This window comes from uncultured Sphingomonas sp., assembly GCF_937871615.1.
GTDB lineage: Bacteria > Pseudomonadota > Alphaproteobacteria > Sphingomonadales > Sphingomonadaceae > Sphingomonas.
This window is the reverse complement of record NZ_CALMPA010000023.1, coordinates 171,744-225,698: the sequence shown is the minus strand read 5'-3', so window position 1 is coordinate 225,698 and position 53,955 is coordinate 171,744. Positions and strand designations below refer to the sequence as shown.

At 63.4% G+C, this 53,955-nt stretch carries 58 protein-coding genes (1 of these 58 cut by a window edge); 40 read left to right on the top strand and 18 right to left on the bottom strand.

The window, feature by feature from the left end; all coding sequences use genetic code 11:
* From Q0316_RS07310 to Q0316_RS07205, 22 genes are all read left to right on the top strand, one after another.
* Window positions 1-1,828, top strand: a 1,828-nt coding sequence (locus tag Q0316_RS07310; RefSeq protein ID WP_298670892.1) for a strawberry notch C-terminal domain-containing protein, incomplete at its 5' end; no start/stop codon positions are given.
* Complete coding sequence (locus Q0316_RS07305; protein WP_298670890.1) at window positions 1,828-2,865, top strand: toprim domain-containing protein; 1,038 nt, start codon at window positions 1,828-1,830, stop codon at window positions 2,863-2,865. The genes Q0316_RS07310 and Q0316_RS07305, both read left to right, overlap by 1 nt.
* A 309-nt stretch (window positions 2,866-3,174) precedes the next feature.
* Window positions 3,175-4,098 carry a DUF2493 domain-containing protein gene (locus Q0316_RS07300; RefSeq protein WP_298670914.1) on the top strand — a complete coding sequence of 308 codons (924 nt, stop codon included), beginning with the start codon at window positions 3,175-3,177 and terminating at the stop codon, window positions 4,096-4,098.
* Between the two features lie 134 nt (window positions 4,099-4,232).
* Window positions 4,233-5,657 carry a HEPN/Toprim-associated domain-containing protein gene (locus tag Q0316_RS07295; RefSeq protein ID WP_298670888.1) on the top strand — a complete coding sequence of 475 codons (1,425 nt, stop codon included), beginning with the start codon at window positions 4,233-4,235 and terminating at the stop codon, window positions 5,655-5,657.
* 271 nt (window positions 5,658-5,928) lie between these two features.
* A complete protein-coding gene (locus Q0316_RS07290; protein ID WP_298670887.1) occupies window positions 5,929-6,096 on the top strand; it encodes a hypothetical protein in 168 nt (55 codons plus the stop codon).
* A gap of 141 nt (window positions 6,097-6,237) precedes the next feature.
* On the top strand, window positions 6,238-6,678 hold the full coding sequence (locus tag Q0316_RS07285; RefSeq protein WP_298670886.1) for a hypothetical protein: 441 nt from the start codon (window positions 6,238-6,240) through the stop codon (window positions 6,676-6,678).
* A gap of 584 nt (window positions 6,679-7,262) precedes the next feature.
* Window positions 7,263-7,586, top strand: a complete 324-nt coding sequence (locus Q0316_RS07280) for a DUF736 domain-containing protein (protein WP_130224716.1) — start codon at window positions 7,263-7,265, stop codon at window positions 7,584-7,586.
* Between the two features lie 186 nt (window positions 7,587-7,772).
* Window positions 7,773-8,027 carry a hypothetical protein gene (locus tag Q0316_RS07275; protein ID WP_298670883.1) on the top strand — a complete coding sequence of 85 codons (255 nt, stop codon included), beginning with the start codon at window positions 7,773-7,775 and terminating at the stop codon, window positions 8,025-8,027.
* Window positions 8,028-8,128: 101 nt separating this feature from the next.
* Complete coding sequence (locus Q0316_RS07270; protein ID WP_298670881.1) at window positions 8,129-8,395, top strand: DUF2285 domain-containing protein; 267 nt, start codon at window positions 8,129-8,131, stop codon at window positions 8,393-8,395.
* Between the two features lie 111 nt (window positions 8,396-8,506).
* Window positions 8,507-8,815 carry a DUF6499 domain-containing protein gene (locus Q0316_RS07265; protein ID WP_298670879.1) on the top strand — a complete coding sequence of 103 codons (309 nt, stop codon included), beginning with the start codon at window positions 8,507-8,509 and terminating at the stop codon, window positions 8,813-8,815.
* Window positions 8,715-9,281 carry a DUF2285 domain-containing protein gene (locus tag Q0316_RS07260; protein WP_298670878.1) on the top strand — a complete coding sequence of 189 codons (567 nt, stop codon included), beginning with the start codon at window positions 8,715-8,717 and terminating at the stop codon, window positions 9,279-9,281. The genes Q0316_RS07265 and Q0316_RS07260 overlap by 101 nt, the downstream gene beginning before the upstream one ends.
* 138 nt (window positions 9,282-9,419) lie before the next feature.
* Window positions 9,420-9,701, top strand: coding sequence for a helix-turn-helix domain-containing protein (locus Q0316_RS07255; protein ID WP_298670876.1), 282 nt, complete (start codon window positions 9,420-9,422; stop codon window positions 9,699-9,701).
* 18 nt (window positions 9,702-9,719) lie between these two features.
* Window positions 9,720-10,880, top strand: coding sequence for a replication initiator protein A (locus tag Q0316_RS07250; protein ID WP_298670875.1), 1,161 nt, complete (start codon window positions 9,720-9,722; stop codon window positions 10,878-10,880).
* Window positions 10,877-11,515, top strand: coding sequence for a ParA family partition ATPase (gene parA, locus Q0316_RS07245; protein ID WP_298670873.1), 639 nt, complete (start codon window positions 10,877-10,879; stop codon window positions 11,513-11,515). The genes Q0316_RS07250 and parA overlap by 4 nt, the downstream gene beginning before the upstream one ends.
* Complete coding sequence (locus tag Q0316_RS07240; protein ID WP_298670872.1) at window positions 11,512-11,766, top strand: hypothetical protein; 255 nt, start codon at window positions 11,512-11,514, stop codon at window positions 11,764-11,766. Before parA ends, Q0316_RS07240 begins: the two co-directional genes overlap by 4 nt.
* Window positions 11,763-12,284, top strand: coding sequence for a DUF2840 domain-containing protein (locus tag Q0316_RS07235; protein ID WP_298670871.1), 522 nt, complete (start codon window positions 11,763-11,765; stop codon window positions 12,282-12,284). Before Q0316_RS07240 ends, Q0316_RS07235 begins: the two co-directional genes overlap by 4 nt.
* Window positions 12,285-12,352: 68 nt before the next feature.
* Window positions 12,353-12,826 carry a S26 family signal peptidase gene (locus tag Q0316_RS07230; protein ID WP_298670869.1) on the top strand — a complete coding sequence of 158 codons (474 nt, stop codon included), beginning with the start codon at window positions 12,353-12,355 and terminating at the stop codon, window positions 12,824-12,826.
* Between the two features lie 69 nt (window positions 12,827-12,895).
* A complete protein-coding gene (locus tag Q0316_RS07225) occupies window positions 12,896-13,243 on the top strand; it encodes a DUF736 domain-containing protein (protein ID WP_298670867.1) in 348 nt (115 codons plus the stop codon).
* A 3-nt stretch (window positions 13,244-13,246) separates the two neighbouring features.
* The gene (locus Q0316_RS07220) at window positions 13,247-14,020 is read left to right on the top strand and encodes a lytic transglycosylase domain-containing protein (protein ID WP_298670865.1); all 774 of its coding nucleotides are present in this window, start codon (window positions 13,247-13,249) and stop codon (window positions 14,018-14,020) included.
* Between the two features lie 244 nt (window positions 14,021-14,264).
* A complete protein-coding gene (locus Q0316_RS07215; RefSeq protein WP_298670864.1) occupies window positions 14,265-16,004 on the top strand; it encodes a VirD2 family relaxase/mobilization nuclease in 1,740 nt (579 codons plus the stop codon).
* Window positions 16,005-16,028: 24 nt separating this feature from the next.
* The gene (locus Q0316_RS07210) at window positions 16,029-18,014 is read left to right on the top strand and encodes a conjugal transfer protein TraG (protein WP_298670863.1); all 1,986 of its coding nucleotides are present in this window, start codon (window positions 16,029-16,031) and stop codon (window positions 18,012-18,014) included.
* Window positions 18,015-18,021: 7 nt separating this feature from the next.
* A complete protein-coding gene (locus tag Q0316_RS07205) occupies window positions 18,022-18,453 on the top strand; it encodes a ribbon-helix-helix protein, CopG family (RefSeq protein WP_298670861.1) in 432 nt (143 codons plus the stop codon).
* 35 nt (window positions 18,454-18,488) lie between these two features.
* On the opposite strand, the gene Q0316_RS07200 is transcribed toward Q0316_RS07205, so the two are convergent.
* Window positions 18,489-18,968 (bottom strand): SRPBCC family protein, encoded by a 480-nt coding sequence (locus Q0316_RS07200; protein WP_298670859.1) that lies wholly within the window; start codon window positions 18,966-18,968, stop codon window positions 18,489-18,491.
* Between the two features lie 167 nt (window positions 18,969-19,135).
* On the opposite strand from Q0316_RS07200, the gene trbB reads away from it, so the two are divergent.
* From trbB to Q0316_RS07145, 11 genes are all read left to right on the top strand, one after another.
* Window positions 19,136-20,152: a P-type conjugative transfer ATPase TrbB gene (gene trbB / locus Q0316_RS07195; RefSeq protein WP_298670857.1), complete on the top strand. Its 1,017-nt coding sequence runs from the start codon at window positions 19,136-19,138 to the stop codon at window positions 20,150-20,152.
* A 17-nt stretch (window positions 20,153-20,169) separates the two neighbouring features.
* Window positions 20,170-20,496: a TrbC/VirB2 family protein gene (locus tag Q0316_RS07190; protein ID WP_298670913.1), complete on the top strand. Its 327-nt coding sequence runs from the start codon at window positions 20,170-20,172 to the stop codon at window positions 20,494-20,496.
* Window positions 20,496-20,777 (top strand): VirB3 family type IV secretion system protein, encoded by a 282-nt coding sequence (locus Q0316_RS07185; RefSeq protein ID WP_253638467.1) that lies wholly within the window; start codon window positions 20,496-20,498, stop codon window positions 20,775-20,777. Before Q0316_RS07190 ends, Q0316_RS07185 begins: the two co-directional genes overlap by 1 nt.
* Window positions 20,778-20,791: 14 nt before the next feature.
* A complete protein-coding gene (gene trbE / locus Q0316_RS07180; RefSeq protein ID WP_298670854.1) occupies window positions 20,792-23,230 on the top strand; it encodes a conjugal transfer protein TrbE in 2,439 nt (812 codons plus the stop codon).
* Window positions 23,227-23,988, top strand: coding sequence for a P-type conjugative transfer protein TrbJ (gene trbJ, locus Q0316_RS07175; protein ID WP_298670852.1), 762 nt, complete (start codon window positions 23,227-23,229; stop codon window positions 23,986-23,988). The genes trbE and trbJ overlap by 4 nt, the downstream gene beginning before the upstream one ends.
* Window positions 23,989-23,995: 7 nt before the next feature.
* Window positions 23,996-24,355, top strand: a complete 360-nt coding sequence (gene trbK-alt / locus Q0316_RS07170; protein ID WP_367179653.1) for a putative entry exclusion protein TrbK-alt — start codon at window positions 23,996-23,998, stop codon at window positions 24,353-24,355.
* A 1-nt stretch (window position 24,356) separates the two neighbouring features.
* Window positions 24,357-25,712 carry a P-type conjugative transfer protein TrbL gene (trbL, locus tag Q0316_RS07165; protein ID WP_298670850.1) on the top strand — a complete coding sequence of 452 codons (1,356 nt, stop codon included), beginning with the start codon at window positions 24,357-24,359 and terminating at the stop codon, window positions 25,710-25,712.
* 2 nt (window positions 25,713-25,714) lie between these two features.
* Window positions 25,715-26,398 (top strand): conjugal transfer protein TrbF, encoded by a 684-nt coding sequence (trbF, locus tag Q0316_RS07160; RefSeq protein ID WP_298670849.1) that lies wholly within the window; start codon window positions 25,715-25,717, stop codon window positions 26,396-26,398.
* The gene (trbG, locus tag Q0316_RS07155) at window positions 26,395-27,447 is read left to right on the top strand and encodes a P-type conjugative transfer protein TrbG (protein ID WP_298670848.1); all 1,053 of its coding nucleotides are present in this window, start codon (window positions 26,395-26,397) and stop codon (window positions 27,445-27,447) included. The genes trbF and trbG overlap by 4 nt, the downstream gene beginning before the upstream one ends.
* A 110-nt stretch (window positions 27,448-27,557) precedes the next feature.
* The gene (locus Q0316_RS07150; RefSeq protein ID WP_298670911.1) at window positions 27,558-28,700 is read left to right on the top strand and encodes a TrbI/VirB10 family protein; all 1,143 of its coding nucleotides are present in this window, start codon (window positions 27,558-27,560) and stop codon (window positions 28,698-28,700) included.
* A gap of 1 nt (window position 28,701) precedes the next feature.
* Window positions 28,702-28,941, top strand: coding sequence for a DUF2274 domain-containing protein (locus tag Q0316_RS07145; RefSeq protein ID WP_298670847.1), 240 nt, complete (start codon window positions 28,702-28,704; stop codon window positions 28,939-28,941).
* On the opposite strand, the gene Q0316_RS07140 is transcribed toward Q0316_RS07145, so the two are convergent.
* The 7 genes from Q0316_RS07140 to Q0316_RS07110 all read right to left on the bottom strand — a co-directional run bounded on the left by Q0316_RS07140 (window position 28,874) and on the right by Q0316_RS07110 (window position 38,753).
* Window positions 28,874-29,833: a LysR family transcriptional regulator gene (locus tag Q0316_RS07140; RefSeq protein WP_298670846.1), complete on the bottom strand. Its 960-nt coding sequence runs from the start codon at window positions 29,831-29,833 to the stop codon at window positions 28,874-28,876. The genes Q0316_RS07145 and Q0316_RS07140 overlap by 68 nt on opposite strands.
* Before the next feature lie 309 nt (window positions 29,834-30,142).
* The gene (locus Q0316_RS07135; protein WP_298670844.1) at window positions 30,143-30,775 is read right to left on the bottom strand and encodes a response regulator transcription factor; all 633 of its coding nucleotides are present in this window, start codon (window positions 30,773-30,775) and stop codon (window positions 30,143-30,145) included.
* Window positions 30,775-31,839 carry an ATP-binding protein gene (locus Q0316_RS07130; RefSeq protein WP_298670843.1) on the bottom strand — a complete coding sequence of 355 codons (1,065 nt, stop codon included), beginning with the start codon at window positions 31,837-31,839 and terminating at the stop codon, window positions 30,775-30,777. The genes Q0316_RS07135 and Q0316_RS07130 overlap by 1 nt, the downstream gene beginning before the upstream one ends.
* Window positions 31,840-31,929: 90 nt before the next feature.
* On the bottom strand, window positions 31,930-32,628 hold the full coding sequence (locus tag Q0316_RS07125; protein WP_298670841.1) for an MgtC/SapB family protein: 699 nt from the start codon (window positions 32,626-32,628) through the stop codon (window positions 31,930-31,932).
* Window positions 32,629-32,715: 87 nt separating this feature from the next.
* Window positions 32,716-34,782 carry a carbohydrate porin gene (locus tag Q0316_RS07120; RefSeq protein ID WP_298670840.1) on the bottom strand — a complete coding sequence of 689 codons (2,067 nt, stop codon included), beginning with the start codon at window positions 34,780-34,782 and terminating at the stop codon, window positions 32,716-32,718.
* A 656-nt stretch (window positions 34,783-35,438) separates the two neighbouring features.
* Window positions 35,439-38,153 (bottom strand): magnesium-translocating P-type ATPase, encoded by a 2,715-nt coding sequence (gene mgtA, locus Q0316_RS07115; protein ID WP_298670839.1) that lies wholly within the window; start codon window positions 38,151-38,153, stop codon window positions 35,439-35,441.
* Between the two features lie 303 nt (window positions 38,154-38,456).
* The gene (locus Q0316_RS07110; protein WP_298670838.1) at window positions 38,457-38,753 is read right to left on the bottom strand and encodes a hypothetical protein; all 297 of its coding nucleotides are present in this window, start codon (window positions 38,751-38,753) and stop codon (window positions 38,457-38,459) included.
* A 369-nt stretch (window positions 38,754-39,122) separates the two neighbouring features.
* Between Q0316_RS07110 and Q0316_RS07105 the strand changes: the two genes are divergently transcribed.
* Window positions 39,123-39,599: a hypothetical protein gene (locus tag Q0316_RS07105; RefSeq protein WP_298670837.1), complete on the top strand. Its 477-nt coding sequence runs from the start codon at window positions 39,123-39,125 to the stop codon at window positions 39,597-39,599.
* A gap of 145 nt (window positions 39,600-39,744) precedes the next feature.
* A complete protein-coding gene (locus Q0316_RS19715) occupies window positions 39,745-39,990 on the top strand; it encodes a PilZ domain-containing protein (protein ID WP_367179651.1) in 246 nt (81 codons plus the stop codon).
* 531 nt (window positions 39,991-40,521) lie between these two features.
* Here Q0316_RS19715 and Q0316_RS07100 read toward each other — a convergent pair.
* From Q0316_RS07100 to Q0316_RS07075, 6 genes are all read right to left on the bottom strand, one after another.
* Window positions 40,522-41,223, bottom strand: a complete 702-nt coding sequence (locus tag Q0316_RS07100) for a VIT family protein (RefSeq protein WP_287459765.1) — start codon at window positions 41,221-41,223, stop codon at window positions 40,522-40,524.
* Between the two features lie 30 nt (window positions 41,224-41,253).
* Window positions 41,254-41,961, bottom strand: a complete 708-nt coding sequence (locus Q0316_RS07095; RefSeq protein ID WP_287459763.1) for a cytochrome b/b6 domain-containing protein — start codon at window positions 41,959-41,961, stop codon at window positions 41,254-41,256.
* A gap of 86 nt (window positions 41,962-42,047) precedes the next feature.
* A complete protein-coding gene (locus Q0316_RS07090; protein ID WP_298670836.1) occupies window positions 42,048-43,382 on the bottom strand; it encodes a HAMP domain-containing sensor histidine kinase in 1,335 nt (444 codons plus the stop codon).
* A complete protein-coding gene (locus Q0316_RS07085) occupies window positions 43,375-44,061 on the bottom strand; it encodes a response regulator transcription factor (RefSeq protein ID WP_287459759.1) in 687 nt (228 codons plus the stop codon). Before Q0316_RS07085 ends, Q0316_RS07090 begins: the two co-directional genes overlap by 8 nt.
* The gene (locus Q0316_RS07080) at window positions 44,042-44,644 is read right to left on the bottom strand and encodes a cytochrome b/b6 domain-containing protein (protein WP_287459757.1); all 603 of its coding nucleotides are present in this window, start codon (window positions 44,642-44,644) and stop codon (window positions 44,042-44,044) included. The genes Q0316_RS07085 and Q0316_RS07080 overlap by 20 nt, the downstream gene beginning before the upstream one ends.
* A 2-nt stretch (window positions 44,645-44,646) precedes the next feature.
* Window positions 44,647-44,928 carry a PepSY domain-containing protein gene (locus Q0316_RS07075; protein ID WP_066707254.1) on the bottom strand — a complete coding sequence of 94 codons (282 nt, stop codon included), beginning with the start codon at window positions 44,926-44,928 and terminating at the stop codon, window positions 44,647-44,649.
* 204 nt (window positions 44,929-45,132) lie between these two features.
* Between Q0316_RS07075 and Q0316_RS07070 the strand changes: the two genes are divergently transcribed.
* From Q0316_RS07070 to Q0316_RS07060, 3 genes are all read left to right on the top strand, one after another.
* Complete coding sequence (locus tag Q0316_RS07070) at window positions 45,133-45,600, top strand: acyl-ACP desaturase (RefSeq protein ID WP_287459754.1); 468 nt, start codon at window positions 45,133-45,135, stop codon at window positions 45,598-45,600.
* A gap of 623 nt (window positions 45,601-46,223) precedes the next feature.
* Entirely contained in the window at window positions 46,224-47,582 is a 1,359-nt protein-coding gene (locus tag Q0316_RS07065; protein WP_298670828.1) for a site-specific integrase, read from the top strand.
* Window positions 47,579-47,887 (top strand): hypothetical protein, encoded by a 309-nt coding sequence (locus Q0316_RS07060; protein ID WP_298670827.1) that lies wholly within the window; start codon window positions 47,579-47,581, stop codon window positions 47,885-47,887. The genes Q0316_RS07065 and Q0316_RS07060 overlap by 4 nt, the downstream gene beginning before the upstream one ends.
* A gap of 6 nt (window positions 47,888-47,893) precedes the next feature.
* Here Q0316_RS07060 and Q0316_RS07055 read toward each other — a convergent pair whose 3' ends face one another.
* Both Q0316_RS07055 and Q0316_RS07050 read right to left on the bottom strand, forming a co-directional pair.
* Window positions 47,894-49,174 (bottom strand): type II toxin-antitoxin system HipA family toxin, encoded by a 1,281-nt coding sequence (locus tag Q0316_RS07055; RefSeq protein WP_298670826.1) that lies wholly within the window; start codon window positions 49,172-49,174, stop codon window positions 47,894-47,896.
* A complete protein-coding gene (locus tag Q0316_RS07050; protein WP_298670825.1) occupies window positions 49,164-49,499 on the bottom strand; it encodes a helix-turn-helix transcriptional regulator in 336 nt (111 codons plus the stop codon). The genes Q0316_RS07055 and Q0316_RS07050 overlap by 11 nt, the downstream gene beginning before the upstream one ends.
* A 404-nt stretch (window positions 49,500-49,903) precedes the next feature.
* Between Q0316_RS07050 and Q0316_RS07045 the strand changes: the two genes are divergently transcribed.
* Entirely contained in the window at window positions 49,904-51,040 is a 1,137-nt protein-coding gene (locus tag Q0316_RS07045) for an AAA family ATPase (protein ID WP_047558523.1), read from the top strand.
* Window positions 51,033-53,255, top strand: coding sequence for a S8 family peptidase (locus tag Q0316_RS07040; protein ID WP_298670822.1), 2,223 nt, complete (start codon window positions 51,033-51,035; stop codon window positions 53,253-53,255). Before Q0316_RS07045 ends, Q0316_RS07040 begins: the two co-directional genes overlap by 8 nt.
* Here Q0316_RS07040 and Q0316_RS07035 read toward each other — a convergent pair.
* Together Q0316_RS07035 and Q0316_RS07030 are read right to left on the bottom strand one after the other, a co-directional pair.
* On the bottom strand, window positions 53,252-53,809 hold the full coding sequence (locus Q0316_RS07035; RefSeq protein WP_047558529.1) for an ImmA/IrrE family metallo-endopeptidase: 558 nt from the start codon (window positions 53,807-53,809) through the stop codon (window positions 53,252-53,254). The genes Q0316_RS07040 and Q0316_RS07035 overlap by 4 nt on opposite strands.
* 1 nt (window position 53,810) lies before the next feature.
* Window positions 53,811-53,955, bottom strand: partial view of a hypothetical protein gene (locus tag Q0316_RS07030; RefSeq protein WP_298670820.1) — the final stretch only. It continues 200 nt past the right edge of the window; the window shows 145 of its 345 coding nt (coding positions 201-345); its start codon lies off the right edge, out of view; it ends in the stop codon at window positions 53,811-53,813.

The following is a 53,955-nucleotide window of genomic DNA, read 5'->3' as shown; positions in this document are numbered from 1 at the left end:
ATCTGCGCCTCCCGCTGCCACGCTCGACATAAACTGCGACTGCAAAGAATACGTCCTGGACTATCTCGCCCATTCCTTCCCGGTGCAGCTCTACGAGCCCTTCACCGACGGCGAGGGCAATATGTCCTCGCGTCCGGTCTATCGCGACGGCCAGCCTGTCGAAAGTCGCGAGGCGGTTGCCCGCCGCACCGAGCTGATCGAGAAGCTCGCGAGCCTTCCGCCGGTCCCTGGCGCGCTCGACCAGATCGTCCAACATTTCGGCACGGACATGGTGGCCGAGGTCACCGGCCGCTCGCGTCGCATCGTGCGCAAGGGACAGCGCCTTGCGGTCGAGACCCGCGCCGCGTCGGCCAATCTCGCCGAGACCCAGGCCTTCATGGACGATTTGAAGCGCATGCTGATCTTCTCCGACGCCGGCGGCACGGGACGCAGCTACCATGCCGAGCTGTCGGCGCGGAACACGCGGCTTCGCGTCCACTATCTGCTTGAGCCGGGCTGGAAAGCCGACGCCGCGATCCAGGGCCTTGGCCGCACCCACCGCACCAACCAGGCGCAGCCGCCGCTCTTCCGTCCGATCGCGACCAATGTGAAAGCGGAGAAGCGCTTCCTCTCGACTATCGCGCGACGGCTCGACACGCTGGGCGCGATCACGCGCGGCCAGCGCCAGACCGGCGGCCAGGGTCTGTTCCGGCCCGAGGATAATCTGGAGAGCCACTATGCGCGCGATGCCTTGCGCCAGCTCTATATCCTGATCGTCCGCGGCAAGGTCGAAGGGTGCTCGCTCCAGCGGTTCGAGGACACGACCGGCCTGAAGCTGATGGACGACAACGGCATCAAGGACGAGCTGCCGCCGATCACGACCTTTCTCAACCGCCTGCTCGCGCTGACCATCGACCTCCAGGACATCCTGTTCGCCGCCTTCGAGCAGCTTTTGACTGCCAAGGTCGAGGGCGCGATCGCGGCGGGCATCTACGACATCGGGCTGGAGACGCTACGCGCGGAGAGCTTCGTCGTCACAGATCGCCAGACGATCTACACCCATCCGGGCACCGGCGCGGAAACCAGCCTGCTCACCATCCAGCAGCGCGAGCGCAACCGGCCGATGACCGCCGAGGAAGCGATGGCGTGGCTCGACGATCCGGCCGCCATGTTGCTGGTCAACGAGCGCTCGCACCGCGCCGCCGTTCAGCTTCCAGCGCCTTCGCTCATGCTCGACGATGGGGAGATCGAACGTCGCGTCCGGCTGATCCGGCCTATGGAGCAGCATCATGCCTCGATGCGCATGATGGACGAGAGCCACTGGATCGCTGCCAGCCGGACGGAGTTCACCGCCGCGTGGAACGCGGAAGTCACCGAGGTGCCGGCCTATTCCGACTCCACGATCCACATCGCAGCCGGCCTGCTGCTGCCGATCTGGAAGCGCCTGCCCAACGAGTCGAGCCGCGTCTATCGGCTTCAGACCGACGATGGCGAACGGATCATCGGCCGCCGCGTGTCGCCCGCCTGGGTCGCCAACGCCACGACGGTCGGGACGACCAGCCTTTCAGCCGATCACGCCTATGCCGCGCTGGTCGAGGGCAAGACGATCCTCGACCTGGCCGAAAGCCTCCAACTCCGCCGCGTGCGCGTCATGGGCGCCGATCGCATCGAATTGTCGGGCTTCACCGACGCGATGCGTGAGCGCCTGCGCGCCTATGGCCTCTTCAGCGAGATCATCACGTGGAAGCTCCGCTTCTTCGTGCCCGTCGGCGCGGACGGCGCGGCCATCATCGGCAAGCTGATCGACACCTATCCGATCCAGCGCGTCGGCGAGCGGGAGGCTGCGTGATGGCTCGTCTCGACGCATCCGATCTTGCGCAACATCTCGGCCGACAGGCCGAGGCGGTGTGCCGCCACTATCTCAGCAACGGCCGTCGCCAGGGCAACTACTGGCAGGTGGGCGATGCCCGTAACACCAAGGGCCGCTCGATGTACGTCCGGCTCAAGGACTTGCCCAAAGGCCCTGCCGGGAAATGGACCGACGCCGCCACCGGCGAGCATGGAGACCTCCTCGACGTGATCCGCGAGAGCTGCGGCCTCATCCACTTCAAGGACGTCGCTGACGAGGCCAGGGTCTTCCTCAGCCTGCCGTCGCCAGAACCCGAGCAGTCCGCGTTCCGGCCCCTGGCGCCTGCACCGCATGGATCGCCCGAAGCCGCGCGGCGTCTCATCCGCATGTCGCAGCCGATCCCGGGCACAATCGTCGCGGCGTATCTCCGGCAACGCGGCATTATGGATATCCGTGGAACCGGAAATCTGTATTTCCATCCGCGCTGCTACTACCGACCCGACGAGCATGCGCCGACCGAGACGTGGCCAGCCATGATCGCGGCCGTCACCGACCTTGCCGGCAGGATCACCGGGGCGCATCGCACCTGGCTCGACCCGCGACGCCTGGACAAGGCGCCACTCGACACCCCGCGCCGGGCGATGGGCGATCTCCTCGGCAATGCGGTCCGCTTTGGCGTCGGTGGCGAAGTCATGGCGGCTGGCGAAGGCATCGAGACGGTCCTTTCGGTCCGACAGGTCGTGCCCGACATGCCGATGGTGGCGGCGCTCTCCGCGGCACATCTCGCCGCCATCCTGCTCCCTGACACGCTGCGGCGGCTCTACATCCTGCGCGACGACGATCCGGCGGGCGATGGTGCGCGTGACAGCCTGGTCGAACGGGCGAACGCGGCCAGGATCGAGGCGATCGTGATCTCGCCCCAGCTCGGCGACTTCAACGAGGATCTCCGCACACTCGGGGTCGCGACACTTCGCAGCCAGACGCGGGTGCAACTCGGGCCGCAGGACGTCGCACGCTTCATGGCGCAGGCGGCGTAACCGGCAAGGAAGCAGTGGCGCCGGCGCCGTTGTGCTCGCTCAGATGCGGGGGATCGGAGAGGGCCGCGCCTCGGCCTTCGAGAGGGCGATCGGCCCACAGGTGGGTCGGCCCGGCAATGGCTGCGGCCGGCTATTTTCCGGCGCGGCCCCAAGGGACCGCTTTCCATCGCGAAACAAAATAGCCGGCCTCCGCCATCCTCCGCTGACGCTCCGGCCCCTCGCTCGCGCTCCGGGTGCAGCGCCGTCCCTCCGGTGGGCTTCGTCGCCATGAAGGCCGCGACGGTCGCGGTCCATCCGACGGAGCATCCGATGCGCGATCTCGACGACTACGAACCGCACCACGAATCCTCACCGACCGACCACGTCCTCAACGAATTGCAGCTCCACGGCTACCGGCCTTTCGCCGACGAACCCGATCAGCGGCTTCTGCCGGACGGCAACGAGGTCGCGGGCGCGATCGCCGACATCTTCGACGCCCTGATCGTGACCCTGGAGGACACGCGCCTCGAACCCGACCTCGACGATCTCCTCTGGTCGACCGTCAATGTCTTCCATCGCGCCGCCGAGCGGATCAACCGCGAACTGGACGACAACGAGCAGGCCCAGAAGCGCTCCCAGCGCGAACAGGATGGCAGCGAGGTGAAGTCAGTCGACCTCGAGCGCCTGATCGCCGAGGGCAAGACGCTGGTCGAACGCCAGACCGCCTTCGAACTGATGCGCGACCAGGCCGCCGAGCACTACGAACGCCAGGTCGGCAAAGCATGGCTCCCGCGGTCCGGATCGAAGGTCAACCATCGCAACCTCACCTCGGCGATGATCGACAGCCGCGACTTTATCATGGCCAAGAAGCGCGCCGAGCAGGAGGTGCTCCTGCCGCCCGGACCTAAGATCGCCGTCACCGGCGGGCTCGATTTCGACAACCATCACCTCATCTGGGCCAAGCTCGACCAGGTTCACGAGAAGCACCCCGACATGGTGCTGATCCACGGCAAGTCGCCGAAGGGTGCCGAGAAGATCGCTTCTCTCTGGGCCAGGAATCGCAATGTCCCACAGATCGGCTTTGCACCCGACTGGACGAAGCACGGCCGGGCAGCACCCTTCAAACGCAATGACGAGATGCTGCAAATCCTGCCGAAGGGCGTGCTGCACTTCCCCGGCACCGGCATCAATGACAACCTCGCCGACAAAGCCAAGAAGCTCGGCATCCCGGTGTGGAAATTCGGTGGCGCGTAAGCGCCACCCATCCATCGCAAGCCGATCAACCTCATCCTCATAGGCCGATATAGATGCCACATGCTATTCAGCATGCGGTAAACTCAGGCGACTGAGAGTAATGGCTTCTGCGCAACCAAGGTATGAACTAACGCATGGGCACATCGATCGAGCTAAAAGTGAGCGGCGTCTCTTTAGACTGCGCAAAAAACAACATGGGCAATGATTACGGCTATCTCTTTCAAGAATCCGATCTCGCCCGCCGGCCGTGTGACGGCATCGACTATGACTACTATCGTAACCACCCTGAAGATGATGATGATCTGGCGGAAATCGAGCTAGCGTTCGTGCGGCCATTAGGCCGCGTCACGCCGAGGCTCTTCGTTCTTGGTCACACGCTGGAGAGCGCCCGAGCGGAATACGAGGCCGTCGTCGCCGAAGCAGCCTCGATCTCCGAGGCGGACGCACCTGATGCCAGATTTTTAGACTTCGGCGAGTTCTGTGCGCTCGCAAACCTATTCCCGTTGGCCGGCCTCGCCGACGAGTACATCGACTACGACACTGACGAGCGGGCCACTCTCGCCCAAGGTCGCTTCGCTGCGCATGCCGCATCGTTTGCTCGCGTCCCTTGGACCGAAAACTCCGACTCATACTGGTCCGAGGCCAGCTTTCTTGCGGCAAAGCTCGGCATCCTGAGCGCGCCATCGATGTTACTAATATTTTCCCTCAACCCGGCGAACTCAGATGCCGAAGTGGTGTGGCAGTTCGGCAATATCGTGAATGCAGGGTGGGTTGAGCGCAGTTCCTTTGCAGCCGGCGCGCAGCGAACCCACGCTATTCTCGTCGCAACCGAAGGTGCATCGGATGCACGCATCTTGCGTCGCGCGCTCGATCTTTTGCGTCCAGACGTTACCGACTTCTTTCGTTTTATCGATGGCGAGGAGCGGCACCACTTCTGGGGCACCGGCAACCTCGTTCGGTTCGCCGAGGGCCTGGTGCGTATCGACATCCAGAACCAGGTATTATTCCTGCTCGACAATGATGCGGAAGGCATCGACGCCTATCGTAAGCTTCAAGAATTGAAGATGCCGAATAATCTGCGCTCTATGGTACTGCCAGAAATTGAGGAACTACGACTCTTCCCGGCGCTTGGCCCTGAGGGCCTCAGCGAGTGCGACATCAACGGTCGAGCTGCAGCAATTGAATGTTATCTCGATCTCAATCTGCCCGACTGTCCACCTGCTCGGGTAATCTGGAGCAATTACAAGCGAGAAATCGACGCTTGGCACGGCGCACTTGAACACAAGGAATCCTACGACCGTCACTTCATGAACCAGGACGCCGAAACACTCGCCGCGGGAAAAATACGACACATCCAAGCTCGCCCAGGTACTCGACGCTTTGATTGTCGAGGTCTCGCGACTTGGAAGACGCACCGAGTGATTGTCCGCGGTGCGACCAGACACGGCGGAGGGACCGCCAGAATCGCGACCGGCCTCTCGCGCAGACCGCGAGCGCGTTCTTCCTGCCGAGAGCCCCGTTCAATGTCGGTCCTTGGCGTGAGGCGGCATGCCGAATGAAACTCAGGCCAGCAGGCCCGAAGTCTAAACACTGTTTGGTCGAGTGCTCGAAGAGACAATCACCGGTGCCGGACACAGTGTACCACCTCCGCTTATCTGCGCTGATCCTTGGTCCGGCCGATGGCCTGACGCCATCAACCCGCAAGGGGTCGGACTACGCAAAGCGTGCCGCCGCGCCGGCTTTGCCGGAGCGGTGATTGCGGCCGTCGACCGAACACATCGGGCGCCTGTCAGCGGGGGGATGGTCCTCCGCCCAGCAGGAGCCGGATCAATGTCCTTCCCCGACGCACGCGCCTTCGCCTTCAGCCTGGCCGCGACCCTGATGGTCGCAATCGTGATCTTCCGCGCCGGCGACGGCACCCTCTCGGTGACACCCGCGAGCGAATACGACGGCGACGTCTCGGAGATCGTCCACGAGATCGATCCCTTCGCGCCATGACCGCGCGCGCCCTCCAGGCGAAGCGGAAAACCCCTGTGGTTTCCGCTCCCGCCGGAGCACAGCTTTTGCTATGCTCCCCAATGCGCTGTGGTGGTGGTGGAAGGCGCGACCGTCAGATTTTGCTCTTTCGGAGACACCACCATGATTATCCTCGGCATCGTCCTGTCCTTCGCAGCCATCGGCGTCTTGTGCGGGTTGCTGTTCACGCTCGCCGTCTTCGCGCTGCCATTCTTCGCCGGTGTGACCATCGGCACTTGGGCTTATCAATCTGGCGCTGGCTGGCTGGGCGCGATCCTCGTCGGCATGGTCGGCGCGGGCGTCACGCTCGGCGTGGGGCAGATCCTGCTCGGAATTGTCCGCCCGCTATGGGCGCGCCTGTTGATCGCGCTCGCATTCGTCGCGCCCGCGGCCATCGCCGGCTACCACGCCACGCATGGCATCGTGAAGCACACCGTGCCGTCAGAAACCTGGCAGCTCGTGTTCTCCGTCATCGGTGCAGCGGCGGTCGGCGTCACGGCGTTCGCGCGCGTCGCAGGCATGGCGGCCACCGGCCCGTCCAGCCAGGGCATTGCACGAGCCTGACAGCGTTACGGAGCCGTCAGGAGCAGGATCAGACCGCGGAAGTCGGCCACCTCATCATTGCGCGCCCGGAAATGGAGCCACGTCACCCGGATCAGTGTGAGGCGTGCTGGGCGACCATCCTCTTTGGTTCGCATGGACCGGGTTCGGCTCCTCTGTGCTCCGGAGCGGGTTCACACCGCAATCGCTGGTGTTCTCTCCGCTGACCGGCCTGGAAACGAAGGCTCGAACCTGCCTATCCGAGGGAAGGGCCGTTCCGGTGCATCAATCTGGACCTCTTGCGGTTGCGAGCAGGTCGCCATGACCGTCCGTTTCTGATCGTCCCCAGACCGCCCCAAACGGCCTCTTCAATGGCTTGATCTGCCCGAAGGACGGCTGCGCCTCGACCGCCTATGCCGCAACGACGCGTCCCGACTTTCTTCCCCTGCCGGCCAAGGCCGTCATTCCTCGCGAAACAACAAAGTCGTTCCTGCGCCGTCCTCCGCTGTGCTCCGGTCGCAGGCGATGCGGCGTCGGTCGCCTCCGGCCTGTCGATCGCCATCGAGGCCGCAATGGAGCGGTCCCGAAAACGAAAACGGAGACTTACAATGGCGACCATCGGCACCTTCAAGAAGACCGGCTCGAACGAGTTCACCGGGGAAATCGTCACCCTCAGCGTCCAGGCCAAGGGCGTGCGCATCGTCCCCGACCAGCGCGCCACCGGTGAGAACGCCCCAAGCCACCGGGTTCTGGTCGGCCGCGCGGAAATCGGCGCCGCCTGGTCCAAGCGTTCCAACGAGGGCCGCGACTATCTGGGCCTCAAGCTCGACGATCCGAGCTTCAACGCCCCCATCTACGCCAACCTCTTCGACGACGAGGACGGCGACACCCACTCGCTGATCTGGTCCCGCCCGACCCGCCGCGGCGACTGAGCCCGAGCAAGGCCCCGGCCGAACAGGCCGGGGCCTTTCCCCTGTTTCAGGCGCGAATCACCTCAGATGGCCAACTAGGGCTGGGCAGACCCTTCAAAGTCGAATTTCCTCGCAGCGGGGGCCAGGAGCGACTATTATAGTCGTAGTTCTGGCAAGCGTGTGGCCGTCGGTGGGAGGTGATCATGCATGATCACCGCCCGACAATCGCGGGCCGCACGCGCGTTGCTGGGGTGGACACAGGAGACGCTCGCTGACAAGGCCCGGACATCGCTAACCGCGCTCAAGCGCCTTGAGTCCGAAAGTGGACTAGAGGTGTACGAGTCGACGCGCGATCAGGTCCGAAGGGCGCTTGAAACAGCCGGTATCGTCCTGCTTTCCACCGACAAGGGCGAAGGAGTGCTGCTGCTCTATGAGCGGGACAACCGGCCGACGAGGCGTTAGCAGCGCCGTGATCGCGTGGCGCACACCATCCATCGCACGTTGTCACAGTAATGCCAGGCACGAGTATTAACGAATGCTTTCCGCGCGATTATAGTCGCCTGATGGAATCCGCGATGCCGCCGTTTCTCGACGCGCCCCCGATCAGCCAGACCCTCACGGCCTATGACCGCGAGCATATGGTTCTCTATCTGCGCCTGCTCGATTCCTCGCGCGACAGAGCTGATTGGCGCGAAGCCGTCCAGATCCTCTTTGGCCTCGATCCGGCACGTGAACCGCACCGGTGCCGCCAGATCCATGACACGCATCTCGCCCGCGCCCAGTGGATGACCGAGCACGGCTATCGAGACCTGGTACACTCGGCACAGTGATCGCCGCGATGCCTTTTCGGCACCACCCTTTGCCGGTCCTCTGACTTCCACTGAACAACCCAGCCGGGAATCCTGACTCTCCCACAAGTTCAACGACTAGGGAGGATCGTGATGACACCAGATGCTTCCGGCTGGCGCTCTTCGGAACGCTATGCCCATGTCGCCGACATGACCGCGTCCGACGTCGCGTGGGAATGGCTGCGTCGCAATGAATCCTACGATAGAGATTTTCAAGCGCTCAGCGACAACGAAAGCGAGTTGGGCGCGCTGACCGACAGGATCGGGCAGCGGTGGGGGTTGCGATTTCCCCGTAGACCCGATGCAGGCACCTCCCGAAGCGCGGGTGATCTGGCTTCCCCAGGAAGACACCAGCGCCATCGTTCTTGCCGCACCTCCCGATATTCCATCCGCAAGCGCTGACCCCCAGCCGACGATCGACGCCGCCATCGGCGTCGACGCCGGCGGCGAAACCCATCTGGTTTTCGATCTCGGCAACGGCCAGCGCGTAGCGCTTGTTCGTCCCTCCGCGACACGGCCCGCCAAACCTCTCGGCGCCTTCATCCCGCTCGGCCTGGAAGGCTTCGACCGGCTCGAATCGGTCGCCCGCTTGCTCGCCGCCCTTCATGGTCGCGCCATACCGCCCGACACCCGAGTGACACGGCAGCAACGTGCGCGGCTGTGCCGGATGCTGCAAGCTTTCGACGGTCATCGCGCGGGCGCGACCCAGCAAGAGATCGCGCAGGTCGTTTTTCGGATCGGCTCTCTTGGTCGCGACGACTGGCAGGCATCTTCCGCCCGCCACGCCACCAAGGCCCTGCTTCGAGATGCCCGAGCGATGATCGTGGGTGGGTATCGCGCGCTGCTTCGTCATCGCCGGCAATTCTAGCCGGCCTCCATTCGACGTTGGTGGGCGAATTTAGGCCCCCCTGAATTCGCCCTGCATCTCGCCGGTCCTGCTTCGCCAACGTGGCCTTCGTTACCCGCCGCTTCCCGGCGGTCCCAACGAACCCACGGAGGCCCTCTCATGCGACCTGATCTCGCCGTTCTCCCGCCGCGCTACCTGCGCACCAAGGAAGCCGCCGAATTCCTCAGCCTTTCGGCCCGCACCCTCGAAAAGCATCGGACTTACGGAACGGGTCCGGCCTATCGCAAGCTCGGCGGCCGCGTCGTCTATGCGGTCGACGATCTCGACGCCTGGGCCGAGCGCGGCGCCGTCACCTCCACCTCCGATCCGCGCGGCACCGTGCTTCCGGCCAAGCGCCATACGCCTGCGCCGCCGGCACATGCCGGACGATACGCGCGCTGACCACCCCCGGATTCCCGAATGGCGGCGCGACACCAATCCCTCTCGGAGCGCGGGCAGCTCGATCTGTTCCGTGCGCTCCCCGGCGAGTTCGCAGCCCGAGACGCGCAGGATCTCATGGCCTATCCGTTTTTCTCACTCTCCAAATCGCACCGCGTCGCGCCGATCGACTTCGCCGCCGGCGATGTGTCGATCCGCGTAGAGGCCGTACCCGATCACGGCATGGCGACCATTTGGGACGCCGACATCCTCATCTGGGCGGCGAGCCAAATCGTCGAGGCGCGTGACGCCGGCCTGCGCACGTCGCGCCTGATGGTCGCCACGCCCTATGAGATTCTCAAATTTATCGGCCGCGGCACGTCCTTACGCGACTATCAGCGCCTGAAGGCCGCGCTCGATCGCCTGCAATCGACGACAGTCAGCACCTCGATCCGGCAGCCCACCGAAGGCCGGCGTCACCGCTTCTCGTGGATCAACGAGTGGAAGGAGCGCACCGATCGCAACGGCAAGCCGGACGGGATCGAGATGATCGTCCCGGACTGGTTCTATCAGGCCGTTCTCGACGACGCGCTCGTGCTGACGATCGACCGGGCCTATTTCGATCTCACGGGCGGACTCGATCGCTGGCTCTATCGCCTGGTGCGCAAGCACGGCGGGCGCCAGCGCAATGGCTGGCGATTCGACTTTCGCCACCTCCACCAGAAGTCCGGCGCGTTGTCGCCGTTCAAACGCTTCGCCTTCGAGCTGCGCGACATCATCCGTCGCCAGCCGCTTCCCGGCTACACGCTGTTCCTGGAGATCGAGGCCGGCGGCCGGACGTTGCTCGCTTTCGAGCGGACGCCGCCCTGTGGAAAAGCTGTGAAAGGCTTCGTGCCATCGGGAACCCGAAAGCGCGTGCCATCAGGAACCGGCCCCTCGTGCCAACGGGAACCGAAACACGACCTAACCCACGACAGCAGAACCGAAAATCGCGCCGCTAACTTAGAATCTAACAGAGAATCTAACTTTGAAGAGCGCGCGCGCGAGGTGGAAAACCTCGTGCGGCAGACGGCGAACGCCCTCAGCGCCACCGGCAAACGGCGCTCCAGCAGCACCGCTCTCACCATCAGCGACGCAGCGGGAAATCATGCCTCCGTCGTTCCGCAGCTCCCCTTTGGTCCGCGTTCCGGAGGCTGCCGATGATCGTGGCTCTCCTCAACCAGAAGGGCGGCGTCGGCAAGACGACACTGGCGCTGCATCTCGCCGGCGAATGGGCCGGTAAGGGAAAGCGAGTCACGCTGGTCGATGCCGATCCGCAGGGGTCTGCGCTCGACTGGTCGCAGCAACGCGCCCGCGAGCACGCGCCGCGCCTGTTCGGAGTCGTCGGTCTGGCGCGCGACACGCTCCATCGCGAGGTTCCGGAGCTGGCTCGCGACGTCGATCATGTCGTCATCGACGGGCCGCCGCGTGTCGCCGGGCTGATGCGCTCCGCGCTCCTCGCCGCCGACCTGGTGTTGATCCCGGTGCAGCCGTCACCGCTCGACGGTTGGGCCTCGGCCGAGATGCTGGCGCTTCTGTCGGAAGCGCGCATCTTTCGGCCGGAGCTTCGCGCTCGCTTCGTCCTCAATCGCTGCGGCGCGCGCACCGTGATCGCCCGCGAGACGGCCGAGACGCTCGCCGACCACGATCCGCCAGTGCTGCGCACAGCGATCGGACAGCGCGTCATCTACGCCGACGCCGCGCAATCGGGCCGGCTCGCTTTCGAGATCGACGACGACGGACCCGCCGCGCGCGAGATCGCGGCGCTCGTCACCGAGCTCGAAAGGATCGCGCCATGAGCGAGCGATCCGAACGGCGCGGCTTTGCGGCACGTCCGACCAAACAAGAAGCCTGGATCAAGGCCGCCGATGCTCCCGCGGCGCGCGCGGCGGACGGTGAAGCCTTCACCGCCCGCATGACGATCGACGTCACGCCCGCCCTGCGCGGACGGATCAAGATCGCCGCCTTCCGGCGCGGCGTCACCGTTGCCGACATGCTGCGCGAGATGCTCGCGCGCGAATTCCCACCTATCGAAGGAGACCCCTCATGACCGGCGCCGCGGCCCCCCGTGTGCGCGGCGGCCCGACGCCGACCGCGCGCCAGCAAGACAATCTCACCCATGTCGAACCGACCTGGGTCGAGAAGAAGATCGAGAACTGGATCCGCTTTGGCGCGCACGCCCACGAACAGATTCTCGATCGCCGTCGGCGTGTCCTGTCTTTTCGTCCCGGCGCGGTCTTCGCCTTCGTGCGCTGGGCATCGAATGACTTCGGCACGACCATCTCGCGCATTGACATCGTGCGCTCGGTTGCGCGCGGCGAGGCGTACCAGACGCTGCCGTTCGTCCGTCCTGGCGGCGACATCCTGCTGAAGGTCGAGAGCTGGCCCAGGGTCGAGCGCGTGCTGCAGGCGATCGACGCCATCGAGCACATCGGCATCGATCCCGAAGCGGTCTCGCCCGATCATTGGCGTCACGTCCACAACCGGCTGACCGCCGGACATGAGCCGCGCACCTACACGCTCGACCATCATCGCGCGTTCTTGGCTCGCCGGAGGGCCGAGCCGTGAGCCGCGCTGCGCTTCTCCTCGCGACAACGCTCGCAGCGCTTGGCGTTGGCTATCCCGGCCTTACGCCGATGCCGATCAAGCTGATCTGGAACGCATCGGCGAGCGCGCCCATCGGCTTCTATTCAACCGACTTCGACGGGCCGTTCGACGTTACCGATCTCGTTGCGGTCGATGCGCCGGAGCCGCTCGCGACCTTCCTCGCCGAGCGCGGCTACCTGCCCAAGGGCGTGCCGCTGATGAAGCGCATCCTCGCCGTCTCCGGGCAGACCGTTTGCCGTTCGAACCTCACTATCACCGTCGATGGTGTGGAGGTCGGTGCGGCACTGGAGCGCGATCGCGCAGGCCGCGATCTTCCCGTCTGGCAAGGCTGCCGCCGGGTCCAGACTGGCGAAGTCTTCCTCATGAACTGGCAGGTCCGCGACAGCCTCGACGGCCGCTACTTCGGCTTGATCTCAACCGACCAGATCATCGGCCGTGCCGTCCCGCTGTGGACTGATGAAGACGGCACCGGCCGCTTCGAATGGCGTGCGCCGACACGCTGACCGCCTTCCCATTCGGCGGGAGCGGTGCTCGCCGATGGCTATCCCAATCCCACCGCGAAGGAAACTGACATGCCCCAGATTGGCGAATTCACGCGCGACGAGACCGGCTTCGTCGGGCATCTGACGACGCTGGTTTTGAACCAGGACGTCATAATCATCGCAGCCGAACCGACCGAGGTTGAGAACGCACCGCAGTATCGCGTGCATGTCTTCGACGGCATGAACAATGAGCCGGGCGCGGAGATCGGCGCCGGATGGAAACGCTCCGGCGAGAAGGCCGGCGAATACGTAGCGCTGCTGATCGACGATCCGACATTCCCGCACCCGATCCGCGCCAACCTCTTCCTCGACGACGATGCCGGCTCGGCCTGGTCGCTGCATTGGTCGCGTCCGCGCGATCGCGGCGAGAAGGACTGACCGATGCTTGGCTCTCGTCAACCGACGAGCCGTTCGATTGCGTCCGGGCCGCGCTGCGCTGCCCGGCGCATGGCTCTCCTTCTCCTTTCCGGCCTCACCCTCGCGAGCATCATGCCGGCGATCACGATGGCGAAGGACTTGGGCGCCGCTCAACCGTCGCCACGCGATCCCTATGGCGATTATATCGCCGAGGCTTCGCAGCGCTTCCGCGTTCCGATCGGATGGATCAGGGCGGTGATGCGTGCCGAAAGTGCAGGCGATCCACGCGTCCTTTCGCCGAAGGGCGCAATGGGCCTGATGCAGATCATGCCGCCGACCTGGGCAGGCTTGCGCCTTCGCCACCGTCTCGGCGCTGATCCTTACGATCCGCATGACAACATCATCGCCGGCGCCGGTTACATCCGCGAGCTGTTCGATCGCTACGGATCGCCCGGCTGGATCGCGGCCTACAATGCCGGTCCTGGTCGTTACGAGGACTCGCTGAAGGGCCGCGCGCTGCCCGCGGAAACGCGCGCCTATGTCGCCATCGTCGCACCGTCGGTGACCAGCGGCGATGCGACTTGGCCGATCGTGGTAGCCGCGGCCGATCCACTCGCCTGGACACGCGCGCCACTGTTCATCGCGCAAGCTGAGCGCATATCGATGGCTGGTCCCGTGCCGGCCGAGCGCGCTTCCGGTGCCGCGATGACGACATCGTCCGTGCGCGATGTTTCCGCCATCGAACCGCAATCGGGCGGGCTGTTTGTGCCGCGCTCCGGCGGGAGGAATGCGCCATGAGCGGCCCGGTTCCCGATCGCACGATAGCGGGCTCCGGCGTGTCATGGGGTGCGCAGAGGGTGGAGGCAGGCAACACGACCGGACGATGGCGAGATAAAAAGCCGCGAGGTGCGGCTTCGGTCGGTTGTGCTGTTTCAATAGGTTATGGCCCGCTTTCGCGAGGTGCGGGATTTCCGCGCACCTCGCGGCGACGCCTGTTCCTCCGCGATTTCATGCGCTTGACGCGATGTGCGGGCTCTGAGCCATGAGCGGCGAGGACGATTTCCGCATCCGGCCTGGTCGCATCCGCTCATCCAGCGCGCAACGCGCCCGACCCTTCATCGCGCAGGCGCTCGCCGCCGCGCAGAAGGCCGGCGCCCGTATCTCTCGCACTGGCCGGATCAGTTCCGGCAACCGCTCGACCTTCGGGCGCGGCCGCACGGCGAGCGTGCGCGCCAATCGTCTGCTGACGGGCCGCTCGCGCATCGTCGTCATCAAGACCCGGCTCGTTCGCCATCACGCCCGCGCCGCGCCGCTTGCCGCCCATCTGAGCTATCTGCGCCGCGAGGGCGTCACCCGTGACGGGGAGAAGGCCCGGCTGTTCGGGCCGGAGACCGATGACGCCGATGGCCGCGGCTTCGCCGAGCGATGCCAGGACGACCGGCATCATTTCCGCTTCATCGTCTCGCCGGAAGACGCCGTCGACATGGCGGACCTCAAATCCTTCGCCCGCGACCTGATGGGCCAGATGGAAAAGGATCTCGGCACCAAGCTCGATTGGGCCGCGGTCGATCACTGGAACACCGACAATCCGCACGTCCACATCATCCTGCGCGGCCGCGCTGATGACGGGCAGGACCTCGTCATCTCGCGCGACTACATCAAGGAAGGGATGCGCGCCCGCGCGGCCGATCTGGTCACGCAGGAATTGGGGCCGCGCACGGATCTCGACATCCGTCGCAATCTGGAGCGTCAGGTCGAGGCGGAGCGCTGGACCCAGCTCGATCGGCAGCTTGTTCGCGACGGCCGCGACGGAGGCGTCATCGACATGGCGCCTGATCCGAGCATCCGGCCTGACGAGTATCATGCTCTGAAGGTTGGGCGGCTTCGCAAGCTGGAAACACTTGGCCTCGCCGAGCAGGTCGGCCCCGGCCAGTGGATGATCGACGGCAGGGCCGAGGCGACGCTGCGCGAGCTCGGCGAGCGCGGCGACATAATCAAGCGGATGCACCGGGCGCTGACCGAGCGCGGCATCGAGCGCGGTTCGGCCAGCTATGTACTGGCGGCAGAGAGTCTGGATACGCCAGTCACCGGCCGGCTGGTCGATCGCGGCCTCGACGACGAGTTGAAGGGCACGGCCTATGCCGTGGTCGATGGTGTCGATGGCCGGACGCATCACATCAAGCTCCCCGACCTCGATGCGGCCGGCGACAGCGCGCCGGGCTCGATCGTCGAGCTGCGCAGGTTTGACGACGCGCAGGGGCAGCGGCGCGTCGCGATCGCCGCGCGCTCCGATCTCGATATCGACCGCCAGATCACGGCGTCGGGCGCGACCTGGCTCGACCGGCAGAATATCGCCCGCGAGCCGGCTGCCCTGTCCGAGGGCGGGTTCGGCGCCGAGGTTCGGCAAGCCTTGGAGCGCCGGGCCGATCATCTGGTCGGACAGGGCTTCGGCGAGCGTCATGGCCAGCGCGTCACCTTCACACGCAACCTGATCGACACGCTGCGTCGCCGCGAGTTGGAGGCGCTTGGCGAGAAGCTCGCCGCCGAGACCGGCCAGCCGTTCAATCGCGCGGCCAGCGGCGAATATGTCGCCGGGTCCTACCGCCAGCGCTTCACGCTCGCGTCGGGGCGGTTCGCCATGTTGGACGACGGCCTCGGCTTCCAGCTCGTGCCGTGGACGCCCTCCCTCGAAAAGCAGCTCGGCAAGCACGTCTCCGGCGTCGCCCGCGATGACGGCGGCATTGACTGGAGCTTCGGCCGCAAGCGCGGCCTTGGCCTCTGATCCCTCGCAGAAAGACCCATCGCTATGTCCGCTACGAAAATTCTCTGGGGCCAGATCCTCACCGTCTTCGCCATCGTGCTCATCACGACCTGGGGCGCGACCGAGTGGGTCGCCTGGCGGCTCGCCTTCCAGCCCGAGCTGGGGCAACCATGGTTCCGGCTGCTCGGGTTTCCCTTCTATCTGCCACCCTCCTTTTTCTGGTGGTGGTACGGCTTCGATGCCTATGCGCCGGCGATCTTTGTCGAGGGCGCCTACATCGCGGCGTCGGGCGGCTTCATCTCGATCGCGGTCGCAATCGGCATGTCGGTCTGGCGGGCGCGCGAAGCCAAGAAGGTGGAGACCTATGGCTCGGCGCGATGGGCCGAACGGCAGGAGGTGCAGGCCGCCGGCTTGCTCGGCGCCGATGGCGTCGTGCTCGGCCGATATGATCGCGACTACCTCCGCCACGACGGGCCGGAGCATGTGCTGTGCTTCGCGCCAACCCGCAGCGGCAAGGGCGTCGGACTGGTGGTGCCGTCGCTGTTGACTTGGCCCGGCTCGGCCATCGTCCACGACATCAAGGGCGAGAACTGGACCCTCACCGCCGGCTTCCGCGCCAGGCATGGCCGCGTCCTGCTGTTCGATCCGACCAACGCCAAATCGTCGGCCTACAATCCGCTGCTCGAGGTGCGCCGCGGCGAATGGGAAGTCCGCGACGTTCAGAACATCGCCGACATCCTGGTCGATCCCGAAGGCTCATTGGAGAAGCGCAACCACTGGGAAAAGACCAGCCACGCGCTACTGGTCGGCGCCATCCTCCATGTCCTCTACGCCGAAGCGGACAAGACGCTCGCTGGTGTCGCGGCATTTCTGTCGGACCCGAAGCGCCCGATCGAGTCCACCCTCGCGGCGATGATGAAGACGGCACATCTCGGTGAAGCCGGCCCGCATCCCGTCATCGCCAGCGCGGCGCGCGAGCTGCTCAACAAGAGCGACAATGAGCGATCGGGCGTGCTGAGCACCGCCATGTCGTTCCTCGGCCTCTACCGTGATCCCGTCGTCGCCGAGGTGACGCGGCGCTGCGATTGGCGCATCACGGATATCGTTGGCGGCAAGCATCCGACCACGCTCTACCTGGTCGTGCCGCCCTCCGACATCAATCGCACCAAACCGCTGATCCGATTGATCCTCAATCAGGTCGGCCGCCGCCTGACGGAGGATCTGCAGGCGAAAGCCGGCCGCCATCGGCTGCTGCTGATGCTGGACGAGTTTCCGGCGTTGGGACGGCTCGACTTCTTCGAGTCCGCGCTGGCCTTCATGGCGGGCTATGGCCTCAAGAGCTTCCTGATCGCCCAGAGCCTCAACCAGATCGAAAAAGCCTACGGCGCGAACAATTCGATCCTCGACAACTGCCATGTGCGCGTCAGCTTCGCCACCAACGACGAACGCACTGCCAAGCGCGTGTCGGATGCGCTCGGCACCGCGACCGAGATGAAGGCGATGCGGAACTATGCCGGACATCGGCTCTCGCCCTGGCTCGGGCACCTCATGGTCTCGCGCTCGGAGACGGCCCGCCAGTTGCTCACACCCGGCGAGATCATGCAGCTCCCGCCGACCGACGAGATCGTCATGGCCGCGGGCACGCCACCGATCCGCGCGAAGAAGGCGCGCTACTATGAGGACGCCCGCTTCAAAGAGCGCATCCTGCCGCCGCCTGCGCTCGCGCAGCCGAAACAGGGTCGTGCTGACGATTGGACCGCGCTCCCGCTCCCGGCTCGGCCTGTGATCGCCGAGGCGAAGCGGGAGACGGAGACGGGCGAGGAAGATCCAACCGAATCCGAGCGTCGCCAGCAGCCCGAATTGAGCCGCGTGAAGCCTGTCGAGAAGAAGGCGCCGATCGAGAACGAGTTCGAGATCGGCCTTGCCGACGAGGCCGAGGATGACGCCGCCCACAACAGCCGGATGAACCGACTGATGCAGGGTGTCGCGCGTCAGGTGTCGCTCGATCCCGGTGACGGCATGGAGCTTTGAGATCACCATGTCGAAACCTTCGAAAAAGCAGCGCCTGTCTGTCTATCTCGATCCCGCCGTGATGCGCCGGCTCGCCGAACATGCTGCGCGTCGCGATCATTCGCGATCGTTGATCGCGGAAGCCGCCATCGAATCCTTCCTCTCCCCGGATGCGGCTGAACGACAGGAGGCGGCGATTACCAAGCGCCTCGACCAGCTCGATCGCCGCATGACGCGGATGGAACGCGATCTCGGCATCTCCGTCGAGATGCTGGCGGTGTTCGTGCGGTTTTGGGTCGCGACGACGCCGGCCTTGCCGGAGCCTGCCGCGCAGGCTGCACGTGCAAAGGCCGGCGAGCGCTACGATCAATTCGTCACCGCGCTCGGCCGTCGCCTCGCAAAGGGGCCGAAGCTACGGCAGGAGATTTCCGAGGACGTCGCCGCCGACGGTGAGCCGTAGTACGTGGCCGTCAATCCAACCGGATCGGCGCAGGATCATCCTTCGACAAATCGCGCCAGGTTTTCGAGAGTCGAACGAAGCCCGACATCGTGGTCCGCTTTGCTTATTCCGATCGGCACATTCTCGGCGATGATCGAGACATCAGTGCCGCCCGCCACAGGCGACAGGCTCCACGTCATTTGCATCTCGCCGGCGAAAGCCGGATCATCGGACTGAAACGTCACGATCTGAACGACGCGATGATTTGGGATCAGCTCTGCGAAGCGACCTTCGACGACATCAGTGTCGTCGGAGGTCTTGCCTGCGCTAGGATGATCCCCGCGATAGGTCAGCGCCATCCTGTAGGTGCCACCTGGCCGGGCGTCGAACTCGTAGATCTGGCCGGTCATGCCATCCGGCGGAAGCCACTGCGGCCATGCCTTGGGGTCAACAAACGCACGATAGATCACGTCCGCGCTGGCGGCGATGAATCGCCTCGCTGAGTCGGTTCTCCCATGGCCGATATTCGCCGTCATTGATCGCTTACCTCGCGTTACCCGAAATCCCGCACCGCCATTCTCCTGTATTTGCGCGCTACACTACTACGCCGATGAATCTTTGTTGAATCGGCCCAAAATCAGGCCCTTTTAATCATCCCCGTCCGGGGAAGGACTGTCTCGACCCCGATGGAATCGGGGGTCATGTGACGGCTTTACATCAACATGCGGAAGGTCTCGCACGCGGCGCACGGATGCTGCGTACCGCGCTCGGGCCTGCGATCGTCCGCTATCTCGACGACGCCAGCATCGTTGAAGTGATGCTCAACCCCGATGGGCGGCTCTGGATCGACCGTCTGTCCGAAGGTCTTTCCGACACAGGTGAGCGTCTGTCGGCGGCGGACGGCGAACGCATCGTTCGCCTGGTCGCGCACCATGTCGGCGCCGAAGTTCATGCCGGCGCTCCGCGCGTCTCGGCCGAGCTGCCGGAAACGGGAGAGCGGTTCGAGGGCCTGCTGCCGCCAGTCGTCGCAGCGCCGGCCTTCGCGATCCGCAAGCCCGCCGTCGCGGTCTTCACGCTCGACGACTACGTGCGCGCCGGGATCATGTCGGCCGGACAGGCCGAGACGCTGCGCCAGGGCGTGGCCTCTCGCGCCAACGTCCTCGTCGCCGGCGGGACATCTACCGGCAAGACCACGCTCACCAACGCGCTGCTCGCCGAGGTCGCGAAGACCTCCGACCGTGTCGTCATCATCGAGGATACGCGCGAGCTGCAATGCGCCGCGCCGAACCTCGTGGCGATGCGCACGAAAGACGGCGTCGCCTCGCTCTCCGATCTCGTTCGCTCGTCGCTGCGCCTGCGCCCCGATCGCATTCCGGTCGGCGAGGTGCGCGGAGCCGAGGCGCTGGAGCTGCTCAAGGCGTGGGGCACAGGCCACCCAGGCGGCGTCGGCACGATCCACGCCGGCACCGCGATCGGCGCGCTGCGCCGGATGGAGCAGCTCATCCAGGAGGCTGTGGTCACTGTCCCGCGCGCGCTGATCGCCGAGACGATCGACATCGTTGCCGTCCTCTCCGGCCGCGGCTCCGCGCGCCGACTCTCCGAACTCGCACGCGTCGAGGGCCTCGGTCCCGATGGCGACTACCGCATCGAGCCAGCCGTCATCGAGGGCGACGGCGGCCCGACCTCGCTCACCCGAAGCCCTGAAGGAGAAAGCCTGTGATCCAACGCTTGCGCCCAATGCGCCTGCATCAAGTGCGGCAACGTCTCGCCATGACCGTGTCCGCCGCCACGCTGTTGGTCGTGATGGCCGCGCCTGCCCACGCCTCCGGCTCATCGATGCCGTGGGAGCAACCGCTGCAACAGATCCTGCAGTCGATTGAAGGTCCGGTGGCCAAAATCATCGCGGTGATCATCATCATCGTCACCGGCCTGACGCTCGCCTTCGGCGACACGTCCGGGGGCTTCCGGCGGCTGATCCAGATCGTGTTCGGTCTTTCGATCGCCTTCGCCGCATCGAGCTTCTTCCTGTCGTTCTTCTCGTTCGGCGGCGGGGCGCTGGTCTGATGACGGGCGTTGTCGAACAGGGCGGCGAAGTCCCGGGTTACACGGTCCCCGTACACCGAGCGCTGACCGAGCCGATCTTGCTCGGCGGCGCCCCGCGCGCCATCGCCATCATGAACGGGACGCTCGCTGGCGCCGTCGGACTGGGGCTGCGCCTCTGGCTTGTCGGCATCGCCATCTGGGCGATCGGCCATGTCGCGGCGGTTTGGGCTGCAAAGCGCGACCCGCTCTTCGTCGACGTGGTGCGCCGCCATCTGCGCGTCCCCGCGCACCTCTCGGTCTGACGGGGAACGCGCCGATGATGAACCTCGCCGAATATCGCAACCGCAACAGCCGGCTCGCCGACTTCCTGCCCTGGGTGGCATTGGTCGGCGCGGGCATTGTCCTCAACAAGGACGGCAGTTTCCAGCGCACCGCCCGGTTTCGCGGCCCCGATCTCGACAGCGCCGTCCCGGCCGAGCTGGTCGCGGTCGCCGGCCGCCTCAACAATGCCTTCCGTCGCCTCGGCTCCGGCTGGGCGATCTTCGTCGAGGCGCAGCGCCATGCCTCGAATCTCTATCCTGACAGCCGCTTTCCCGATCCCGCCTCGGCGCTGGTCGATGCCGAGCGCAAGGCGGACTTCGAAGAGGCCGGCGCGCATTTCGAGTCGAGCTATTTCCTGACCTTCACCTATCTGCCGCCGGCCGAAGACGCCGCGCGCGCCGAATCCTGGCTCTACGAGGGACGGGAGAAGAAGGGCCTCGACCCCAATGAGGTGATGACCGGCTTCGCCGATCGCACTGATCGCATCCTGCGCCTGGTTGAAGCCTTCATGCCGGAATGCCGCTGGCTCAATGATGCGGAGACGCTCACCTATCTCCACGGCTGCGTCTCGACCAAACGGCATCGTGTCCGCGTCCCCGAAACGCCGATCTATCTCGACGCGCTGCTCGCCGACCAGCCGCTCACTGGCGGGCTCGAACCGCGCCTGGGCGCATCGCATCTGCGCATTCTCACCGTCACGGGCTTTCCAACGGCGACGACGCCCGGCCTGCTCGACGAGCTGAACCGTCTCGCATTTCCGTATCGCTGGTCGACGCGCGCGATCCTGCTCGACAAGACCGACGCGACCAAACTGCTGACCAAGATCCGTCGCCAATGGTTCGCCAAACGCAAGTCGATCGCCGCGATCCTCAAGGAGGTGATGACCAACGAGGCGTCCGTCCTCGTGGACACCGACGCCGCGAACAAGGCCGCCGACGCCGACATGGCGCTGCAGGAACTTGGCGCCGACTATGCCGGCATGGCCTACGTTACCGCGACGGTGACGGTGTGGGATGATGATCCGCGCATAGCCGACGAGAAGCTGCGGCTGGTCGAGAAGGTCATCCAGGGCCGCGACTTCACCGCCATGGCCGAGACCATCAACGCGGTGGACGCCTGGCTCGGGTCATTGCCCGGCCACGTCTATGCGAACGTCCGCCAGCCCCCGATCTCCACGCTCAATCTCGCCCACATGATCCCGTTGTCAGCGGTGTGGGCGGGGCCGGAACGGGACGAGCATTTTGCAGCACCCCCATTGCTCTTCGGCAAGACCGAAGGCTCGACCCCGTTCCGGCTTTCGCTTCACGTCGGCGACGTCGGCCACACGCTGATCGTCGGCCCGACCGGCGCCGGCAAGTCTGTCCTGCTGGCGCTGATGGCGCTGCAGTTCCGACGCTATGCCCGCGCCCAAGTCTTCGCCTTCGACTTCGGCGGCTCGATCCGCGCGGCGGCGCTCGGCATGGGCGGCGATTGGCATGACCTCGGCGGCGATCTCAGCGACGGCGCGACCGATAGCGTCAGCCTTCAACCGCTCGCCCGCGTTCACGACGTGCCCGAGCGCGCCTGGGCGGGAGACTGGATCGTGTCGATCCTGACCCGCGAGGGCGTGGCGATCACCCCCGAGGTGAAGGAGCACATCTGGACAGCGCTAACCTCGCTGGCATCGGCGCCCGTCGAGGAGCGCACGATCACCGGTCTGGTGGTGCTGCTCCAGTCGAACGACCTCAAGCAGGCGCTCAGGCCTTATTGCGTCGGCGGTCCCTACGGCCGGTTGCTCGACGCCGAGCGCGAGCATCTCGGATCGGCGTTCGTTCAAGCGTTCGAGACCGAAGGGCTGATCGGCACCGGCGCGGCGCCCGCGGTCCTCTCGTATCTCTTTCATCGCATCGAAGACCGGCTCGACGGTTCGCCGACCCTCCTCATCATCGACGAGGGCTGGCTGGCGCTCGACGATGACGGCTTCGCCGGCCAGCTCCGCGAATGGCTGAAGACGCTGCGCAAGAAGAACGCCAGCGTCATCTTCGCCACGCAATCGCTCAGCGATATCGACGGCTCGGCGATCGCGCCCGCCATCATCGAAAGCTGTCAGACCCGGCTCCTATTGCCGAATGAGCGCGCGATCGAGCCGCAGATCACCGCGGTTTATCGGCGCTTCGGCCTCAATGACCGTCAGATCGAGATCGTCGCGCGGGCGATGCCGAAGCGCGACTACTACTGCCAGTCGCGGCGCGGCAACCGGCTGTTCGAGCTCGGCCTGTCCGATGTCGCGCTCGCGCTCTGCGCCGCGTCGTCGAAGACCGACCAGGCGGCCATCACCCGCATCCTCGGAGAACACGGCAGCGACGGCTTCCTCGCCGCCTGGCTCGATCACCGTGAGGTCGGCTGGGCCGCAGATCTCATCCCCACGCTCACCAACAAGGAGACGTCCCAATGAAACTGCGCAATTCCCGCGCAGCGCGTTTTGCTGCCGCGCTGCTGACCGCTCCCGTCGCGCTCGCGCCCATGCTGGCGACCCCCGCGCACGCCATCATCGTATTCGATCCATCGAACTACGCCCAGAACGTGCTGACGGCGGCGCGATCACTCCAGCAGATCACCAACCAGATCACCTCGCTTCAGAATGAAGCGCAGATGCTGATCAACCAGGCCCGCAATCTGGCGAGCCTGCCTTACTCGTCGCTGCAACAGCTACAGCAGTCCGTGCAGCGGACGCAGCAGCTACTCAGCCAGGCGCAGAATATCGCCTACGACGTCCAGCAGATCGACCGGATGTTCCAGCAAAAATACGGGAACGTCTCGCTGTCGGCCTCCGACCAGCAACTCGTCAGCGATGCGCGTTCGCGCTGGCAGAACACCGTCGGCGGCCTGCAGGACGCCATGCGCGTGCAGGCGGGCGTCGTCGGCAACATCGACACCAACCGCACGCAGATGTCGGCGCTGGTCGGCCAGAGCCAGGGCGCGACCGGCGCGCTGCAGGCGACCCAGGCGGGCAACCAGCTCCTCGCGCTCCAGGCGCAGCAGCTCGCGGATCTCACTGCGGTCGTGGCGGCCAATGGTCGGGCGCAAGCCTTGCAGTCGGCCGAACAGGCCGCCGCTGCCGAGCAAGGTCGCGAGCAGCGCCGGCGCTTCCTGACGCCGGGCTCGGGCTACCAGCCCGGCAATGCCCGCATGTTCCCGAACAGCGGCAACTGAGGCTGCCATGATGGACGGCAAGACCCTCGCGCGCGTCGGCGCCATCGTCTTCGTCGCGGTCGCCATCACGGCGACCGCGATCGAGATGAAGCGCAAGGACGTTTCGCCGGACGCCCTCGCGACGCAAAGCCATCCAGTTACGGCGCAAGATCCTCTCGCCGCCGAGTTGCTTCGTTGTTCCGAGATCGGCGAAGCCGGCACGCGCGATCCGAATTGCCTGAAAGCATGGTCGGAGAACCGGCGCCGCTTCCTCAGGCAACCCACCCCGGCATCCTCATCACCGTCAGCCGCCCCGACCACGTTGTTTCCAAGTGCGCCGGCCGGAGCTGCGATGCGGGCCGATCCCGCCCAACCGGAGGTTCGCTGACATGGGCGGCACCGGCGTCATCGACCATTTCCTCGAGGTCTTCACCCGCTACATCGACGGTGGATTCGGCCTGCTCGGCGGCGAAGTCGGTTTCATCGCCACCACCTTGATCGTCATCGACGTCACACTCGCCGCGCTCTTCTGGTCCTGGGGCGCCGACGACGACATCATGGCAAAGCTGGTGAAGAAGACGCTCTTCGTCGGTGTCTTCGCCTACCTGATCTCCAACTGGAACAATCTCGCCCGCATCGTCTTCGAGAGCTTCGCGGGCCTCGGCCTGAAGGCTTCGGGCACCGGCTTCGCCGTCAGCGATCTCATGCGGCCCGGCAAGGTGGCGCAGACCGGTCTCGATGCTGGCCGCCCGCTGCTCGACTCCATCTCCAACCTGATGGGCTACTGGTCGTTCTTCGAGAATTTCATCCAGATCGCCTGCATGTTTTTCGCCTGGGCGCTGGTGCTGCTGGCGTTCTTCATTCTCGCGATCCAGCTCTTCATCACCTTGATCGAGTTCAAGCTGACGACGCTCGCCGGCTTCGTCCTCATTCCCTTCGGCCTGTTCGGTAAATCCGCGTTCATGGCCGAGCGCGTGCTGGGCAACGTCATCTCCTCCGGCATTAAGGTGCTGGTGCTCGCGGTCATCATCGGCATCGGCTCAACGTTGTTCGCCGAGTTCACCTCGGGCTTCGGCGGCAACACGCCGTCGATCGACGATGCCATGGCGATCGTGCTCGCCGCGCTGTCGCTGCTCGGCCTCGGCATCTTCGGTCCCGGCATCGCCAATGGTCTCATCTCCGGTGGCCCGCAACTCGGCGCAGGCGCGGCCATTGGCACTGGTCTTGCCGCTGGCGGCGTTGTCGCAGCAGGCGCGGCCGCCACCGGCGTAGTCGTGTCGGGTGGCGCTGCTCTTGCTGGTGGCGCGGCCGCCGCTGCGCGTGGAGGCGCAACCCTCGCCGGCGGAGCCTCCACCGCCTACAGCCTCGGTGCAACCGGACAGTCGGGTGCATCGGGCGTAGCGTCGGGCGTCGGCAATGTTGCCACCACCGGCGCAAAGGCGGCCGTCTCACCGTTGAAGCGCGCAGCCGGTCGTGCCGCCGACAGCCTGAAGCAGAGCTATCAGGCCGGTGGTCAGGCCGCGACGGAGATCGCCACGAGCGCATCCGGTGCTGCGACGGCAACCGCCGCGGAACCCGCATCTCCGGGAGCCGCGTCCTCTGCCAGCGACGGCCCGCCAGCCTGGGCGAAGCGCATGAAACGCTCGCAGCAAATATCCCACGGCGTCTCCGCGGCCGCCCACGCCGTGCGCAGCGGTGACAGCCATGGCGGCGGCTCCTCCGTCAACCTTTCGGAAAGCGACTAACCATGTTCAAACGACCATCCACTCATTACGGCAAAGCCCCGCAGCCCGAGACGCCCTATCAGCGCGCCGCGCAGGTCTGGGACGATCGGATCGGCTCCGCCCGCGTGCAGGCCAGCAACTGGCGCTACATGGCCTTCGGTTCATTGGCGCTCGCGGGCGGGCTTTCGGCCGCGCTGGTCTGGCAGTCCGCCAACGGCTCGATCGTGCCCTGGGTGGTGCAGGTCGACCGGCTCGGCCAGGCGCAGGCGATCGCGCCGGCGACCGCCGACTATCAGCCGAACGACCCGCAAATCGCCTTCTACCTCGCACGCTTCATCGAACAGGTTCGATCGATCCCGTCCGACGCCATCATCGTGCGGCAGAACTGGCTGCGCGCCTACGACTTCACCACGCAGGGCGGCGCGCTCGCGCTCAACGACTATGCCCGCGCCAACGACCCCTTCATCAAGGTCGGCAAGCAGCAGATCGCGATCGAGGTGTCGTCGGTCATCCGCGCTTCGCCATCGAGCTTCCGCATCGCTTGGATCGAGCGCCGCTATCAGGATGGCTCGCTGGCTTCCACCGAGCGCTGGTCCGCCATCCTCACTGTTGTCGTGCAGCCCCCTCGTGACGCCGACACGCTGCGGAAGAATCCTCTCGGAATCTACATCAACGCCATCAACTGGTCGAAGGAGCTTGGACAATGACACCGACCTTCCGCAAAGCCGGGAGGCCGGCTTTCCTCAACTGCGCCGTTCCGGACTTCCGTAAATCTGGCTTGCCGCTTCTCTTGCTTTGCACATCGGCTGTCGCCGGCTGTGCCAGCCACACGCCGCCGCCGGAGATCTCCTACGACAATGCCGCCCCGGCCGTCCAAACGTCCGATCCGCCAGCGCCGGTCAGGGTGGTGGAATTGCCCAAGCCGCTCCCGCTGCCCGGTCAGTTGAAGCCACTCGGCAAGGACGGCAAGCCCGAGCCGGAACCGGCCGATCCCACCGCACGCGTCAACCAGGCCAACGCCGCTGCGCGCGTCCAACCCGTCCGCAACGGCTTCATCAACTCGATGCAGGTCTATCCCTTCGTCGATGGCGCGCTCTATCAGGTCTATGCCTCGCCGGGGCAGATCACCGACATCGCGCTTCAGCCCGGCGAGCAACTCGTTGGCTCCGGTCCCGTCGCCGCCGGCGACACCGTGCGCTGGATCATCGGCGACACCGAAAGCGGCGTGGGCGCGGCCAAGCAAATCCATATCCTCGTGAAGCCAACCCGTGCCGAGCTGATGACGAATCTCGTCATCAACACCGACCGGCGGACCTATCACATGGAGCTGCGCGCAACGCCTTCGACCTACATGGCGTCGGTGTCCTGGCAATATCCGCAAGGCCAGCTTATCGCGCTGCGCCGCCAGAACCAGCAAGCCGAGGCCGCGCAGCCGGTGTCGGGCGGGATCGATCTCGCGCGCGTCAATTTCCGATACGAGGTGACGGGCGACCGCGCGCCATGGCGGCCGCTGCGCGCCTTCGATGACGAGAAACAGGTGTTCATCGAATTTCCGCGCGGCATCGGCCAAGGCGAGATGCCGCCGCTGTTCGTGGTCGGGCCGGAGGGCGACACCTCCGAGCTGGTGAACTATCGCGTGCGCGGCAATTACATGATCGTGGATCGCCTCTTTGCCGCCGCCGAATTGCGGTTCGGCGCGGGCAAGAATCAGAAGCGCGTCCGCATCTCCCGCACCGACGGGAGGCCGGCATCGTGAGCGACGAACGCGATCCCGAAAAGGAAGAGGGACCGTCGCAGGGTTCGACGCCCCAGCCTCAGCCGGCCGAAGACGAGCCTCGGCCGCTGACCGGCGAGCCCGCCGCGACGATGCGGCTGCGCGCCGATCCGCCGCGTGTGACCCGCCTGTCCCGAAAGGTGCTGGCTGGTCTGGGTCTCGCCGCGAGCCTCGGGGTTGGCGGGGCACTGATCTACGCGCTCCAGACCCGTCACGGAGGCCAGGGCCAGGAGCTGTACTCGACGGACAACCGCTCGACACCGGACGGACTGTCTGGACTGCCGAAGGATTATTCCGGCGTCCCGAAGCTCGGGCCGCCGCTGCCCGGCGACCTCGGCCGACCTATCCTCAATGCGCAGAATGGCGCCGCCGTGCCGACGATCGGCACGCCGACGACAGGCCCTGTGGGGCCAAGCCCGGAGGAACAGCGCCGGGCGCAAGAGCTGGAGGCGGCGCGGACCGCGCGGCTGTTCGCCTCGACCGAGACTCGGCCCGCCAGTGCTGCAGCCTCGGCACAGCCTACTACGATCGCCACGCCGCCGGCCGATCTCGCCAGCCTCGGCCTGGCGCCGCAGCCGGCGACGCCCTCGGCGCAGGACCGCCAACTCGCCTTCCTCAACCGGGCCCCCGACAAGCGCACTGTCTCGCCGGATCGCGTGGCGGCGCCGGCGTCGAAGAATGTCCTGCAGGCCGGCGCCGTGATCGCAGCCGCCCTCATCACCGGCATCCGCTCAGATCTGCCAGGTCAGATCACCGCGCAGGTGACGGAGAACATCTATGATAGCCCGACCGGCAAGATCCTGCTCGTGCCCCAGGGCACGCGCGTCATCGGGCAGTATGATAGCGGCGTCGGCTTCGGTCAGCGCCGCATCCTCCTCGTCTGGAACCGGCTCATCTTCCCCAATGGCCGCTCCATAGTGCTTGAGCGTCAGCCTGGTGCAGACGCGGAGGGCTATGCCGGCCTCGAGGATGGTGTCGACTATCACTGGGGTGATTTGTTCAAGGCCGCTGCGCTCTCAACGATCCTGAGCATCGGCGCCGAGGCCGGATCATCCGGTCAGGAGAACGACATCGTGCGCGCCCTGCGCCGCGGCGCATCCGACAGCATCAATCAGACCGGCCAGCAAATCGTGCAGCGCCAGCTCAACATCGCCCCGACGCTCACCATCCGACCGGGATTCCCGGTTCGCGTCATCGTCACGCGCGATCTCGTGCTTGAACCCTACGGAGGTTGAGATGGCCAAGCTGAAATTGGGACCGATCGTTGACGACAAGCCCGTGAAGGTCACGGTGGAGTTACCGGCAAGCCTGCATCGCGACCTAACGGCCTACGCAGAAATTCTCGGCCGCGAAGCGAGGCAACCGCCGGCCGATCCCGTTCGTCTCATCGCTCCGATGCTGGAGCGGTTCATAGCCACGGATCGGGGATTTGCAAAAGCGAGGAAGTCAAAAGAACTGCCGAAACCGTCTGAATGATTGTGGCGGCAGCCGAGCGCGACATTGAACGCGCAAGACTGAGGAGGCGGCGCCAGGCCGGGTTATCATTCCGCGGCGACCACACCGCGCAGAACGGCAGAACCTCGCCGGCAAGCTGCCGATAGGCAGTTCCCGGAAACTGAGCCGCCGTCCCGGCCTCGCTCATGACCGTGACGCCTTGGCCGATCGCCACAAGCGACAGGAGATTGTCCCTCCCGATGTATTGGGTATCGATTTCTGGGTGACGCCCAAGATCGGCGAGGCGTTGAACCAAATAGTCGTGAATTTCCGATCCAGGGGCACCGTCACTTACAATGAATCTCTCGTCCATAAGATCACGCCAGCCAAGCTCCGATTTCTCAGAGAGAGGATGATCGCTGGGAAGTACGGCGAATACTCGCTCGGACCAAAGTTGCTCTGTTTCACAGTCCGACCAATGTGTGGTTCCCGTGATAAAAGCCACATCGAGTTGAAGTCGCCGGATCGAGGCAACGTGATCCGCAGGATCGCCGTCAAAAAATTCGACCCGTACACTTGCATGCTCCTTGCCGTAGGCTCCCAGCAGATCGGACAGGAATCCAGACGCGAGCGACGAAAAGATTCCGACCTTGATATGCCCCCGCTCGGAGCGACCTATGGCGGCCACATCCTTCGCGCCGTAGTCGATCTGTTGAAGTGCTTTGCGTGCTCGACGCACAAACTGCTGTCCTGCCAACGTCAGGCAGACGCCGCCGTTGTGCCTCTGAAATAGGGAAGCGCCGAGTTCGTCTTCGAGATCGCGAACGCGACGGCTGATCGCTGATTCCTGTATTCCCAAGGCCGAGGCCGCCTTTCGGAAGCTGCCATATTCGGCCGCCGCAAGAAAATACCGGATCTGGCGGAGTTCAAGCATCGGTCAATTGCGACCGAGATCTATTCGAAATAATTCCTGGCCTCGCGACGGTCCATCGTCCGCTCGTTGCGAGCATCGCTCTATAAGCACCATCTACCACGACCATCGCGCCCCGACCGCAGCTAAGGCAAGACCTCCCGATTCTCGCCCTAGAATAGACGGCTGCAGACGCTCATTGGCCGATGATCTTATATAGATTCGATATACCAACGTATCTTCGAAATATACCGTGTTCTGAAAGGTTGGTTGGCACACTCGCGCAGATCGCGCACCAGTTCGCGGCGTAGGGGCTCTCCTCTCAGTTGAGATTCAAACGCCCAAACTGTCCGACATTCTAACAAGGTCAATAATCGTCTTGGCCTGCATCTTCTGCATGAGATGACTACGGCGAACCTTCACCGTGATCTCGCTAACATTCAAATCGGCCGCGATTTGTTTATTGAGAAGGCCCTTTACAACGAGCTTGAAGACGTCTCGTTCGCCGGGCGTCAATGTCTCCCAACGCGCATTCAAATCCAGCGAACGCGCTTCGCTCTCGCGCCTTCGCCGGTCTTTCTCGATCGCTTGTTGGATAGTATCCAGCAGGTCTTGGTCGCGAAACGGCTTGGTCAAGAACTCGAAGGCGCCATTCTTGATGGCGTTCACGCCCATCGTGATGTCCCCATGTCCCGTGATGAATATCGTCGGCAGATGAATGCCGTATTCAGGCATTTGCCGATGAAAATCGATCCCGCTTTGTCCGGGCATTCTCACATCGAGCAGCAGGCAGCCGGGCGCATCCGGGATGGAGCTTTCCAGAAATTCGGCAACCGAGCTATACGAGCGCACCTGTAGCCCAACGGATGCGAGCAAATCTTCGAGCGCGGCGCGAACGGACCGATCGTCATCGATGACATAGACGATGGGCTGCGGCCGCGAATCCGCCGTCGGTTCGTTTTTCATCAGGCTGCCTCCATGTGGCGCGGCAGGCGCACCTCAAATACGGTCCCGCCTCCAGGGACTGGAGCCGCGGAAATCTGTCCGCCATTCGCTTCAACGATCGTCTGACTGATGGTAAGGCCAAGACCCATGCCTCCCTCTTTCGTCGTCCAGAAGGCGTCAAACAGGTGCTCACGAGCTCCCGGCGCCAGGCCGGTGCCGGAATCGGCCACCGCGAGAACGATCGCATCCCGTCCATCCTGCGAGGCGGCAATTCGCAGACGACGCTCGGGCAATGCGCGGTCCGACATCGCCTCGGTCGCATTGAGGACGAGATTGCTGATGACCTGCTGGATCTGGACCCGATCGGCAAAAACGCGAGGTAGGCCGTCATGCAGGTCCAGTTGCAAGGCGACGCCGCCACGCTCGATCTCGCTGCGCGACAAGGTCGCGATTTCCATGACGGCTTCCCTGAGGTCGAATGGTTGTCGGCGCGGCGCCTCGCCCTTCGAGAGGGCGCGAATGCGCGCGATGACTTGGCTTGCCCGGTTGGCATCGCTGACGATGCGGTCAAGCGCGAGGCGGGCCTTGTCGAGATTCGGCGGCTCCTGGGCAAGCCATCGGGTGCACGCGCCGCCGCTGGCGACGACGGCAGCCAGGGGCTGGTTGACCTCGTGCGCGATCGACGCCGACAGTTGACCGAGCGTCGTGACCCGCGCAATTCGCAAAAGCCGATCGCGCGCCTCCAGCGCCTCGGCCTTCGCAGCCACCATCCTTAAACTGAGATAGGTTGTAACGCCGATCGCAACGATACTAATCCCGGTATTGACGATGCCGACCTCGTACGCGCCGGAGTGGGTCAAGAAAAAACTGATCAGGGTCAGCGCGACACAAATGCAAGCGAGGGCCACTACAGCCGTGCCAGACAAGATGCGTGTCGCAACGAGAATGACCGCTGTGTAGAATACGGCCGCTGCGATGGCGTAGTCCGTGACCGTGTCGGCGATAAAAATGCCGGCCATCGCAACGCCCATCGCGATCAACGTCAGCGCCGATCCGGGACGTATATCATTGGCGACCTTGAGCATTGTTCACCTTCTCGATCAACTTACCTACTTCCAATATTCTTCCCTGAAGAATCTACTCCGCCGTGTACCTAGATAACTATTGCTTCCTGGTCACTCGCCCGGCTCGAACCGCCACCGAGCAGATGTTACCAGCGGCTCCAGACTGAGACGACCGATAATCTGTTCCAAAAGGCGATCCTGCCGAGTGTCGGCTCGCACTGTCGCGCTCACCTGGACTCGGTTTGTGTCCTCGATATTCGTGCTTTCGAGGTCGCGGATGTGCAGCGCACCGGCGAGATCGCGAAGAAGAAGCGCCCGAACATGCGCCTCAGCCTCTCCATGGCAGATGATGCTGATTGCATATGCACTGTCCAACTGGCTTGCGGCGAATGACTGGCGCTCAACGAGGCGCACGAGCGGGCGCAGAACTCCGTTGACGGCGATGACGAACGTGGTCGCAATCAATGCATGAAAGAAAAATCCGGCCCCACACAGCGCGCCGATCGCGGCGGAGCACCACAGCGTCGCCGCCGTGTTGAGCCCGCGCACATTCAACCCTTCCTTGAAGATGATGCCGGCGCCCATAAAGCCGATACCGGAAACAATCTGGGCTGCAACGCGCGTCGGGCTCGCCTCGCCGGGAAACAGCCCGGCAAAGAGGACGAAGATGGCCGCGCCGAGCGCGACGAGGGTATTGGTTCGCAGCCCGGCCAGGCGCTGGCGCCATTGCCGCTCGAAGCCGATCAAGCCGCCAAGAAGGAATGCGCCCCCGAGCGTGAGTGCGGTGTGGCCAAGGCTTTGCCAATCCATCTGAATGTGTTCCCATCTCGTTGCGTCGGTCGCGCCCTCCCGACGCGCAAGCCCGCGCTATTGCTGAAATTGCCACTCCATTCGCTGTCAGAATTCGGCGTGGGCGCGAAGCGACAGAATCGAGGCTGGTCCGCGGTCGGCGTTGTAGGCGGGGTTTGCAACAAACTGATAGTCGAAGGTGACGGTGCTCCAGCCGTTGACCCGCAAGGCGTAATACGCCTCGACAATCGACTCGTGGCCGTAGCGCAGTCGCCCATCACCGATCAGCAACCCCGTGCCTCCGGCAGCGAGGAAGTTACGATGTGCACTTGAGAGGCCGTTGACCGCAGCACCGACCCCGATCGTGTCCGCAGGCCGTCCCCATGCAGAACCCTTTAGGGAGAAACCACCGGAAATGCTGCGATCGATGTCCGTGAATGAGAGGATTTCGGTGCGGCCGTCGTTCCAGCTTGCACGGGCGAAAAGCCCGAGGTCAGTTGTCAAAGCCTGTTCGATATTTCCATAAAAGCCGTACTTATTCTGATTACGGCGCAGGGCCGTCATCGCATCGTTGATATCTGTTTGAGGGCTCGCTTGCGCGAGGTTGATAGCGTCGCGATACGCGCCGGTGTAACCACGGTTGATGAAAGCCCCGATCCGAACCTTTCCCGGCTGCCCGAACAGGCTGTGCCGTTCCTCGAATTCGACGGCGCCACCGCCGCCCCCATTGAAGACCAAAACATCACTGTTCGGCTCCCTGGGCACTTGGAAAGCCCCGGCTCGCACAGCCCAATCCTTACGATTCAGCTCGATGACCGCGCCGCGCGTCATGCCGGGAAGGTCGGCGGGGAAGTCATAGGCCCCCGACGACCAGATTGCCCAATTCATGAAATCCGCGCGCGGATCCTTGGCATAGGCATTCGCGTCGAAGAAATCGCCAACCGCGAAACGGCCAACCGTGACGGTGACGCGATCGATGTCGCGTCGCCCCGCCAGTTGCAGGGGGCCGTCTGCGACATCCTCCTGCTCGCCACCAAGACCGAATGTCTGCTGAAGATAGTAGCGCTGTGGCCGAAATTTCGGAAATTCCGCGCCGCCTTTTTGCGCTTCTCCATTTGGAAAGCCTGCGATTCCGAGCGTCCCGTTCAGCCCGAAGCCTTGGGCTAGCTCGGGATTGAAATAGAACGCACCACCGTCCCAAAGCCGCACGCCAAGAAATGCGTCCGCGGTCCACGTCTCACGAACTTGCCCACCACCGGGCAGGCTGGCGCTGGAAGCGTAGGGGGAACGAATCGCGGGATAGCCCTGGGCGATGAATGTGGTCTGGCCATGAATATTCCAGTCCGGCGACATTTCGACAGTTGCCGATGGTCTTGTGAGTGTCGAGGCCACATCGCCCAGTCGGTAGTTCAGGCCAAGCGTGAACCTCTGGGTTCGGGGATGGACGGACACATCGCGCAGTCCGGCACCATCGAGTCGATAGGTCGAGGAAGCCAGATCCAGGTAGTCGTACTGGACGCGCGCCGTCCATGGTCCGCCCAGGGCCATTTCGACACCTGCGCCTGCCGTCCACCCAGCGTGCCAGCGCCCCAGTTTTGACAAAACGCTGCCGTCATCGCCATTGATGTCGACGTTCGTTCGTGCCCAAGCGAGGCCCCCCGTTGCATAGGGGAGGAATGGGCCAAAAGCATAGCCGATCCTGCCACGCACCGTCCCCACGACATCCAGGGATGTGTTGAAGGCAGCCGGTATCCGTCGCGTCTCATCGGGCGGGCTCACAAAAGTGACATCGGCTTCCGCGCCGAGCACCCAACGATCGCTGGCCTGAAAGTTGTAGCCTCCCTGAACGCCGCCGATCATCCCAGTCACCGTAGGCGGCAGGCCAACGGACTGATTCAGGACCGCGTTCGTTCCCGGGCCAAGGCTGCCAGCCCCGAAACCGGTGTGTCCGCCAAAATAGGCGCCCGACCAGTCGGACCCGTCCGATTCCACCTTATTGTCACGCGAGGCCCCCGGTGCCTTCGTTGGCACCGCCAGGATGGGTTGCGGTCCACTAGTGTTGAGCCGTGCCGCATCCGGATGGCCGGGAGTCGTTTGAAGCTCTTGCGCGTGCGCTTTGGTTACCTGAAGAACCGCTACAAGACCGAGCGCCAGCAAGTAGAAAGCGATCACCATCAGTCGGCAAAAAAAAGAACCCGACGACGCCTGAAAACCTTCAGTCCAGTGATGATAGTGAAATTGGGAAGTCCGTGGGTCGTAAAATAAGTCATGGGCCACTCCTGGCGTCGGGTTGCGAGAGCGCCCAGCGCCAATAGCCGCGAGCTGCCCTCCTAGTTTTCTGGTGAAATCAAACGGCGCGAGTTGTTGGTCGCGCCGCGACTAGATGGGTCGTCCATTTGAAGCTCCTTGCTGATCGAAGTCCGGTTCAGGTTCGGGCCTCGTGCTTTGTTTCCACGCAAGCGACCGTCTTGCGCTTGTGTGGCTCACCAACGGGAATGCCGCATTCGCGATATCGCCGCTCTGTTCAACCGTGCGCCGCAACGCAGCAGGAATCTGAGCTTGGAACCGTCCAGCAGGCGGCGACGAGCAAGGTGGACGGCTGCATGCGTCAAGAACATCGCCAAAACCGCCAAAGCCCAGCACACACGTCTGTTCAACCGATTCCGAAGCGACGACCTGGTATCGCCGGGCTCGCGATTGTGGGGCGGACGCGGCACTTGTCGCCTCGGCGGTGGCGGCCCTTGTCGCGGGCAGTCTCCGGACTGCGGCGGCGCAAATCTCAGGATCAACGGTGATGTGGACATGATCAGGACCTCTCATGCGCTTGGCCGTCAGAACCATTGTCCGAACCGGCGGATGTAGACGGTCTTCATCAGTTGAGCGACGAGGCAGTAGCAGAGCAGCGTTCCGGCCAGCCACGGGAAGTAAGCGATAGGCAGGGGCTGCAATCCGATGGCTGCTCCCAGCGGAGAGAACGGCAAATAGATCCCCAGTACGCAGATGACGCTCGACATCAGCAATACCGGCAAAGCCGCTGTGCTGTTGACGAAGGGAATCTTCTGGGTACGCAGCATATGGACCACGAGCGTTTGAGAAAGCAGGCCCTCGATGAACCAGCCCGACTGAAAGAGCGATTGATGCTCCGGGCTATTGGCGGCAAAGACGAACCACATCAGAGCGAACGTCGTGATGTCGAAGATCGAGGACGTCGGCCCGATCCAGATCATGAAACGACCGATGTTCTTGGCATCCCACTTCCGCGGTTTGCTGAGAAACTCCTTGTCCATGTGATCCCAAGGCAGCGCCAATTGGGAAATGTCGTACATCAGGTTTTGCACGAGCAAATGGATCGACAGCATCGGCAGGAACGGAATGAATGCGCTCGCCACCAGCACCGAAAACACGTTTCCGAAATTGGAGCTGGCGGTCATGTTGAGGTATTTCATGATGTTGCCGAAGGTTTCGCGCCCCTTCAGCACACCCTCCTCAAGAACCATCAGGCTCTTCTCGAGCAAGATGATATCGGCCGACTCCTTCGCAATATCGGCGCCGCTATCGACGGAAATGCCGACATCGGCATCGCGCAGCGCCGGGGCGTCATTGATGCCGTCACCGAGAAATCCGACGGTATGACCGTTAGCCTGAAGCGCCTGCAATACACGCGACTTCTGGAGCGGAGTGAGCTTCGCGAAGATCGTCCGTTCCTCGACCAAAACGCGAAGTGCGGTGTCGTCCAATTTTTCTATGTCGCGCCCGAGTACGGCTTGGCCCGGTTCAAGCCCTACTTCACGGCAGATCTTGGCACTCACGACCGCATTGTCGCCCGTAAGAACCTTGACCTTGACGCCATGCTCCGCGAGCGCAGCGATTGCTGGTCCAGCCGTCTCCTTTGGCGGGTCGAGAAAAGTAAGGAACCCCTGAATCGTGAGATCGGCTTCGTCCGCGATGGCATAATGCGTCTTGGTGTCGGACGGCACAAACCCTCGGGTGGCGACGACCAGCACACGGAATCCGTCCTCGTTGTACGCCCGAGCCATCGCAGCCAGATTCTTGCGCTCAACGTCACCAAGGCGGATCAGATCTTTGCCGCTTCTGACGTGCGTAGAGATCGACAGCATCTCCTCAACCGCGCCCTTGCAGATGAGCAATTGATCTCCGTCCTCGCCCTCGACGACCACTGAGAGTCGGCGGCGCACGAAGTCGAACGGAAGTTCATCGACTTTCCGGTAGCACGCGGCCGTGTTCGTGATGGCTGGCTCCGCCCCGGCGAATCGCACGACGGCCTGATCCATCAGGTTCTTCACGCCGCTCTGGTGGTAGCTGTTCAACCAGCCCAGCCGGAGAACGTCAGTGTTGGGTTGCCCGGTAACGTCGACGTGGTGCTCCAGAATGATCTTGTCCTGAGTCAACGTGCCGGTCTTGTCCGTGCAGAGAACATCCATCGCGCCGAAGTTCTGAATGGCGTTGAGTCGCTTCACGACGACTTTGCGACGCGCCATCGCAACGGCGCCCTTCGCGAGGTTCGAGGAAACGATCATCGGCAGCATTTCGGGGGTAAGTCCGACGGCGACGGTAAGGCCGAACAACAGCGCTTCCACCCAGTCGCCTTTGGTCAGGCCGTTGATGACAAAGACGACAGGAACCATGACGAGCATGAAGCGGATGAGCAGCCAGCTCACACTGTTGATGCCGCGATCGAACGCCGTTTGAGCGCGCGATCCGACGATCGCCTTGGCCAACGATCCGAAATAGGTACGAGCACCCGTGGCAACGACAAGCGCGGTCGCCGTGCCGCTCACGACGTTGGTGCCCATGAAGCAGACGTTGGGCATGTCGAGCGCGTTCATTTCGCTGGACGCTACGCTCGCCGCGGACTTCTCGGCGACAGATCCGAGCGTGTCATACTTCTCAACGGGGATGGCCTCGCCGGTGAGCACTGCCTGGCTCACAAACAGATCGCGGGATTCGATCAGCCTCACGTCTGCCGGGATCATATCCCCTGCTGAAAGACGCACGATGTCGCCGGCGACGATCTCTCGCATCGGGATTTCGAATGCTTCGGGATTTGACGTTGCCGATCCTCGACGAAGAACCGTCGCCGTCGTGCGGACCATCGCCTTCAGAGCTTCGGCCGCAGCGCTCGATCGGTACTCCTGAATGAAGCGCATCAAGGCGCTGGCAAGCACCATCACGATGATGATGGTGACTTTTGTCGGATCCGCATCCTCGCCATGTTGAAGCGGAAGCCAGATGTCCGTTACGGCGCTGATCCCAGCCAGGATCAGCAACACTGCAATGAACGGATTCTTGAAAGCGCCAAAAAATTGAACAACCGCTGGCGGGCGTCGCTCTTGCGCAACCTCATTGGGGCCGTCTTTTGCCAGCCGTTCGATCGCATCTCGGGCAATCAGGCCGTTGCGGGCGCCTTTGACGTTTTCGAAGGTGTCGTCCAACCCATTCTGGGCTTCACGGACCGCCTTCATCGACAGCTTGCGTTCGTCTTTTCCGCGCGGCTTGAGAGCCGCCTTGAGGATGGGGGCATTCATTGGATGAATCTCCTGCCGCAAGCGCCAAGACCATGCGCTTCTCGGCACGGTCTTCGGCGCTTGGGGTCTTGGTCGGCTGAGGGGGTAATGACACCGATGGGTCTTCACGACGCTCGGCATTCGGACCGCGCTTGAGCAGCGCAGCCGCTCTTCACCAGGGAGGGTCCGCACCTTCGCGCGGCCGGGCGATTCTGCGCGAGTACGGATTGCCCCCCCGGCGGGGGTGAAGCCCGTCCAGGCCGGCGGACACCAGAACCATCGCCGTGCTGGCCTTATGCAGCGTGAGGGAATGCATCACACGCCTCACGCCGCAAAGCGACCATGCTGGTAAACAGTAAGCAGGAGTCCGGCGCGCTCGATCAATCGGCGCAACCCGCCGCCCGTGTCTGGTTCGGCGTCAAGCATCCAGATGCATTCGAGTCGACCGGTCTCGCCATTGACACGCCACGCCGCGACCAGTCGAATCCGGTTCGTGCGGGGAGACTTCGTGAAGGGACGGTCACGCTCGCATCGCGGGTCGGCGAATGCGGGATTGTGTTTCGGCGAGGCGATCCGCGAAACGCGGAGCGAAGCCGGCAGAGTAAAAAATTGGAGAGTCATGTCTCACCTCCGTGACGAGCCGCTCGGCCGTCACAGGCGAGACTGATGATTCAGACTCGCGAGAACGACCTGAGCGGCACGCTTGCTCGACTACTGTCGCTTGGCATTGCTCGTTGATCCTCATGCGTCGGCAGCGGGTTGGAGCCGCTAGATGACATTGGCTGGATATCACCGTCATTCCTTGAGTGACAGTGTCTTGGGGGGTTGGTCCGATATACAAAATAATATCCGAGATATACCATCGTATATCGTAAAGTCTTCGGCGATAACTACCTGCGCAATATCAAGCCGCTTAGACTCACCGGACACGGGCGCGTCGACTTCAATAGCGATGTGATCGCTCTGATTTATTTCGATCCGAGGTCTAGTGTGGGTATCGATATGGTTCTTGTCGAGCGCATCGTCGCGCGAAGCCCTCGTCTTCGGCGATTGCTTTATTCGTTGTCCTTAACCTTTCTGAAAGCGGCGTTTCGGTTTCGCCGCACGGGCTTGGATGCCTTTGCCCGACCGACATTGCGTTTATCGCAGTGTCTCTTTCGTACTGCCTCTTCGCGGATACGACGTCGTTATGCAGCCGAGCCGAAAATGACGTCGGACTCGCGCTTTGTGCTCCGTCGCCTTTCTCTCAAACTTTTGATCGTGCTGATCTTTGCCGTTGCTCAAAGCCCGCTGCCCTGGGGGTTCGGGAAAGCGCTTACGATGATGCTGTTTATGAGCGCGGCTATCAGTTGTGCCTTGGCCCTCATGAACCACCAACGATTCAGATTGGGAGTCTTGAGCTACTGGGACGAATCTTTGGCCTTTGTCCTGCTCGGCCAAACCGCGCGGATGGTGTTTCTACGTTGAAGTATTGCGAGTGCGCTATGCCGGGGGCTCTCGTCTTCAAAATACTCGCCAATAACCTGCCACGCGACACGGGAATCGCGAAGGTGGCCGTCGAGGCGAGACGCGGGGCAGCGACAACCGCCTGCGGCGTCGTTTGGTGTTAGTTATGACGGAGCGTCGCACCAATCGCCGTCGCCGCACGCTGTTGACGGGGAAGATCATTCTCAATCAGCGATCGTCCGTGATAAGTTGCGTTGTCCGAAACTTGTCGGACACAGGCGCCTGCCTCGAAGTTCCTGCTGCCCTGAACATTCCGGATGCCTTCGAGCTGAAAATAGAACCTGGCGGCGCTTGCTCGCAGTGTCGAATAGTCTGGCGGAGCGCTACGCGCATCGGCGTGGCGTTCGATTGACTCAAAGTTAGAACGCGCCTTCACTTTCAAGGGCGAGTGTAAAGGCGCTGGCCCGAATTGCTGCCGCGCGCACGGCGCTGCAGGCGTGCCGGCTGATATGGCCGGACGGCGGGCTACAGAAATAACAAGGACAATGTGTGGGGGAAAGAGCCAATCTCACAAGGAGAATGGCGCCCCGCGCCAGATAAACATAACGAATACATCTCGCCGTTTGCCCTACGATAAAGTCGCCGTCGGACGCCGGTTGCCGCCGCCCGCAGCGCTATTCCGCCGCGGATCGTTCGCTGGGCGTTGGACAGTCCATTCTCAGCCGGACAGGTCGGGTTACTCAATCGCATTTCGGTCGTTGGCTTCCGACCAGACCTCAGCCGCTCCCATCTCATCCAAGAGGTGTCCGGCCCCTCCGAGGCTGCCGGCCACGCTGTTCGCAGCGGACAATCAGCATAGCGATGCAATTTAAGCCATTCAGGGCGATGACTAAAATTTCCTGAAACCGGTCATTGATCGTGTAACGGCCCGAGCGCCTACAAATCACACAGCAGTACCAACCAAGCGGCCGATACCCGCGGTCAGTGCCATCGCCAGCGCGCCCCAGAAAGTGACACGGATCGTCGCGACCCAAACCGGAGCGCCGCCGGTCCGGGCGCCGACCGCTCCTAAGAGGGCGAGGAACAGCAGTGAAGCGATTGCCTCGATCACGATCAACAGGCCGGCGGGCGCGAACACCACCAACGCGAGCGGGAGCACTGCACCAGCGGAAAAGGTCGCCGCTGATGTAAGTGCCGCCTGGATTGGGCGGGCAACCGTCATGTCCGAAATCCCGAGTTCGTCATGCGCATGGGCCGCCAAGGCATCCTTGGACATCAGCTGACGCGCGACCGCGTCGGCCGTAGTGCGATCCACGCCTCGTGCGACATAGATCGCCGCGAGCTCATCGATCTCGGCATCCACATCGCCCACCAGCTCCGCCCGCTCCCGGGCAAGTTCGGCCTTTTCGGTGTCGGACTGCGAACTGACGGAGACGTATTCACCCGCCGCCATCGACATAGCGCCGGCGACCAGCCCGGCCGTGCCGGCAATCAAAATGTCCGAGGGCTTGGCAGCCGCCGCGGCGACGCCGATGATGAGGCTCGCCGTGGAAACGATACCGTCATTGGCGCCGAGCACGGCGGCCCTCAGCCAGCCGATTCTGGAGACAAGGTGGCGTTCTCTGTGAAATGCTAGACGAGTCAACGTGCGTTTCCTCTTCGATCGGCTTTTGGGTTAATCACGATCGCCACGATCGAAGCCCTCGCCAGCTTCGGCGCGAACGCCCGGTGTATATGCCGCAGGATCCGCCGCCATGATGGAATAGGCAGCGAGGCCGACCGCAATACCTGCCACAGGCACAGCCAATGGCATCGGCGGATGCGCGTCGGCAACGTCGGGGTGCAGGTCGGCGCGCTTCCGGCCAGTGATGAACGCAGTGATGAGGTTCTCCCGCGTCAGCATCGACATCGCAATCACGGCGAACACGTGCACCGCGACCAACGCGAGCAAGGCGTTGGCAAACGCTTCATGCAGCCCTTCGCCAGCGTCGCCGTTTGTCCGTACCCCGGAATATATGACTGATGCTACGACCGTGAGCAGAGCAATGACTGCGATCCCACCCAGCGGGTTGTGGCCGACCGATCGATGTCGAACAGATGAGGTCAGCGACGTCAGATGATGTCCGATTTGCCAAGGTTTGAGAAATTGAGCGAAGCGCGCGTGCTCACCGCCCACAAAACCCCAGACGACCCGGAACACGATGAGGATGGCGGCGACCCAGCCCGCCGTGACGTGCCATGATGCGAGCGCACTTTCTTCCTCGGCCGACAAAAAGGCGACGAGGACTGTCGCTACAAGCAACCAGTGGAAGATGCGGATTGGAAGGTCCCAAACTCGTATCGTTCTCGAGGTCGTAGGCGTCGCTGCTGCGGTGTTGTCCATGATCGTCTCCTTCCCGAGACGTCACTGCACCTCAGTCCTGACGAATGCCTGACGGGTCGGCGCAGGCAGATCGGTGCGTCTCAGAATCAGGGCGCGAGATTGAGCTGGACGCGAAACAGAGCACCACCACCCGCCGCGTTTTCGACGGTGACCGTTCCGCCATGCGCCTCAGCCAGCCGCTGAACGATGCCGAGCCCAAGTCCCGCTCCGTCAGAGCTGCGGCGATCCTTGCGCCAGAAGCGGTCGAAGACGTGAGGAAGGTCGACCTCCGCGATCCCCGGCCCGTAATCACGGACTGCCAGCTGTGGGCCGGGTCCCGCGGTCACGTCGATGGGCGTGACGCCGGGCGCGTGTGACAGCGCGTTGTCGATCAGGTTGCGATAGATGCGAAAGATCGCTTCGGGGTGCCCCATCGCCGCGGTGTCCCCGAAGCTCTCGAAGCGGAGATCACGCTGCGCGGCGAACACCTTGGGCGCCATCGCGGCCACGACGTCTCGGCCGATGTCGGCGAGATCGACGGCCACGTGGCCATCCACGGCCAGCGCGTCGGCCTGGGCGAGATCGAGCATCTGTTCGACAAGGCGGGTCAGGTGTCGCGCATCGGCTCGCAGTTCGTCCCGCTGCCTGCCTGCGGGGAGCCGGTCGAGCGATAGTTGCATGATCGACAACGGCGTGCGCAGCTCATGCGCGGCGTTGGCGGTGAACTCCCGCAGGGTCGCCATCGCTGCATCGAGCCGGCCGAGCGCCCGATTGACGGCACTGACGAGCGTATTGACCTCTCGCGGCTCACTCGGCTCGGAAAGGCGAAGCAGGGTGTTGTCGGGTTTCAGCGCGTCCACTTCGCGCTCGGCATGGCGAAGCGGTTGGAGCACGCGGCGGACGGCGAAGGCGTTGAACAGCAACAGCAACAGCGACAGCGGGATCAGCGGCAGCATTACGTGCTGGATGATTTCGTTCACGATCACCGGCACATAGGGGCGGATGCCGTCGCCCTCGAACTGCATCGCCAGCCATCGCCGCTCGTTGCCGCGATCGATCGCGCGAACGCCCGATATCCGATAGCCGCCAGGAACCTGTTCGCGCCGCGTCCAGTCGACCAGGGTCGAAGCGCCGTCGATCCCGGTTTCCCCTACCCGCCGGAGTTCGGGCGATCCCGGTTCGACATAGCGCGCGGACCAGGATTCGGCCCCCGGCGGTCCGGCCAGCAGGTCGGGTGACAGCACGCCGCCTGCCTGAGCCTTTGCCGCTTCAAGCGTCAGCAGTTCCTGCGCGAGCGATTCGGGCTGGCGACTGTAGGTGAACACGACGATCCCGACGTCGAGCGCTGCGAACAGCAGCGTGAACGCCGCCAGACGCGCCGCGATCTGTCGGAACAGCGTAGGGGGCCGTCGCCCCGGCCGGACGGTGCCCGTCCTACTCACGGGATACGCTCGGCGCGAACAGTGCATAGCCGACGCCGTGCACGGTGCGGACCTGCACGTCCGCCCCGGCGGCCGTCAGGCGCTTGCGCAGCCGCGATACCGCTGCTTCCAACGCGTTGGGCGTCACCTCGGCATCCATCGCATAAAGCGTGTTCTCAAGCGCCGGCTTGGCGACGACGTGTCCGGCGCGGCGGAGCAGAACCTCGAGCAGGTTGATCTCCCGCGGCGTCGCGTCGATCGCTGCGCCGCCCACCTCGGCCGACCGCGAGGCACAATCGAGCACGACGTTGCCCGCGGCGAGCTGGGTGCCGAGCGACGCCCCGGGCCGTCGCAGCAGGGCACGGCACCGCGCCGCGAGTTCCGGGATCTGGAACGGTTTCACCAGATAGTCGTCGGCGCCCGCGTCCAGTCCGGTGACGCGATCGTCGAGGCCGCTCCGCGCGGTCAGGACAAGGATCGGCGTCGCATTCTTGTCTCGGCGGGAGCGGCGGACGATGTCCAGGCCGTCTCCGTCGGGCAGACCGAGGTCGACCAGCAGCAGATCATATGTCGCCACCTTCATCGCCAGATCGGCGTCCTCGACGGTCTCGACCCAATCGACCGCAAAACCCTGGGGGATCAGACCCTCGCGAACGAGGCTGCCGAGCCGGGCGTTGTCCTCAATCAGGAGCAGGCGCATGGTCGATGTCGGTCCCCGTTGGTGCGCGTTTGTAGCCGGTGACCATCGCCAGCGGCAGGTTTTCGCGGTGCCGCACGCTTTCAACGATCGCGCCGATGACATGCAACGCCACCGCGCCGATCAGAACATTGGCAGCGGTTTCGTGCAACGTCTCCACCCAGCCTACACCCCAGAACCGGTCGAGCCCCATCATCCATCCGCTGGTACCCACCGTCGCCAGCAGGACAAGAAGGACGACGATCATCGCACCTCCGGCCGGGTTGTGCCCGATGTAGCGCGGCTCGCGCCGGGCGGCCATCGCGCGGAAATAGCGCAGCAACTCGAACGGGCTGGGCACGAAGCTGGCGAACCGGGCGTGACGCCGGCCGATGACGCCCCAGATCAGCCGGATCGCCAGCGCCGTGACGACTGCGTAGCCGACATAGATATGCGGCGTTTCCTCGTGCTTCAGGAACGTCAGGTTGGCGATGACGCCTCCGGCCACGGTCCAGTGGAAGAGGCGGACGATCGGGTCCCAGACCTTGACCCTGCCGCGGCTGCGAGCAGGGTCTTGGGAAGGAGCCGCTGGAGCGACGTGGTCCATCGTCAATCGACGTTGTTCTGAACGACCGCACCGTTCACCGGGTTAAAATAGACCTCGGCGCGCTTGCCGTCCTTGGTGTGGGCGTAGATCTCGTAACAGCTGCCGGACACCTGGAAGACCTTGACGTCGCGATAGCCCATCTTGGCGACGCGGCCTTTCATCTGTGCCGGTGTCATCCATTTGGCCTGGGGTGCCTTCGTGCAGACGGGTGACGCCATCGCCATCGGCGCGGCTGCAACGGCGGCGAGAAAGGCTGCAACCTTCAGGGGGGCAAATCGGATCATCGAACGAACTCCTGTCAGAGGCGGGATAGCCTCGATGGCCCGGAGATCGCAGGAGCGCCTGACCGAAACCTGACGGCGCAGCGAGTTTTTCCGACGTCTTGAAAATGCGTTTCTGTCAGCCTGTCAGGTCGCCGTCAGGACCCGGGTCGATAGCGGGGCAGCCGCATTTCCGGCGGCAATGGAGAACTGACCATGATAAAGTCCTTGATCGTCGCCGCCGCTAGTGCCGCGACCATTTTCGCCGTCAGCGTGACCGCCGCGCCGTCGGCGCCGACCCGTCCGCTGGCCGCCAGCACGCGAGCGAACCTCGAAGCCGCAATGCACGGGGAGGCCTATGCCAACCTGAAGTATCTGCGGTATGCCGAGCAGGCGCAGGCGGCGGGCAAGCCCGAACTCGCCAAGCTCTTCCGCGCGTCGGCCAACGTCGAGGCCAACGAGCATTTCGATCGCGAAGCGCAGGCGTTGCGGCTCGGCAGCACCAATAGCGTGAACCTCGAGGACGCCATGAAGGGCGAGCACTACGAGAATGTCACGATGTACGTGAATTTCGCCAAGGAGGCGGAGGCGGCCGGCGACACCAAGGTGGCGCAGATGTTCCGCCAGATCGCGGTCGACGAGGGCACGCATTACGCCGCTTACAAGGCTGCCCTGGCAAAGCTCCCCCGTCGCTGAGCCAGCCGCAGGCGCCGGCCCGTCTATGCCCCCCGGCGGGCCGGCGCACGATCCAGCTATCAATATGTTTCGCGGATGAGCACCGCGCCGCCTTAGCCCATTCCGATCGGAGCCTCTTCCTGAATGAACGACCGGTTTCGCGGCGGAGCCAACGTGAACGAAAGTCCGATTTTTCGTTCGATCTCCCGAAGGTCGGCATTCTAATAGCGGCCAGAGTTTCGTGTTCAGGAAGTCAAAAAAATCCGCTCTTAAACACCGGGTTATGGCGGCGGCGAGTTGCTTCGTCGAAACGTCGGGACTCTGCCCACAAACCGACGTTGGACGGAGGGGCGACGTAGCGAATTCTGCAACGAACGCTACGCAAATTCCGCATCTGGCCGCCGCTGGCCGCTATCGCTGCGATCAGGATGTTGGCGCGCCCGACACGATTCGAACGTGTGGCCTCCACCTTCGGAGGGATATGGTCAGCGCCATAGGTTAGCGCAACCGCGCTGCCCCGTGCAATACGCTGAAACTAAACACGAATCTCGCCAAGCAGATCAGACCAGTGAGGTGCGCTTTGTCGCTCCTCGTTCCCGGCGCTTCCTTGGCGCGTTCGCCAAGGAAAAGGCCGGTCACAACACATGCCAAAACTTACAAAACGTACTGCGGATTCCGCCAAAGCGCGGGAGAAAGATTACTTCATCTGGGACGACGAACTGCCTGGTCTGGGGCTTCGGGTCTATACCTCAGGCAAGCGTAGCTACGTCATTCATTACAGGTTCGCCGGCCGCTCCCGCCGATTCACGATCGGGCTACACGGATTCTGGACGCCGGAGCTTGCACGACAGGAGGCGAGGGTCCTCTTCGGCAAGATAGCGGGCGGTGAAGATCCGTCGGACCAGCGGCAGCTTAATCACAAAGCAATCACGATTAAGGAGCTGTGCGAACTCTATCTCGAGGACCTGAACGCCGGCTTGATCATGGGAAAAGGCGGACGACCGAAGAAGCCGACAACCGTCCTCAGCGACATCGGTCGAATCCACCGTCACATCATCCCGCTGGTCGGGACGCGACGGGTGAAGGACCTCACCAAAGCGGATATCAATAAGGTCTTGAAAGATGTGATCGCTGGCAAAACCAATTGCAGCTTCAAGACAGGAAAGCTGCGGGGCAAATCCATCGTGCGAGGCGGTGCGGGAGCTGCCTCGCGTACCGTTGGACTTCTCAGCGGTATACTGACCTATGCTATCGAGGCGGGAATCATAGAAACAAATCCCGCGCACGGGGTTCGACGGCCAAAAGATAACGTACGAACCCGACGCCTCGGTGACGCCGAGTATCGAGAGCTCGGCTCTATCCTCCAGGCGGCAAGCAAGAACGACAAGTACCGGATGACCGTGGATATCATTCGGCAACTCGCGCTCACTGGATGTCGTCGATCTGAGATGGTGGCGCTTCGCTGGGAAGATGTCGACATTGAGTCAAGCTGTTTGCGCCTCGCTGACAGCAAGGAGGGAGCATCCGTCCGTCCGATTGGTCTGTCCGTGGTGGAGTACCTGGAAGAGCGGAACTCGGAGATCTCAAGGACCTATGTTTTCCCAGGTGGTGCGGAGGACAACGCGTTCGGCAGCTTTCCCAATCATTGGGAGAAGATTTTCCAGAGTACGACCTTGGCAGATGTCACGCCGCATGTCCTTCGTCATAGTTTTGCGAGCCTGGCTAATGACCTGGGCTTTACGGAGACCACGATCGCAGCGTTGATCGGGCACTCTCGGGGCACCGTCACAAGCAAATATATTCATACCTTGGACGCGGCGTTGATCATGGCGGCCGATACGATCTCTGGATATATTGAAGGGCTTCTTGATGGCGTAGAATTTAAGCAGACGTCCTATGCGCTCGACCGTGGCGCCAGGAAGGCTACGTTAGCTCGGTTCTTAAAGAAGATGAGCAGCACACCAGAAGATGGTCTGATAGCTGAGGAGGATTTGGCGGCATGACTCAGGATCGACACTCTCGCTCTGAAACCCGCCAGCGCCTTGGCAGCATGCTGGCCGAACAGAGCCGCCGCATCGGCCTGACCAACGAGGACATCGACGCGCTTGAGCAGACCCGAGATAGGACGCCCGCCGAACCCCTTTCGTTCGAGGAGCAAGTTCTCACACGTCTTGATGAGGACTTCGTCCAACGTTCCGAGCAGTCCGTCGTCGCTATGCCCGCTGCTTTGCTAGATCGGGCGACGGTGCTGACGCAACGCATGGAAGTCGACCTTGACGCGGAGATCGAAGGGGACGTCACGCTCTAGCAATGCTTAGCGAGCAAGGTTGCTCAGAGTTTCGGGCGCGCCATCGAAAGCGAAGGGATTTAGGAATTGTCGTCGCCAGAACAATTCTCTGTCGACGACGCTCAATGTGGCCTCGTCGCACACCGCCTGCCATTGCTCCTTGATGGTCGAGATCTGCGCCGCAGCGATCGCGGTCGCTTCGTCGCGAGACAAAATGAAGCTCGGCGCGGCATCCAGGCATACCGCGATCTGGCTGAAGCGCCGGTCGCCGTCGATCAACATGGCCTGGCTGGCTTCTCGACCGGTGCGGCCTTGCGGACAGATATCGTAGGCCGGTGTCAGCGACAGCGCACTGCCGTTCCAGAACGCAGCATGATTGCGTGCATGGTCATCGGTATTGCCGCACAGGATGTTGAACACGAGGCGGGAGAACAGCTCCCGCAATGTTGGCTTGGGATCGGTGAAACGATGCCGGATGATCGTCGCTAGCTCCTGATAGCTGGCATAGCGCGCCATCATCTCGTCGAGGCCGAGAAGAGTGAGAGCTGAGACCATCGCGAAGCGCTCCCAGCTGGCGTCAATTTTCCTGCGATCGAAGCGCCGGATCAGCAACACGTCCTTGCCCGCCACATGCGCCAGCCTGACGGGCGCCGCATCGAGGCCGACCAGCGCCGCCAACCGCATCGCGATGAACTCCGCCTTTACGACGCTGTAGACGTCGGTCTGCGAAGAGAATTTGGCGATGTACTTCTCGTCGCCGTCATCGATCAGAGCCTTCGGCCGAGCGCCGCCGATCGAGCTGCCGTGCAGCAGGGCGGCGTCCAGTTCCGGCGTCAGCGGGACACCTTCTTCCACCAGCCGCGCGGCGTTCAGCAATTCCCCCAGCGGCGCGGCGGATGCAGAGCGCGGCACATATTTCGAGGCCGATATCTGGAAGTCGAGCGCACCAACCCTGTCGGACCCTGATTCCAGCAGGTAGGTGAGTTCATCGAGATCGGCTGTGTCGGCTGCGCCGGCCTTTGCTCCCAACCGTCGATTGATGATGACGCGGCGGCCCCAGGCATCCGGCGCGGCATCACGCAGGCAATTGGGCATCGACAGTCCCGCCGGGAGCGGCAGGACGCCCGCACGCAAGGGAAGCTCTGGCTCGTAGAGCGAGATCGCGTCTTCGCGGGCGAGATAGCTGCGGCCGTAGTTAAACAGGAAGTTGCTGCCCTCGCGGGCGAGGCGACCCGCGACCACAGGCTGCGTCTGTCCCGGCAACCAAGACCATACATACGCCTCCGCATAGCGCTGTTCAGAAGTCATCCTTCACCTTTCCCGAGGGGCGCACTGATTTGGGCAGCAAGGCGAGCGTGGCATTGTTCGCGGACAGATGAGCCGCCATCGTCGGTTGATCGGCATCGAACAGGCGCACCCCGACAATGGCGGCGGTCTCGAATACCGCGCCGATTGCGGAGCCGGGGTCGCCGCGCTCGATTCTCTGAACGAGACCGCGGGAGATCCCCGCGCGGTCCGCGAGCTCCTGGGTGGTCAGCTTCCGCTCGATCCGCGCGCGCCGGATCATCTGGGCCAGCAGCTTCAGCGCGTCGCGGCTGTAGGAGGAATAGGCCCTTGTTTCTGGCTTTGCCATTGATCTGGTCCATAAATGGCCCGCAAATTGATTTCACGGCCCATTAATGGATCATTATAGGCGGGCCGTCGACTGTAGCAACCCACGCATTGCGAATTGGTTCATAAACAGCTCATATGTCATTTATATGGTCTACGGATGGACCATCGTCAGGCGCGGGGGCCTACGAAAAGGTTCACTCTCAGCTACTCGGAAGGTCGGGGATATTGCCCCGCCTCCTTTGCCTGCCACGAGGCGGAGCCCATCGACTAGAAAGGCCAAAGGCCCATTTGGCACTTTCTTCCAAAAAATATATAATGATATCAATAAATTATACGATTAGTGGAAGAAAAACAAATTGTCGTATTGGAAAGTCTTCCATCGTAGAATATGCTGCCCATGTCCCAAGTTGGAGAAGGCGGCGCGTGGCAACAGCAGAGAACAAGCTCGAAAAAGATATGGTGCATCTGGCGCGCGTGGCGCTGTCCGGGCGGCCGCAAGACGTGATGGCGCTCCTCCATCGCTTTGCCAAAGGCTATCGGGACAATGCACCTACCATGGCGACTGCACTCGCCTCTCTGTTGCGCGAGTCGCCCACACGCGCCTCGCCGCTGCGGCGGCAGACGGAGGCCGTCCTTCCCGTCGATGTCGATACCCGCTTCCATCTGTTGCGGATTGAAGAGCATCCGGTGTTGGACCACGAGCCGGTCTATTCCGGTACGGTACAGGCAGCGCTCGATGCCCTTGTGGCTGAACGCAAAGGGATCGAGAGCCTTCAGAAAGCTGGTCTTGAACCGAGCCGTACCGTTCTGTTCACAGGGGCTCCCGGTGTAGGCAAGACGCTTGCGGCGCGCTGGCTTGCCCGCGAGCTCAACAGGCCTCTTCTCATTCTCGATCTGGCTGCCGTGATGAGCAGCTATTTGGGCCGTACAGGTACCAACCTGCGGCATGTTCTCGATTATGCCAAGACGCTGGATTGCGTGCTGCTGCTCGATGAGCTTGATGCCATCGCCAAGCGTCGCGACGACCGCGGAGAAATCGGGGAGCTGAAGCGCCTCGTCACCGTGCTTATCCAGCAAGTCGACGACTGGCCTTCCACAGGACTACTGGTTTCCGCCACCAATCACCCGGACCTGCTGGACCCGGCGATCTGGAGACGCTTTGATTTGGCGCTGGAGTTTCCGCTTCCGGATCGCGAAGCTATCCATGCTTATCTCATGTCCGCGCTCGCGCCGCTCAGCGCGCAGACAGAAAGCTGGGCAAGCGTGCTTACGATCGCGCTCGAAGGACAGTCATTCAGCGATATCGACCGCGAGCTGAAGTCAGTGCGCCGGAAAGCGGCACTACTGGGTGAGCCTCTTGACGATCATCTGGTCGGGCTCGTCAACGGCAAGTCCGGCACGAAGAACGATCGCATCGCGCTTGCGGCAGAGCTTGTCAGCGCGGGGGTCCTTTCGCAGCGCGCGGCCCATGAAGTCACCGGCGTCGCGCGGGAAACCATTCGCGCCCGGACCGCCAAGAACCGTCCGCGCAAAGTAAACGGGGGTAAGCGCGATGGCTAAACAAAACTTCCTTCTCGGCAAGGGCGAGCGGCTCACGCAGGACGTCGTGGTGCGTTCGGGCGGAGGGCCGAAGATCACGCCGTATACGTTCCAGCAGGCGCGCGGCCGTCTTGCACCCATGCTCAATGACACCGTCCGTCAGATCAGGGCCTTGCCCGATCAGGCCTGTCCGCAAGGTCAGGCCGTGGCAGCTGTTGTTCTGAACCCGGAATTCATCGCCAAGTCCTATTTCCCGTCGGAGCTGCTCCGTCAGACAGGCCTGACCCCCGTCGGTAGCAAGCCGCGGCGCATCACGCCCGCGCAGCGCTCCAAAGGGCGACCACCTGAAGAAGCCCTGACGACCGAACTCTTCGTCATGGGGACGAAGCAGGCCTTTGCAAACTGGCAGTCGTCCATGGGCCGCCTCGTCGAAGGCACGCAGGTCGCAAAGGATCTGATGACGCTGGAGGCGATCGAAGCCCAAAGCGTTGCGGACAAGATCAAGGGGATCATCCCCGCGCGCGGGGACACCGTCTTCGAGGTCGTCCTTCATACGGAAGGCATGGATGGCGAGCGTGCCATGCTGCCGGAATTCAGTAGCTATCTGCGGGGGCTCGGCGTCGACGCCCGTCTGAACCACCGCTTCTATGCGGGCGGTCTATGCTTCGTCGAGTTGGAGGCCCCGGCCGCGCTCGCCGAATCGATTGCCCTGTTCTCCATCGTCCGCGCCGTCCGGCAGATGCCACAACTGCGTGTCCTGCAACCGGCATTCCGCACCTCCGGTATTCCTTCTGTCGCCGTCGAGCTGCCGCCTGTCGCCGCTATGGACCCCTCGATCAACGTCGCCATCTTCGACGGCGGCTTGCCGCCGTCGCATCCCCTGTCGGCCTGGGCATCACCCTATGAAATCGTCGGCACCGGCCTCGCCGTCGACGAATTTCTCAATCACGGAACTGGGGTGACATCTGCGTTTTTGTTCGGCTCGATTGATCCGTCAAAGCCGCTCCCGCAGCCCTACTCAAATGTCGATCACTACCGGGTCCTCGACGGCGATCCCAGCCAGAACCTGCATGAGCTGTATGAAGTGCTTGGTCGCATAACGAGCGCGCTGGACCAAAAACACTATGACTTCGTCAATCTGAGCATTGGACCGTCTCTCACCATCGAAGACGATGACGTTCACGCGTGGACCGCTGTTCTTGATGACCGCTTCGCGCGCGCGGACACGCTTGCCGCCGTCGCGGTCGGCAACAACGGTGAAGGCGATGAAGAACTGAGCCTCAACCGCGTGCAGGTGCCGTCGGACTGCGTGAATGCGCTGGCTGTCGGTGCCGCCGATTCACCGGGTGAGACATGGGCCAGAGCGCCTTACAGTTCGGTCGGACCGGGACGAAGCCCCGGCCTGATGAAGCCCGATCTCGTTCAGTTCGGCGGATCGCTGCAAAGACCGTTCCTCGTGGTCGGTGAAGGCAGCAAGCTTGCCCTTGAAGCCACCGGCGGCACATCCTTCGCAGCACCCAGCACATTGCGCCTGGGCGCAGGCATAAGAGCGCACTTCGGCAGTAGCATTGGCCTGCTTGCCGTGCGCACGCTGTTGATCCATTCGACCGAAGCGTCAGACCATTCTCACCGGGAGATAGGCTGGGGCCGCGTCGCGCAGACGCTCGAAGACATTGTCGTCTGCGACGACGATACAATCAGGGTCATCTACCAGGGTGACATTTCACCGACGAAATACATCCGGGCGCCGATCCCGCTGCCGGAGGGCGGGATTGCCGGTAACGCCGAAATCACCGCTACGTTGTCCTACAAGTGCCTTACCGATCCCCACCACCCGGGCAACTACACGCGCGCCGGACTCGACGTCACGTTCCGGCCTCACGACGGGAAATACAAAAACGAGGAGCAGCTGCACGCCGATTCCAAGAGCTTTTTCTCAAGCGTCCGTTCCGGCGGCGATGAGGAGGAGCTGCGGCGGGACGCGTGGAAGTGGGAAAACTGCCTGCACGCCACCCGCAAGTTTCGCGGGTCGAGCCTGCAAAATCCCTGCTTCGACATTCACTATAACGCCCGCTTGGAGGGCCGAAACTTCACGCCCGCGGAGAAGCTGCCCTACGCGCTGGCGCTTACGGTGCGGGCAAAGGGCATTGCCGACTTCTACGACCAGGTGGTTCGTAAATACGCGACCCAGTTGGAGCCGCTGCGGCCAGTCATTGAAATCCCGATCAGAACCTAGCGCGCGCCGAGCAGATACGCACCGGAACGGCTGTACCGCGTTTGCGCGCCGCTTACGCGCAGACGGTAATTGAGCATCGCGCCGCTGATGCCATAGAGATGCTGCGCTTCGGCCACAAGCTGTCGGCACATCACGTGCCATGCCCCCTCATTGGTCAGCAGCAGCGTACCCGCGAGATAGTTGGCTTCGGCTTCAACGCTGCCGTCACGGGCGCGTTCGCCTTCAGGGGTCAGCGGCGGAGTGCATTCGTGGCCTAGAAAACAGTGCGCTAGTTCGTGGCAGATGTTGCTGCGCTGGCGATAGGGATGATGCGAGTCGTTGTGCACGATCGCCGTGTTAAGGCCGCAAGGCACCGTCACGGCAGAAAAGCATGAGTTGTTGGTTCTGAGGAACGGCGACTGTCTGTCGAGATCGCTGAGCTTGATAAGCTGGATATCATAGCGCTCGCAGACCAGCACCGGATCGATGGGCGCTTCCGGCGGCAAGCCCATCTGCGCACGTACCCGCAGAGCGATGCGATTAGCTTCAGTTTTGAATCCGCGTCGCCAGCTCAACTCATTTATCCCGCAGATTATTGTAGGTGCTGATTACGATCTCCTCGATCAATTTGGCATTGTTCGACGATAGTTTCGGGTCCGCACGGAGCAGGGCCGTGATCTTGGCGATCGGCTCGGCTTCCTGCTGCTCGCCGCCCCGGATG

Excerpts from the sequence above, each read along its gene's own strand:
- Q0316_RS07265 (WP_298670879.1), top strand. The coding sequence starts at position 8,507 with ATGACACCAGATGCTTCCGGCTGGCGCTCTTCGGAACGCTATGCCCAT.
- Q0316_RS19715 (WP_367179651.1), top strand. The coding sequence starts at position 39,745 with ATGACGGAGCGTCGCACCAATCGCCGTCGCCGCACGCTGTTGACGGGG.
- Q0316_RS07250 (WP_298670875.1), top strand. The coding sequence starts at position 9,720 with ATGGCGGCGCGACACCAATCCCTCTCGGAGCGCGGGCAGCTCGATCTG.
- trbG (WP_298670848.1), top strand. The coding sequence starts at position 26,395 with ATGACACCGACCTTCCGCAAAGCCGGGAGGCCGGCTTTCCTCAACTGC.
- Q0316_RS07270 (WP_298670881.1), top strand. The coding sequence starts at position 8,129 with ATGGAATCCGCGATGCCGCCGTTTCTCGACGCGCCCCCGATCAGCCAG.
- Q0316_RS07120 (WP_298670840.1), bottom strand. The coding sequence starts at position 34,782 with ATGGTGATCGCTTTCTACTTGCTGGCGCTCGGTCTTGTAGCGGTTCTT.
- Q0316_RS07040 (WP_298670822.1), top strand. The coding sequence starts at position 51,033 with ATGGCTAAACAAAACTTCCTTCTCGGCAAGGGCGAGCGGCTCACGCAG.
- Q0316_RS07085 (WP_287459759.1), bottom strand. The coding sequence starts at position 44,061 with ATGCGCCTGCTCCTGATTGAGGACAACGCCCGGCTCGGCAGCCTCGTT.
- Q0316_RS07305 (WP_298670890.1), top strand. The coding sequence starts at position 1,828 with ATGGCTCGTCTCGACGCATCCGATCTTGCGCAACATCTCGGCCGACAG.
- Q0316_RS07145 (WP_298670847.1), top strand. The coding sequence starts at position 28,702 with ATGGCCAAGCTGAAATTGGGACCGATCGTTGACGACAAGCCCGTGAAG.
- Q0316_RS07205 (WP_298670861.1), top strand. The coding sequence starts at position 18,022 with ATGTCGAAACCTTCGAAAAAGCAGCGCCTGTCTGTCTATCTCGATCCC.
- Q0316_RS07150 (WP_298670911.1), top strand. The coding sequence starts at position 27,558 with ATGCGGCTGCGCGCCGATCCGCCGCGTGTGACCCGCCTGTCCCGAAAG.
- Q0316_RS07125 (WP_298670841.1), bottom strand. The coding sequence starts at position 32,628 with ATGGATTGGCAAAGCCTTGGCCACACCGCACTCACGCTCGGGGGCGCA.
- Q0316_RS07210 (WP_298670863.1), top strand. The coding sequence starts at position 16,029 with ATGTCCGCTACGAAAATTCTCTGGGGCCAGATCCTCACCGTCTTCGCC.
- Q0316_RS07290 (WP_298670887.1), top strand. The coding sequence starts at position 5,929 with ATGTCCTTCCCCGACGCACGCGCCTTCGCCTTCAGCCTGGCCGCGACC.
- Q0316_RS07230 (WP_298670869.1), top strand. The coding sequence starts at position 12,353 with ATGCCGATCAAGCTGATCTGGAACGCATCGGCGAGCGCGCCCATCGGC.
- Q0316_RS07235 (WP_298670871.1), top strand. The coding sequence starts at position 11,763 with ATGACCGGCGCCGCGGCCCCCCGTGTGCGCGGCGGCCCGACGCCGACC.
- Q0316_RS07225 (WP_298670867.1), top strand. The coding sequence starts at position 12,896 with ATGCCCCAGATTGGCGAATTCACGCGCGACGAGACCGGCTTCGTCGGG.
- Q0316_RS07190 (WP_298670913.1), top strand. The coding sequence starts at position 20,170 with ATGCGCCTGCATCAAGTGCGGCAACGTCTCGCCATGACCGTGTCCGCC.
- Q0316_RS07050 (WP_298670825.1), bottom strand. The coding sequence starts at position 49,499 with ATGGCAAAGCCAGAAACAAGGGCCTATTCCTCCTACAGCCGCGACGCG.
- Q0316_RS07275 (WP_298670883.1), top strand. The coding sequence starts at position 7,773 with ATGATCACCGCCCGACAATCGCGGGCCGCACGCGCGTTGCTGGGGTGG.
- Q0316_RS07055 (WP_298670826.1), bottom strand. The coding sequence starts at position 49,174 with ATGACTTCTGAACAGCGCTATGCGGAGGCGTATGTATGGTCTTGGTTG.
- Q0316_RS07130 (WP_298670843.1), bottom strand. The coding sequence starts at position 31,839 with ATGCTCAAGGTCGCCAATGATATACGTCCCGGATCGGCGCTGACGTTG.
- Q0316_RS07300 (WP_298670914.1), top strand. The coding sequence starts at position 3,175 with ATGCGCGATCTCGACGACTACGAACCGCACCACGAATCCTCACCGACC.
- Q0316_RS07255 (WP_298670876.1), top strand. The coding sequence starts at position 9,420 with ATGCGACCTGATCTCGCCGTTCTCCCGCCGCGCTACCTGCGCACCAAG.
- Q0316_RS07280 (WP_130224716.1), top strand. The coding sequence starts at position 7,263 with ATGGCGACCATCGGCACCTTCAAGAAGACCGGCTCGAACGAGTTCACC.
- Q0316_RS07200 (WP_298670859.1), bottom strand. The coding sequence starts at position 18,968 with ATGACGGCGAATATCGGCCATGGGAGAACCGACTCAGCGAGGCGATTC.
- Q0316_RS07260 (WP_298670878.1), top strand. The coding sequence starts at position 8,715 with ATGCAGGCACCTCCCGAAGCGCGGGTGATCTGGCTTCCCCAGGAAGAC.
- Q0316_RS07060 (WP_298670827.1), top strand. The coding sequence starts at position 47,579 with ATGACTCAGGATCGACACTCTCGCTCTGAAACCCGCCAGCGCCTTGGC.
- Q0316_RS07110 (WP_298670838.1), bottom strand. The coding sequence starts at position 38,753 with ATGACTCTCCAATTTTTTACTCTGCCGGCTTCGCTCCGCGTTTCGCGG.
- Q0316_RS07285 (WP_298670886.1), top strand. The coding sequence starts at position 6,238 with ATGATTATCCTCGGCATCGTCCTGTCCTTCGCAGCCATCGGCGTCTTG.
- Q0316_RS07295 (WP_298670888.1), top strand. The coding sequence starts at position 4,233 with ATGGGCACATCGATCGAGCTAAAAGTGAGCGGCGTCTCTTTAGACTGC.
- Q0316_RS07080 (WP_287459757.1), bottom strand. The coding sequence starts at position 44,644 with ATGGACCACGTCGCTCCAGCGGCTCCTTCCCAAGACCCTGCTCGCAGC.
- Q0316_RS07065 (WP_298670828.1), top strand. The coding sequence starts at position 46,224 with ATGCCAAAACTTACAAAACGTACTGCGGATTCCGCCAAAGCGCGGGAG.
- mgtA (WP_298670839.1), bottom strand. The coding sequence starts at position 38,153 with ATGAATGCCCCCATCCTCAAGGCGGCTCTCAAGCCGCGCGGAAAAGAC.
- trbE (WP_298670854.1), top strand. The coding sequence starts at position 20,792 with ATGATGAACCTCGCCGAATATCGCAACCGCAACAGCCGGCTCGCCGAC.
- Q0316_RS07095 (WP_287459763.1), bottom strand. The coding sequence starts at position 41,961 with ATGGACAACACCGCAGCAGCGACGCCTACGACCTCGAGAACGATACGA.
- trbF (WP_298670849.1), top strand. The coding sequence starts at position 25,715 with ATGTTCAAACGACCATCCACTCATTACGGCAAAGCCCCGCAGCCCGAG.
- Q0316_RS07075 (WP_066707254.1), bottom strand. The coding sequence starts at position 44,928 with ATGATCCGATTTGCCCCCCTGAAGGTTGCAGCCTTTCTCGCCGCCGTT.
- Q0316_RS07185 (WP_253638467.1), top strand. The coding sequence starts at position 20,496 with ATGACGGGCGTTGTCGAACAGGGCGGCGAAGTCCCGGGTTACACGGTC.
- Q0316_RS07220 (WP_298670865.1), top strand. The coding sequence starts at position 13,247 with ATGCTTGGCTCTCGTCAACCGACGAGCCGTTCGATTGCGTCCGGGCCG.
- trbK-alt (WP_367179653.1), top strand. The coding sequence starts at position 23,996 with ATGATGGACGGCAAGACCCTCGCGCGCGTCGGCGCCATCGTCTTCGTC.
- Q0316_RS07135 (WP_298670844.1), bottom strand. The coding sequence starts at position 30,775 with ATGAAAAACGAACCGACGGCGGATTCGCGGCCGCAGCCCATCGTCTAT.
- Q0316_RS07140 (WP_298670846.1), bottom strand. The coding sequence starts at position 29,833 with ATGCTTGAACTCCGCCAGATCCGGTATTTTCTTGCGGCGGCCGAATAT.
- parA (WP_298670873.1), top strand. The coding sequence starts at position 10,877 with ATGATCGTGGCTCTCCTCAACCAGAAGGGCGGCGTCGGCAAGACGACA.
- Q0316_RS07215 (WP_298670864.1), top strand. The coding sequence starts at position 14,265 with ATGAGCGGCGAGGACGATTTCCGCATCCGGCCTGGTCGCATCCGCTCA.
- trbJ (WP_298670852.1), top strand. The coding sequence starts at position 23,227 with ATGAAACTGCGCAATTCCCGCGCAGCGCGTTTTGCTGCCGCGCTGCTG.
- trbL (WP_298670850.1), top strand. The coding sequence starts at position 24,357 with ATGGGCGGCACCGGCGTCATCGACCATTTCCTCGAGGTCTTCACCCGC.
- Q0316_RS07240 (WP_298670872.1), top strand. The coding sequence starts at position 11,512 with ATGAGCGAGCGATCCGAACGGCGCGGCTTTGCGGCACGTCCGACCAAA.